The organism is Azospirillum himalayense (assembly GCF_042657465.1).
Lineage (GTDB): Bacteria > Pseudomonadota > Alphaproteobacteria > Azospirillales > Azospirillaceae > Azospirillum > Azospirillum himalayense.
In genome coordinates this window covers 1-55719 of sequence record NZ_JBHSLC010000115.1, presented here as the reverse complement: position 1 = coordinate 55719, position 55719 = coordinate 1, and the positions used below count along the sequence as shown (strand labels likewise).

At 70.3% G+C, this 55719-nt stretch carries 50 protein-coding genes and 1 riboswitch (1 of these 51 only partly in view); of the genes, 29 read left to right on the top strand and 21 right to left on the bottom strand.

The genetic code is table 11. The annotated features are described in order from the left end of the window. The 3 genes in view from ACFPMG_RS31395 to ACFPMG_RS31385 are tightly spaced (at most 58 nt apart) and all read right to left on the bottom strand, a layout consistent with a single transcriptional unit that may run on beyond the window. Positions 1-449 carry the beginning of an ABC transporter substrate-binding protein gene (locus tag ACFPMG_RS31395; RefSeq protein WP_145707187.1) on the bottom strand. The gene continues 754 nt to the left of window position 1, outside the view, so the window shows 449 of its 1203 coding nt (coding positions 1-449); it begins with the start codon at positions 447-449; its stop codon lies off the left edge, out of view. A gap of 58 nt (positions 450-507) precedes the next feature. Next, complete coding sequence (locus ACFPMG_RS31390; RefSeq protein WP_035681427.1) at positions 508-1230, bottom strand: ABC transporter ATP-binding protein; 723 nt, start codon at positions 1228-1230, stop codon at positions 508-510. Further along, entirely contained in the window at positions 1223-1987 is a 765-nt protein-coding gene (locus ACFPMG_RS31385) for an ABC transporter ATP-binding protein (RefSeq protein ID WP_040134438.1), read from the bottom strand. The genes ACFPMG_RS31390 and ACFPMG_RS31385 overlap by 8 nt, the downstream gene beginning before the upstream one ends. Positions 1988-2277: 290 nt before the next feature. Beyond that, positions 2278-2493, top strand: a riboswitch (cobalamin riboswitch). A gap of 39 nt (positions 2494-2532) precedes the next feature. Here ACFPMG_RS31385 and cobW point away from each other — a divergent pair. The 6 genes from cobW (at position 2533) to cobJ (ending at position 10681) form a co-directional block, all read left to right on the top strand. Then, positions 2533-3621 carry a cobalamin biosynthesis protein CobW gene (gene cobW, locus ACFPMG_RS31380; RefSeq protein ID WP_376999598.1) on the top strand — a complete coding sequence of 363 codons (1089 nt, stop codon included), beginning with the start codon at positions 2533-2535 and terminating at the stop codon, positions 3619-3621. Positions 3622-3783: 162 nt separating this feature from the next. Beyond that, positions 3784-7170 carry a cobaltochelatase subunit CobN gene (cobN, locus tag ACFPMG_RS31375; RefSeq protein ID WP_376999596.1) on the top strand — a complete coding sequence of 1129 codons (3387 nt, stop codon included), beginning with the start codon at positions 3784-3786 and terminating at the stop codon, positions 7168-7170. Then, the gene (gene cobG, locus ACFPMG_RS31370) at positions 7167-8549 is read left to right on the top strand and encodes a precorrin-3B synthase (protein WP_376999594.1); all 1383 of its coding nucleotides are present in this window, start codon (positions 7167-7169) and stop codon (positions 8547-8549) included. Before cobN ends, cobG begins: the two co-directional genes overlap by 4 nt. Further along, positions 8539-9180, top strand: coding sequence for a precorrin-8X methylmutase (locus tag ACFPMG_RS31365; protein WP_376999592.1), 642 nt, complete (start codon positions 8539-8541; stop codon positions 9178-9180). Before cobG ends, ACFPMG_RS31365 begins: the two co-directional genes overlap by 11 nt. Further along, positions 9180-9920, top strand: coding sequence for a precorrin-2 C(20)-methyltransferase (locus ACFPMG_RS31360; protein WP_376999590.1), 741 nt, complete (start codon positions 9180-9182; stop codon positions 9918-9920). The genes ACFPMG_RS31365 and ACFPMG_RS31360 overlap by 1 nt, the downstream gene beginning before the upstream one ends. Beyond that, the gene (cobJ, locus tag ACFPMG_RS31355) at positions 9917-10681 is read left to right on the top strand and encodes a precorrin-3B C(17)-methyltransferase (RefSeq protein WP_376999588.1); all 765 of its coding nucleotides are present in this window, start codon (positions 9917-9919) and stop codon (positions 10679-10681) included. The genes ACFPMG_RS31360 and cobJ overlap by 4 nt, the downstream gene beginning before the upstream one ends. 26 nt (positions 10682-10707) lie before the next feature. Here the strand turns inward: cobJ and ACFPMG_RS31350 are convergent, their stop codons facing one another. Beyond that, positions 10708-11523 (bottom strand): cobalt-precorrin-6A reductase, encoded by an 816-nt coding sequence (locus ACFPMG_RS31350; RefSeq protein ID WP_376999586.1) that lies wholly within the window; start codon positions 11521-11523, stop codon positions 10708-10710. 23 nt (positions 11524-11546) lie between these two features. Here ACFPMG_RS31350 and cbiE point away from each other — a divergent pair, with 23 nt between their 5' ends. Genes cbiE through cobM form a run of 3 tightly spaced genes read left to right on the top strand, consistent with a single transcriptional unit; the run spans position 11547 to position 13938 of the window. After that, a complete protein-coding gene (cbiE, locus tag ACFPMG_RS31345; RefSeq protein WP_376999584.1) occupies positions 11547-12773 on the top strand; it encodes a precorrin-6y C5,15-methyltransferase (decarboxylating) subunit CbiE in 1227 nt (408 codons plus the stop codon). Then, on the top strand, positions 12770-13180 hold the full coding sequence (locus ACFPMG_RS31340; RefSeq protein ID WP_376999582.1) for a cobalamin biosynthesis protein: 411 nt from the start codon (positions 12770-12772) through the stop codon (positions 13178-13180). Before cbiE ends, ACFPMG_RS31340 begins: the two co-directional genes overlap by 4 nt. Then, entirely contained in the window at positions 13177-13938 is a 762-nt protein-coding gene (gene cobM, locus ACFPMG_RS31335) for a precorrin-4 C(11)-methyltransferase (protein WP_376999580.1), read from the top strand. The genes ACFPMG_RS31340 and cobM overlap by 4 nt, the downstream gene beginning before the upstream one ends. Positions 13939-13943: 5 nt before the next feature. Here cobM and ACFPMG_RS31330 read toward each other — a convergent pair whose 3' ends face one another. Then, the gene (locus tag ACFPMG_RS31330; protein WP_376999578.1) at positions 13944-15095 is read right to left on the bottom strand and encodes a cobalt-precorrin-5B (C(1))-methyltransferase; all 1152 of its coding nucleotides are present in this window, start codon (positions 15093-15095) and stop codon (positions 13944-13946) included. Here ACFPMG_RS31330 and cobA point away from each other — a divergent pair. The 3 genes from cobA to bluB are packed head-to-tail and all read left to right on the top strand — an operon-like array spanning position 15094 to position 17895. Then, positions 15094-15900 (top strand): uroporphyrinogen-III C-methyltransferase, encoded by an 807-nt coding sequence (gene cobA / locus ACFPMG_RS31325; protein WP_376999576.1) that lies wholly within the window; start codon positions 15094-15096, stop codon positions 15898-15900. The two genes, ACFPMG_RS31330 and cobA, sit on opposite strands and share 2 nt — an antisense overlap. Next, entirely contained in the window at positions 15893-17239 is a 1347-nt protein-coding gene (locus ACFPMG_RS31320) for a cobyrinate a,c-diamide synthase (protein WP_376999574.1), read from the top strand. The genes cobA and ACFPMG_RS31320 overlap by 8 nt, the downstream gene beginning before the upstream one ends. Continuing rightward, the gene (gene bluB, locus ACFPMG_RS31315) at positions 17236-17895 is read left to right on the top strand and encodes a 5,6-dimethylbenzimidazole synthase (protein ID WP_376999572.1); all 660 of its coding nucleotides are present in this window, start codon (positions 17236-17238) and stop codon (positions 17893-17895) included. The genes ACFPMG_RS31320 and bluB overlap by 4 nt, the downstream gene beginning before the upstream one ends. Before the next feature lie 123 nt (positions 17896-18018). Here bluB and bdcA read toward each other — a convergent pair whose 3' ends face one another. Further along, positions 18019-18732 (bottom strand): SDR family oxidoreductase, encoded by a 714-nt coding sequence (gene bdcA, locus ACFPMG_RS31310; protein WP_376999570.1) that lies wholly within the window; start codon positions 18730-18732, stop codon positions 18019-18021. Positions 18733-18805: 73 nt separating this feature from the next. On the opposite strand from bdcA, the gene ACFPMG_RS31305 reads away from it, so the two are divergent. Then, positions 18806-19405, top strand: coding sequence for a TetR/AcrR family transcriptional regulator (locus ACFPMG_RS31305; RefSeq protein ID WP_376999568.1), 600 nt, complete (start codon positions 18806-18808; stop codon positions 19403-19405). 126 nt (positions 19406-19531) lie between these two features. Continuing rightward, on the top strand, positions 19532-19981 hold the full coding sequence (locus ACFPMG_RS31300) for a carboxymuconolactone decarboxylase family protein (protein WP_376999566.1): 450 nt from the start codon (positions 19532-19534) through the stop codon (positions 19979-19981). Positions 19982-19997: 16 nt separating this feature from the next. Here ACFPMG_RS31300 and pdxR read toward each other — a convergent pair whose 3' ends face one another. Then, positions 19998-21443, bottom strand: coding sequence for a MocR-like pyridoxine biosynthesis transcription factor PdxR (pdxR, locus tag ACFPMG_RS31295; RefSeq protein WP_376999564.1), 1446 nt, complete (start codon positions 21441-21443; stop codon positions 19998-20000). A gap of 439 nt (positions 21444-21882) precedes the next feature. On the opposite strand from pdxR, the gene ACFPMG_RS31290 reads away from it, so the two are divergent. After that, positions 21883-23433, top strand: a complete 1551-nt coding sequence (locus ACFPMG_RS31290; protein ID WP_376999562.1) for a bifunctional metallophosphatase/5'-nucleotidase — start codon at positions 21883-21885, stop codon at positions 23431-23433. Between the two features lie 7 nt (positions 23434-23440). Beyond that, positions 23441-25912 (top strand): ATP-binding protein, encoded by a 2472-nt coding sequence (locus ACFPMG_RS31285; protein ID WP_376999560.1) that lies wholly within the window; start codon positions 23441-23443, stop codon positions 25910-25912. A gap of 25 nt (positions 25913-25937) precedes the next feature. On the opposite strand, the gene ACFPMG_RS31280 is transcribed toward ACFPMG_RS31285, so the two are convergent. After that, positions 25938-26270 (bottom strand): DUF1491 family protein, encoded by a 333-nt coding sequence (locus ACFPMG_RS31280; RefSeq protein WP_306706965.1) that lies wholly within the window; start codon positions 26268-26270, stop codon positions 25938-25940. Positions 26271-26336: 66 nt separating this feature from the next. On the opposite strand from ACFPMG_RS31280, the gene ACFPMG_RS31275 reads away from it, so the two are divergent. Beyond that, entirely contained in the window at positions 26337-27791 is a 1455-nt protein-coding gene (locus ACFPMG_RS31275) for a tetratricopeptide repeat protein (protein ID WP_376999557.1), read from the top strand. Here the strand turns inward: ACFPMG_RS31275 and ACFPMG_RS31270 are convergent. Beyond that, positions 27764-27982, bottom strand: coding sequence for a hypothetical protein (locus ACFPMG_RS31270; RefSeq protein WP_376999703.1), 219 nt, complete (start codon positions 27980-27982; stop codon positions 27764-27766). The genes ACFPMG_RS31275 and ACFPMG_RS31270 overlap by 28 nt on opposite strands. Positions 27983-28310: 328 nt before the next feature. On the opposite strand from ACFPMG_RS31270, the gene ACFPMG_RS31265 reads away from it, so the two are divergent. From ACFPMG_RS31265 to ACFPMG_RS31255, 3 genes are all read left to right on the top strand, one after another. Then, positions 28311-31736, top strand: a complete 3426-nt coding sequence (locus tag ACFPMG_RS31265) for a flagellar hook-basal body complex protein (RefSeq protein ID WP_376999555.1) — start codon at positions 28311-28313, stop codon at positions 31734-31736. 78 nt (positions 31737-31814) lie between these two features. After that, positions 31815-33221: a flagellar hook-associated protein FlgK gene (gene flgK, locus ACFPMG_RS31260; protein WP_376999553.1), complete on the top strand. Its 1407-nt coding sequence runs from the start codon at positions 31815-31817 to the stop codon at positions 33219-33221. Beyond that, the gene (locus ACFPMG_RS31255; RefSeq protein ID WP_376999551.1) at positions 33218-35296 is read left to right on the top strand and encodes a flagellin N-terminal helical domain-containing protein; all 2079 of its coding nucleotides are present in this window, start codon (positions 33218-33220) and stop codon (positions 35294-35296) included. The genes flgK and ACFPMG_RS31255 overlap by 4 nt, the downstream gene beginning before the upstream one ends. A 133-nt stretch (positions 35297-35429) precedes the next feature. On the opposite strand, the gene ACFPMG_RS31250 is transcribed toward ACFPMG_RS31255, so the two are convergent. The 8 genes from ACFPMG_RS31250 to ACFPMG_RS31215 form a co-directional block, all read right to left on the bottom strand. Continuing rightward, the gene (locus ACFPMG_RS31250; RefSeq protein ID WP_376999549.1) at positions 35430-35918 is read right to left on the bottom strand and encodes a flagellar biosynthesis regulator FlaF; all 489 of its coding nucleotides are present in this window, start codon (positions 35916-35918) and stop codon (positions 35430-35432) included. Between the two features lie 92 nt (positions 35919-36010). After that, positions 36011-37039 (bottom strand): glycosyltransferase family 9 protein, encoded by a 1029-nt coding sequence (locus ACFPMG_RS31245; RefSeq protein WP_376999547.1) that lies wholly within the window; start codon positions 37037-37039, stop codon positions 36011-36013. A gap of 17 nt (positions 37040-37056) precedes the next feature. Then, the gene (gene lptF, locus ACFPMG_RS31240) at positions 37057-38178 is read right to left on the bottom strand and encodes an LPS export ABC transporter permease LptF (RefSeq protein ID WP_376999545.1); all 1122 of its coding nucleotides are present in this window, start codon (positions 38176-38178) and stop codon (positions 37057-37059) included. A gap of 156 nt (positions 38179-38334) precedes the next feature. Beyond that, positions 38335-40047 carry a methyl-accepting chemotaxis protein gene (locus ACFPMG_RS31235; protein ID WP_376999543.1) on the bottom strand — a complete coding sequence of 571 codons (1713 nt, stop codon included), beginning with the start codon at positions 40045-40047 and terminating at the stop codon, positions 38335-38337. 152 nt (positions 40048-40199) lie between these two features. Next, entirely contained in the window at positions 40200-40925 is a 726-nt protein-coding gene (locus tag ACFPMG_RS31230) for an ABC transporter ATP-binding protein (protein ID WP_376999541.1), read from the bottom strand. Then, positions 40925-41914: a branched-chain amino acid ABC transporter permease gene (locus tag ACFPMG_RS31225; protein WP_376999539.1), complete on the bottom strand. Its 990-nt coding sequence runs from the start codon at positions 41912-41914 to the stop codon at positions 40925-40927. Before ACFPMG_RS31225 ends, ACFPMG_RS31230 begins: the two co-directional genes overlap by 1 nt. Beyond that, entirely contained in the window at positions 41911-42780 is an 870-nt protein-coding gene (locus ACFPMG_RS31220; protein WP_109469516.1) for a branched-chain amino acid ABC transporter permease, read from the bottom strand. Before ACFPMG_RS31220 ends, ACFPMG_RS31225 begins: the two co-directional genes overlap by 4 nt. Before the next feature lie 98 nt (positions 42781-42878). After that, positions 42879-43823 (bottom strand): L,D-transpeptidase family protein, encoded by a 945-nt coding sequence (locus ACFPMG_RS31215; protein ID WP_376999537.1) that lies wholly within the window; start codon positions 43821-43823, stop codon positions 42879-42881. Positions 43824-43897: 74 nt separating this feature from the next. On the opposite strand from ACFPMG_RS31215, the gene ACFPMG_RS31210 reads away from it, so the two are divergent. Then, a complete protein-coding gene (locus ACFPMG_RS31210) occupies positions 43898-45703 on the top strand; it encodes a tetratricopeptide repeat protein (protein WP_376999535.1) in 1806 nt (601 codons plus the stop codon). 61 nt (positions 45704-45764) lie between these two features. Here ACFPMG_RS31210 and ACFPMG_RS31205 read toward each other — a convergent pair whose 3' ends face one another. After that, a complete protein-coding gene (locus ACFPMG_RS31205) occupies positions 45765-47006 on the bottom strand; it encodes an ABC transporter substrate-binding protein (RefSeq protein ID WP_376999533.1) in 1242 nt (413 codons plus the stop codon). A gap of 147 nt (positions 47007-47153) precedes the next feature. Here ACFPMG_RS31205 and ACFPMG_RS31200 point away from each other — a divergent pair, with 147 nt between their 5' ends. The 4 genes from ACFPMG_RS31200 to ACFPMG_RS31185 all read left to right on the top strand — a co-directional run bounded on the left by ACFPMG_RS31200 (position 47154) and on the right by ACFPMG_RS31185 (position 50428). Then, a complete protein-coding gene (locus tag ACFPMG_RS31200; RefSeq protein ID WP_376999531.1) occupies positions 47154-48560 on the top strand; it encodes a tetratricopeptide repeat protein in 1407 nt (468 codons plus the stop codon). 222 nt (positions 48561-48782) lie between these two features. After that, positions 48783-49475: an endonuclease III domain-containing protein gene (locus ACFPMG_RS31195; protein ID WP_376999529.1), complete on the top strand. Its 693-nt coding sequence runs from the start codon at positions 48783-48785 to the stop codon at positions 49473-49475. Positions 49476-49644: 169 nt separating this feature from the next. Then, positions 49645-50073 carry a cupin domain-containing protein gene (locus tag ACFPMG_RS31190; protein ID WP_376999527.1) on the top strand — a complete coding sequence of 143 codons (429 nt, stop codon included), beginning with the start codon at positions 49645-49647 and terminating at the stop codon, positions 50071-50073. A 112-nt stretch (positions 50074-50185) separates the two neighbouring features. Beyond that, entirely contained in the window at positions 50186-50428 is a 243-nt protein-coding gene (locus tag ACFPMG_RS31185; protein ID WP_174451970.1) for a DUF1178 family protein, read from the top strand. A gap of 27 nt (positions 50429-50455) precedes the next feature. On the opposite strand, the gene ACFPMG_RS31180 is transcribed toward ACFPMG_RS31185, so the two are convergent. Continuing rightward, positions 50456-51340: a peptidoglycan-binding domain-containing protein gene (locus tag ACFPMG_RS31180; RefSeq protein ID WP_376999524.1), complete on the bottom strand. Its 885-nt coding sequence runs from the start codon at positions 51338-51340 to the stop codon at positions 50456-50458. A gap of 253 nt (positions 51341-51593) precedes the next feature. On the opposite strand from ACFPMG_RS31180, the gene ACFPMG_RS31175 reads away from it, so the two are divergent. Continuing rightward, positions 51594-51854: a hypothetical protein gene (locus ACFPMG_RS31175; protein WP_376999522.1), complete on the top strand. Its 261-nt coding sequence runs from the start codon at positions 51594-51596 to the stop codon at positions 51852-51854. 7 nt (positions 51855-51861) lie between these two features. Here the strand turns inward: ACFPMG_RS31175 and ACFPMG_RS31170 are convergent, their stop codons facing one another. Next, complete coding sequence (locus ACFPMG_RS31170) at positions 51862-52296, bottom strand: hypothetical protein (protein ID WP_376999520.1); 435 nt, start codon at positions 52294-52296, stop codon at positions 51862-51864. A 32-nt stretch (positions 52297-52328) separates the two neighbouring features. Further along, positions 52329-53777 carry a GH1 family beta-glucosidase gene (locus ACFPMG_RS31165; protein ID WP_376999518.1) on the bottom strand — a complete coding sequence of 483 codons (1449 nt, stop codon included), beginning with the start codon at positions 53775-53777 and terminating at the stop codon, positions 52329-52331. Positions 53778-53920: 143 nt separating this feature from the next. Here ACFPMG_RS31165 and ACFPMG_RS31160 point away from each other — a divergent pair, with 143 nt between their 5' ends. The 3 genes from ACFPMG_RS31160 to ACFPMG_RS31150 all read left to right on the top strand — a co-directional run bounded on the left by ACFPMG_RS31160 (position 53921) and on the right by ACFPMG_RS31150 (position 55601). Further along, the gene (locus tag ACFPMG_RS31160; RefSeq protein WP_014197605.1) at positions 53921-54115 is read left to right on the top strand and encodes a twin transmembrane helix small protein; all 195 of its coding nucleotides are present in this window, start codon (positions 53921-53923) and stop codon (positions 54113-54115) included. Positions 54116-54136: 21 nt separating this feature from the next. Then, a complete protein-coding gene (locus tag ACFPMG_RS31155) occupies positions 54137-54706 on the top strand; it encodes a cob(I)yrinic acid a,c-diamide adenosyltransferase (protein WP_376999515.1) in 570 nt (189 codons plus the stop codon). Positions 54707-54851: 145 nt separating this feature from the next. Then, positions 54852-55601, top strand: a complete 750-nt coding sequence (locus tag ACFPMG_RS31150) for an electron transfer flavoprotein subunit beta/FixA family protein (protein WP_376999513.1) — start codon at positions 54852-54854, stop codon at positions 55599-55601. The last annotated feature ends 118 nt before the right edge of the window (positions 55602-55719 follow it).

Sequence of the window (55719 nt, the reverse complement as noted above, 5' to 3'; positions counted from 1 at the left end):
ATGGCGTAGTTGTCGTAGGTCCACTGGAAGCCGTAGGGGCTGCAGGACTTGCCGCTGAGGTCGGTCGAGCCCGGACCGGACATCAGGAAGATGCGCTTCTTGTCCTTGGTGATGCCCTGGACGGCCAGCGCGGCGGCGGAGTTCGGCACGTCGGCGATGACGTCCACATTGCCGGCGTCGATCCACTCGCGCGCCGTGTTGGCGGCGATGTCGGCCTTGTTCTGGTGATCGGCGACGACGATCTCGATCGGCGCGCCGGCGATCTTGCCACCGAACTCCTCGGCCGCCAGACGGGCGGCGATGGCCGAACCTTCGCCGGCGAGGTCGGCGTAGATGCCGGACCGGTCGTTCATCACGCCGATCTTGATCACGTTGTTGGAGACCTGGGCGTGCGCGGCCCCGGCGGTCAGCGCCAGCAATGCGGTCCCGCAAAGCAACGTCTTGAGCATTTCGAACTCCCTTCGATTGGCTTTGTTTTGAGTGTTTTCGGCAGAGGGGGTGATTTGGTCAGACACCCAGATAGGTGTGGAGCTTGTCCATGTTCTGGGCGAGCTGGTCGTTGGGGATCATGTCCACGACATGGCCTTCCTCCATCACGTAGTGGCGGTCGGCGATGGTCGCGGCGAAGCGGAAATTCTGCTCGACCAGCACGATGGTGAAGCCGCGCTGCTTCAGCTTGCGCACCGCCACCCCGATCTGCTCGATGATGACGGGGGCGAGCCCCTCGGTCGGCTCGTCGAGCAGGATCAGGTCGGCGCCGGTGCGCAGGATGCGCGCGATGGCCAGCATCTGCTGCTCGCCGCCCGACAGGCGCGTGCCCTGGGTGGTGCCGCGGCCCTGGAGGTTGGGGAACAGCTCGTAGATCTGCGGCACGGTCATGCCGCCCGACTTCACCACCGGCGGCAGCATCAGGTTCTCGTCCACGCTGAGCGAGGAGAAGATGCCGCGCTCCTCCGGCACGTAGCCGATGCCGAGGCGGGGGATCTTGTGCTGCGCCATGCCGATCAGCTCCTTGCCCTGGAAGCGGATCGAGCCGTTGCGCTTGCCGACGATGCCCATGATCGAGCGCATGGTGGTCGTCTTGCCGGCGCCGTTGCGGCCCAGCAGGGTCACCACCTCGCCCTGGCGCACGTCGATGTTGACGCCGTGCAGCACGTGGCTCTCGCCGTAGAAGGCCTGGAGGTCGCGGATTTCCAGCATCGCGGTCTTCACGGTCGCGCCGTCAGGCATGGCCCACCTCACCCGTGCCCATATAGGCCTCCATGACCTGCGGGTTGCGCGATACGACGTCGTATGCGCCCTCCGCCAGGATCTCGCCGCGGCGGAGCACGGTGATCGTGTCCGACAGGTGGGCGACGACCGACAGATTGTGCTCCACCATCAGGATGGTGCGGTCGGCGGAGACGCGCTTGATGAGGGCGGCGGTGCCTTCGATGTCCTCGTGGCCCATGCCGGCCAGCGGCTCGTCGAGCAGCATCACCTCGGGGTCGAGCGCCAGCGTCGTGGCGATCTCCAGCGCGCGCTTGCGGCCGTAGGGCAGCTCGGCGGCGGTGTGGCCGGCCCAGGGGGTGAGGTTCACCGCCTCGATCAGTTCCTCGGCGCGGTCGTGCAGGTCGTGCAGGCTGGCCTCGGGCTTCCAGAAGTGGAAGCTGGTGCCGCGCGGGCGCTGCAGCGCGACGCGGACATTCTCCAGCACGCTGAGGTGCGGGAAAACGGCGGAGATCTGGAAGGAGCGCACCATGCCGAGCAGCGCCACGTCGGCGGGCTTCATGGCGGTGATGTCGCGCCCCTTGTAGAGGATCTGGCCGCGCGTCGGCGTCAGGAACTTGGTCAGCAGGTTGAAGACCGTGCTCTTGCCAGCGCCGTTCGGGCCGATCAGCGCGTGGATCGTGCCGCGGCGAACCTGGAGGTTCACCTCCTTCACCGCGATGAAGCCCTTGAACTCCTTCGAGAGTCCGCGCGCTTCCAGAATGATGTCGTCGGCCATGGGTGCCGCTTTTCCCTCCCTGTTCGTCCGCGTCGTCTGCCGGTCCGCGTTTTTGGTTACGCTGGTATAAGCACACGGCATGCCAACTGTGACAGCCTTTGGTAAGTCGTTGAAATTTATGAATCGGCCAATGTTGGCGTTGGGCATCGCACGCGGTCCGGAGTGTCAGCTTTCCAGACAGACTGTACCGATCTTCCGACACACCAACGGCGGGACGGGCGGAGCGTTCCGGGTTCGACGGCACGGTTTTCGGGCGCCAAATGGCCGCTTGCAAATCGGGGGTCCGCCTGCAATTCTGCGCCTCCGACGGTGCCCCGTCCGCCGTGAAGGCGCGGGGATAATAGGGAATGCGGTGCGGACCCGGATGGAGTCCAAGGCCGCGGCTGCCCCCGCAACTGTAAGCGGCGAGCCTGCCTCCGGAAATGCCACGGGCCGACAGGCCGGGAAGGCGGGAGGCGCGGCGACGACCCGCGAGCCAGGAAACCTGCCGCCGGACCGACACTCATCCAATCCGCCGGGTGTGGCGGAGACAAGGAAGCCAGATCATGACCACCGGCCCGCTGACCGCCGGAAAGACCCCGGCCACCGTCATCACCGGCTTTCTCGGCGCCGGGAAGACGACGCTGATCCGCAGCCTGCTGGAGCAGGCCGGCGGGCGCCGTCTGGCGCTGATCATCAACGAGTTCGGCGATGTCGGCATCGACGGCGAGATCCTGCGCGCCTGCGGCGACCCGACCTGCACCGAGGACGACGTGATCGAGCTGGCGAACGGCTGCCTGTGCTGCACCGTCGCCGACGATTTCGTCCCGGCCATCGAAAAGCTGCTGTCCCGCCCGCAGCCGCCGGAGCACATCATCATCGAGACGAGCGGCCTCGCTCTGCCGAAGCCCCTCGTCCAGGCCTTCCACTGGCCGGCGATCAAGACGCGGGTGACGGTGGACGGAGTGGTCGCGGTGGTCGACGCCGCCGCCGCCGCGGAGGGCCGCTTCGCCCCCGATCCGGCGGCGCTGGCCGCCCAAGCCGCCGAGGCCGGGCAGCTCGACCACGAGACTCCGGTCGAGGAGGTGTTCGAAGACCAGCTCCTCTGCGCCGACCTGATCGTGGTGAACAAGACCGATCTGGTCGATGCCGCCGATCTGGCGAAGGTCGAGGACCTGATCCGCGCCGCCATGGCGGAGGGCGGCATGGCTGAGGGCGGCATGGCTGAGGGCGGCGCTGGGCGCGAGCCCAAGATCCTGCGCGCCAGCAACGGCAAGGTCGACCCGGTGGTGCTTCTCGGCGTCGGCGCCGGGGCCGAGGACGACCTCGCCAACCGACCCAGCCACCATGACGAGGAGGAGGGTCACGACCACGACGACTTCACCAGCTTCGTCGTGGAACTCGGCCCGCAGCCCGACCCGGCGGCGCTGGCGAAGACGCTGGAGCGGGTCGCCGCCGCCCATGGCGTGCTCCGTCTGAAGGGATTCATCGACGTGCCGGGCAAGCCGATGCGCCTTCTGGTGCAGGGTGTGGGAACGCGCATCCAGACCCATTTCGACCGCTTCTGGAAGCCCGACGAGCCGCGCCGCAGCCGTCTGGTGGTGATCGGCGAGACGGGCCTGGACCGCGACGCCGTGACCGCGGCGCTGTCTTAAAAGCCCTCTCCCGCCCCGGGAGAGGGAGGGACCCGCGCGAAGCGTGGGAGGGTGAGGGTCGCCCGCGGAGACCGCAGCGATCCTTGCCAGCACCCTCACCCGCCCGCTTCGCGGGCACCCTCTCCCGGGGCGGGAGAGGGAGTGTTTGCAAAGCTGTAGCCCATGCACCTACTCGCCGCCCGCCAGGAAGACCTCGACGCCGGCCCCCAGGCCGTGGATCTGGGGCAGAGCCCGGCGGACCTCGTCGTCCTGTCCTTCTCCGACAGCGACTTGACGGCGCTCGCCGCCTGCTGGAAGCGCCACCGTGACGAGTTGCCGACCCTGCGGCTGGCGAATCTCGCGCGGCTGGGGCACCCGCTGTCGGTGGACCTCTACGTCGACTCCGTGATCCGCAAGGCGAAGCTGGTCGTCCTGCGGCTGCTCGGCGGGGCGGGCTACTGGCGCTATGGGCTGGACCATGTCGCCGCCGCCTGCCGGGAGTCCGGGGTGGCGCTGGCCGTGCTGCCCGGCTGCGCCCAGCCGAACCCCGCCCTGGAGGGCTACGGCACCGTTCCGGCCGAGGCCGCGCAACGGCTGTGGCGTGGATTCACCGAAGGCGGGCCGGACAACATGGCCAACCTGCTGGCCTACGCCGCCACTCTGAGCGGACAGGAGCGCCCCTGGCGCGAGCCGGCGCCGGTGCCGCGCTTCGGCGTCTATGAGGGCTGGTCCGGTCAGGTTGCCGGCCCCTGCGCGCCGGTCGTCTTCTACCGCTCCCACCTGCTGGCCGGCGATCTGGAGCCGGTGCACGCGCTGTGCGACGCGCTGGCCGCGCGCGGCCTCGCCCCGCTGCCGCTGTTCGTGGCGAGCCTGAAGGAGCCGGACTGCGCCGCCTGGATGCGCGCCACCCTGACCGCGCGGAACGCCGCCGTCGTGATGAACCTGACCGGCTTCTCGGCGGCGCGCGAGGACGGGTCGCCTCTGGATGCCAACGGCACGCCGGTGCTCCAGGCCGTGCTGTCCACCACGCCGGAGGAGGGCTGGCGCGGCTCCGCCCGCGGCATGGGGCCGTCCGACCTCGCCATGAACGTCGTGCTGCCGGAGATGGACGGGCGCATCCTGACCCGCGCCATCGCCTTCAAGGCCGAAGGGGCGCTGGACCCCGACCTGGAGTTCGCCCCGACGCTGATCCGCCCGGTGCCTGACCGGGTCGCCTTCGCCGCCGATCTGGCCGCCGCCTGGGTGCGGCTGGGTGCCACGCCGCGGGCCGAGCGCAAGCTGGCGCTGGTACTGTCCGACTATCCGGGGCCGGGCGGCGGCATCGGCCATGCGGTCGGCCTCGACACCCCGGCGAGCGTCGTCGGCATCCTGGAGCGGCTGCGCGCCGAGGGCTACGCGCTGGACGGGCTGCCCGCCGGCCCCGCCGCCCTGATGGAGGCGCTGACCGGCGGCGCCACCGCCACGATGAGCCTGGACGACTACCGCCGCCTCGCCCCCGCCGAGGCCCGCGCTTGCATCACAGAATGCTGGGGCGATGAGCAGGCCGACCCGCTGGCTGACGGCACCATCTTCCGCTTCACCGTGCTGGCCTGCGGCAACGCCACTATCGCGGTGCAGCCGAGCCGCGGCCACGGCCCGCTGACCACCACCCAGCACCACGACCCCGACACGCCTCCCAGCCACGGTTACTTCGCCTTCCACCTCTGGCTCCGCCATATCCTGGGCATCCACGCGCTGGTGCAGGTGGGGGCGCACGGGACGCTGGAATGGCTGCCGGGCAAGGCCGTCGCCCTGTCCGCCGAGTGCTGGCCGGAGATCGTCGTCGGTCCTCTGCCCTGCCTCTACCCCTTCATCGTCAACAACCCCGGCGAGGGCGTGCAGGCGCGCCGCCGGCTGGGCGCGGTCCTGATCGGCCACCTGACCCCGCCGCCGGTCGAGGCCGGGCTGCACGGCGACCTCGCCGCGCTTGAAACGGCCATCGACGAGTATTCGATGGCGACCGGGCTGGACCCGCGGCGGCTGGGCGCGCTGCGGCAGACCATCCTGGATCTGGCCTGGAGTTCCGGCGTCGCCGCCGACTGCAACCTGCGGCCCGACGACGACCCCGACGCCATCCTCAGCCGCCTCGACGCCCATCTCTGCGACATCAAGGAGATGCAGATCCGCGACGGGCTGCACGTCTTCGGCACCACGCCCGAGCCGGAGCGCCGCGCCCGCCTGCTCGCCGCCGTCGCCCGTTTCGGCAATGCCGAAGACGTCGCCCCGGCGCTCGATGCCTGCGGCGAGGCGGAGATGACCGCCCTGCTGGCCGGGCTGGATGGGCGCTTCGTAAGGCCCGGCCCCGGCGGCTCCCCGGCGCGGGGGCGGGCCGACACGCTGCCCACCGGGCGGAACCTCTACGCGCTCGACCCGCGCGGCGTGCCGACGCCGACCGCCTGGACGCTGGGCTGGCAGGCCGCGGACGCGCTGATCACCCGCTATCTTCAGGACCACGGCGACTGGCCGAAGCGGCTGGTGGTGGATTGCTGGGGCACCCCGGCCATGCGCACCGGCGGCGACGAGCTGGCCCAGGCCATGGCGCTGCTCGGCGTGCGCCCGCTGTGGGAGAACGGCTCCGGCCGGGTCACCGGCTTCGAGGTGATGCCGGCCTCCGTCCTCGGCCGCCCGCGGGTGGACGTGACGCTGCGCATCTCCGGCCTGTTCCGCGACGTCTTCCCGCAGCAGATCGCCCTGTTCGATCAGGCCGTCCGCGCCGTGATGACGGAGGACGAGCCCGACGACGTGAACCCCGTCGCCGCCGCGCTCCGCACCGACCGCGCCGAACTGGAAGCCGGCGGCACCCCGGCGGCGGAGGCCGAGCGCTGGGCCAGCGCGCGGGTCTTCGGCGCCGCCCCCGGCGCCTACGGCACGGCGCTCCCCGGCCTGATCGCCCGCGGCGACTGGGCCGTGCGGGCCGACTTCGGCGCCGCCTATCTGGAGGCAAGCTGCCACGCCTACGGCAAGGGGCTGGAGGGCGTGCCGCTGCCCAGCCTGTTCCGCCGCCGCATCGGCGGGGCCGACGCGCTCGTCCACCACCAGGACCAGCGGGAGCATGACGTCCTCTCCACCGACGGCTTCATGCAGTATGAGGGCGGCTTCTCCGCCGCCGCCGCCTTGGTCGACAACGACCCGGCGCTCTATCACCTCGACAGTTCGGAGCCGGAGAGCGTGACCGTCCGCACGCTGGGCGAGGAGATCGCCCGCGTGCTGCACGGCCGGGCGGCCAACCCGCGCTGGATTGACGGCATGATGCGCCACGGCTACCGCGGCGCCGGGGAACTGGCGGCGAGCGTGGACACGCTGTTCGCCTTCGCGGCGACCACCACGGCGGTGCGGCCCCATCATTTCGACCAGTTGTACGACGCCTATGTGGACGACCAGCGGGTGTGGGACTTCCTGGCGCAGTCCAATCCGGCCGCCGCCCGGCATATCCTGGACCGGTTGACCGAAGCCCTGGAGCGCGGTCTCTGGCACCCACGCCGCAATTCGACGGGCGACGATCTGCGCCGCCGCAAGGAGATGTCCGCATGAGCGCGATCACCCAACTCCGCAATCCTCCCCGCCGGCGCGGCATGTGCCCCGGCGTCCTGGCCCCGATGGAGGTCGGCGACGGGCTGCTGGTCCGCGTGCGCGTTCCGGCGGGTGTGCTTCCCGCCGCCTCGGCGACGCGGATCGCGGAGCTGGGGCGGCGTTACGGCAACGGTCTGGTCGACCTCAGCCACCGGGGCAACCTGCAACTGCGCGGCGTCGCTGCGGCGGACATGGCGGCGCTGATCGCGGCGCTTCGCGCGCTCGGCTACGTCTCGGCGGACGCGGAGAGCGAGGCGGTGCGCAACGTGCTGACCTCCCCCTCCGCCGGGCTGGACGGGACGGCGGTGCTGGACGTGCGCCCCTACGCCCTGGCGCTCGACGCCCGGCTGGCGGCCGACCGGGACCTCCACCGGCTGCCGCCGAAGTTCGGCTGGCTGGTCGATGGCGGCGGGCAGGCCACCCTGTTCGACAGCAGCACCGACGTGCGCTTCGATGCGGTGGCAGGGGCGGTGGACAGGCCGCTGTTCCGCGTCGGGCTGGGCGGGACGGTCGAGGGAGCCGCGCTGCTGGGCCACTGCCGCCCCGACGATCTGGTCGAGCTTGCGGCGGCGCTGGCGCGGGCCTTCCTGGAGCTTCGCCAGACCCTGGCCGAGCCGCCACGGCGCATGGCCGGGCTGGTCAAGGCGCTGGGGGTCGAGGCGTTGAGGGAGCGGGCGGCAGCGTGGTTGCTCACTTGCCCCCACCCTTCCCATGCTGCGCATGGGCCCCTTCCCTCCCCCGCTTCGCAGGAGAGGGAGCCTCAATCCCCTCCCCTGCGAAGCGGGGGAGGGTCAGGGTGGGGGCAAACGCCGCCCACCCGACTCTTCCTCGGCCTCCAACCCTCTTGGCTGGGCGTCGCCTTCCCCTTCGGCCGCCTCGACGTCGACCGGCTAGAGGCGCTGGCCGCCCTCACCCACGAGATCCGCATCACCCCCTGGCGCGCCCTGCTGCTGGCCGCCCCACAGGAGGGCGCCGCGGAGAAAGCCACCGTCCTCGGCGGCATCCTCGACCACGGTGACATCCGTCTGAAGCTCACCGCCTGCAGCGGCGTCACCGGCTGCGACGTCGGCACCACCGACACCCACGCGGATGGCCTCGCCATCGCGGAGCGCGCGGCGGGCTTGCTGGAGGCGGTGCGGATGGTGCATGTCTCCGGCTGCGCGAAGGGCTGCGCCCATCCCGGTGCGGCGGATGTCACGCTCACCGCGCGGGACGGCGTCTACGACGTCGCGCTGAACGCCGCCCCCGGCGGCACGCCCTGGCGGTCCGGCCTGACACCGGAAGCCGCCATAACCGCCATGGCCGATTTGTCTGTTGAGGAGTTGTCCCGTGTCCGCTGAGCCGCTTTACGACTACATCCGCGATGGAGCGGCCATCTACCGCCAGTCCTTCGCCACCATCCGGGCGGAGGCCGACCTGTCGGCCATCCCCGACGACCTGAAGCCGGTGGCGGTGCGCGTCATCCACGCCTGCGGCATGGTGGACGCGGCCAAGGACCTGATGTTCTCCCCCGACGTGGGAACGGCGGCGCGAACGGCTCTGCGCAGTGGCGCGGCGATCCTCTGCGACAGCGAGATGGTCGCCCACGGCATCACGCGGGCGCGGCTGCCGGCCGACAACGCCGTCGTCTGCACGCTGCGCGACCCGGCGGTACCGGAGCTTGCCAAACAGGTCGAGAACACCCGCTCCGCCGCCGCGCTGGAGCTGTGGGTGCCCCGGCTGGCCGGTTCCGTCGTCGCCATCGGCAACGCGCCGACCGCTCTGTTCAAGCTGCTGGAGATGATCCGCGACGGCGCGCCGAAGCCGGCGGCGGTGCTGGGCTTCCCGGTCGGCTTCGTGGGTGCGGCGGAAAGCAAGGATGCGCTGGCCGAGGCGCCCTTCGGCCTGCCCTTCCTGGCGATCAAGGGCCGCCGCGGCGGCAGCGCCATGGCGGCGGCGGCGGTCAACGCCCTGGCGAGCGACGTGGAATAATGAGCAACGCATCCAAGACCACCGGCACCCTCTACGGCGTCAGCGTCGGCCCCGGCGACCCGGACCTGATGACCGTGCGGGCCATGCGCACCATCGGCGCCTGCCCGGTGGTCGCCTATTTCTGCAAGCGCGGCACCTCCGGACAGGCCCGGCGCATCGCCGAGGGCTGCATCACGGCGGAGCACATCGAGCTGCCGATGGTCTATCCGGTGACGGTGGAACTTCCGCCCAGCCACCCCGACTACGGACGCCAGATCGAAGCCTTCTTCGACGAGTCCGCCGAGCGGCTGGCCGAGCATCTCGCCGCCGGACGCTCCATCGCCGCGCTGAACGAGGGCGACGCCTTCTTCTACGGCAGCTTCATGCACCTGTTCCTGCGGCTGGCCTCGCGCTTCCCGACGGAGGTGGTGCCGGGCGTGACCTCGATGATGTGCAGCGCCTCGCTGCTGCCGCGCCCGCTGACCCTGCGCGACGATGTGCTGTCGGTCATCCCCGGCACGCTGGGGGAGGAGGCGCTGCTGCGCGCGCTGCGCAACGCCGACGCCGCGGTCATCATGAAGCTGGGCCAGAACCTGCCGAAGGTCCGCCGCGCCGTGGAGGCCGCCGGTCTGGCCGACCGCGCCTGGTACATCGAGCGGGCAAGCATGGCCGACCAGCGCGTCATGCCCTTCCGCGAGGCGCCGGAGACGGCCCCCTATTTCTCGCAGATCGTCATCCCCGGCGAAGGGCTGCGGCGATGACAGGATGGTTGAAGGTCGTCGGCCTCGGCCCCGGCACCGAGGACTGGCTGACACCGGAGGCCCGGCGCGATCTGGCGGAGGCGACCGACCTCGTCGGCTATTTCCCCTATGTGGACCGCGTGCCGCCGGGGCCGCAGGTGCGCCACGCCTCCGACAACCGGGTGGAATTGGACCGCGCCCGCCACGCCCTCGAACTGGCGGCGGAGGGCCGCCGGGTGGCGGTGGTGTCGGGCGGCGACCCCGGCGTCTTCGCCATGGCCGCCGCCGTGTTCGAAGCGCTGGACGATCCGGCCGCACCCGCGGCGTGGCACCGCGTGCCGCTGTCGGTCGATCCCGGCATTTCCGCCATGCAGGCGGCGGCGGCACGGGCCGGCGCCCCGCTCGGCCATGATTTCTGCGCCATCTCGCTGTCCGACAATCTGAAGCCGTGGGAGGTGGTGCTGAAGCGCCTGCGTCTGGCGGCGGAGGCGGATTTCGTGATCGCGCTCTACAACCCGATCAGCCGCGCCCGCCCCTGGCAACTCGGCGCCGCCTTCGACGCGCTGCGCGACCTGCGCTCGGCGGACACGCCGGTGATCCTCGCCCGGGCGGTCGGCCGCCCCGACGAGGAACTGACGATCACGACGCTGGGTGCGGTGGACGCGGCGCAGGCCGACATGCGGACCTGCGTCATCATCGGCGCCTCGCACACCCGGCTGGTGCCGCGCGAGGGTGCCCAGCCGTGGGTCTACACGCCGCGCAGCTATGCGGTGCGGGGGTGAGAGCCTTGTCGAAACGTGCCCCCACCCTAACCCTCCCCCGCTCCGCAGGGGAGGGAATTGACTCCTCCCCCTGCGCAGCGGGGGGAGGTCGGGAGGGGGGCCCGACTCGACAGCGCCTCCAACCACGCCAACGCCGCCGCCGCTGCGTGCACTTCGGCCACGCCATTACCCTTTGGGCGGTCGACCATCACCACGGAAATGCCCCGGCGACGGGCGGCCTCCAGCTTCGCTTCCGTCGCCGTCCCACCGCTGTTCTTACTGACGATGACCTCCACCCGATGCTCCTCCAACAGGGCGCATTCCCCCTCCAGCGCGAAGGGGCCGCGGTCGAGGATCAGGCGGTAATCCGGCAGCTTCGGCGCCGGCGCCGGCGGATCGACGGCGCGGATCAGGTAGCGCTTGTCCGGCACCGCCTCGAAGGCCGCGACCTCCTGCCGGCCGATGGTCAGGAAGACGCTTTCGCCGAGCGGGCGCAGGGCCTCGGCGGCGGCGGCCATGTCCGGTACACCGATCCAGCGGTCGCCCTCGCCCGGTATCCACGGCTTGCGGGTCAGCACCAGCAGCGGCACCCTCACCCGCGCGCAGGCCGCCGCGGCGTTGGCGGAGATCTGGTCGGCGAAGGGATGCGTGGCGTCCACGACCGCTCCGATGCCGTTCTCCACGAGATGCGCCGCCAGCCCATCCACACCGCCGAAACCGCCGATGCGGGTCGGCAGGGGCGGCAGGACCGGCTGTTTGGTGCGCCCGGCCAGCGACACCGCCGCGTCGATGCGCGGGTGGCCGCCGAGCAGGCGGGCCAGCGCCGTGGCCTCGGTGGTGCCACCCAGAATCAGCGCCTTCATGCTTGTCCTCCTTGGGGTGCGCCATGAATAGCACAGCGCAGAGGCGTTGGCTGAGCGTCGTCGGCATCGGCGAGGACGGATGGGACGGTCTGTCGCCCGCCGCCCGTGCGCTGGTGGAAGGCGCGGACCTGCTGGCCGGCGGCGCCCGCCATCTGGCGCTGGTGCCCGAAGCCACCGGACAGGAGCGGCTGCCCTGGCCCTCCCCCCTGTCGGACGCCTACCCTGCCCTGCTGGAGCGGCGCGGCCAACGGGTCTGCGTGCTGGCGAGCGGCGATCCGTCCTGGTACGGCATCGGCGCCACCCTCTCGAAACTCGTTCCGGTTGAGGAACTGTCGATCGTTCCGGCCCCGTCATCCTTCAGCCTCGCCGCCGCCCGTCTGGGCTGGCCGTTGCAGGAGTGTGGCACACTGACGGTGCATGGCCGCCCGCTGGAGCTGGTCATTCCGCATCTGCAACCAAGCGCGCGGCTGTTGGTTCTGTGCTGGGATGGAACGACCCCGGCCAAGCTGGCGGCGCTGCTGACGGCGCGCGGCTTCGGACCGTCGCGCCTGACCGCTCTGGAATGCATGGGCGGACCACACGAGCGCTGCATCGTTGCGACCGCGGAAGAGTGGTCCGCCGAGCGCGTGGCCGACCTGAACACGCTGGCGGTGGAGTGCGTCACCGCGCCCGGCGCCCGCGCCCTGCCCCGCACGCCGGGCCTGCCCGACGACTGGTTCGAGCATGACGGCCAGATCACCAAGCGCGAAATCCGCGCCGTCACCCTGTCCTGGCTGGCCCCGCGCCGCAGCGAACTGCTGTGGGACATCGGCGCCGGCTCCGGCTCCATCGGCGTCGAATGGATGCTGAGCGACCCGGCCAACCGCGCCATCGCCGTGGAGCACAAGGCCGATCGCGCCGCCCGCATCCCCGCCAACGCCGCCGCCTTCGGCGTGCCGGGGCTGGAGTTGGTGCGCGGCAAGGCGCCGGAGGCGCTGGATGGGCTGCCAGAGCCGGACGCCGTGTTCATCGGCGGCGGGCTGACCAACGACGGGGTTCTGGACGCCTGTTGGTCGGCGCTGAAGCCCGGCGGGCGGATTGTCGCCAACGCCGTGACGCTGGAAAGCGAGGCGATGCTGATCGCCACCCACAAACGCCTGGGCGGGCAACTGTCGCAGATCGCCGTCAGCCGCGCCGCGCCCATCGGCGGCTTCACCGGCTGGCGCCCGCTGATGCCGGTCACCCTGTGGCTGGCGGAGAAGCCGCTGTGACGGCGGTTCGAATCATCGCGGCGGGGATCGGCTGTCGGGCCGGCTGCCCCGGCGACGAGATCGCCGGGCTGGTCCGCGCCGCCTTCGAAGAGGCCGCGCTGGACGAGGCGGCACGCCGCTCTGTGCAACTGGCGGCACCAATGCGCAAGCGCAACGAAGCCGGAATGGCCGAGGCGGCGCGGCGGCTCGCCCTGCCCCTTCAATTTGTTGACGATTCAGCGTTGGCCGCGGCGCAGGACCGGACACAGACCCGCTCCGCCCGCGTCGAGGCCGCCATGGGCGTCGCCTCGGTCGCGGAGGCCGCGGCCCTGGCCGCCGCCGGGCCGGGCTCCACACTTCTGCTGCCGCGCCGTTCCACCCCGCGCGCCACCTGCGCGCTGGCGATTTCTGGGGAAGTTTCCGCATGACCGTGCATTTCATCGGCGCCGGACCGGGCGCGCCCGACCTGCTGACCCTGCGCGGGCGCGACCTGATCGCGTCCTGCCCGGTCTGCCTCTACGCCGGGTCGCTGGTGCCGAAGGAGATCATCGCCCACGCCCCGCCGGGCGCCCGGATCGTCGACACCGCCCCGCTGACGCTCGACCAGATCGTCGCCGAGTTCAAGGCGGCGCACGCGGCCGGGCAGGACGTGGCGCGGCTGCATTCCGGCGACCTGTCGGTCTACAGCGCGCTCGGCGAGCAGACGCGGGCGCTGCGCGAACTGGGCATCCCCTACGACATCACGCCGGGCGTGCCGGCCTTCGCCGCGGCGTCGGCCGCGCTGGGGAGGGAGCTGACCCTGCCGGAGGTCAGCCAGACGCTGATTTTGACACGGACGGAGGGCCGCGCCTCGGCCATGCCGGCGAACGAGACGCTGGAGGTGCTGGGGCGGTCCGGCGCTACGCTGGCCATCCACCTGTCGATCCACGTCATTGACCGGGTGGTGGAGCGGCTGACCCCGCTCTACGGCGCGGACTGCCCGGCGGCGGTGGTCTACCGGGCGACTTGGCCGGACGAGCGCGTGCTGCGTGGCACTCTGACCGACATCGCCGCCCGGGTGGCGGACTCGCCGATGGAGCGCACTGCCCTGATCCTGGTCGGCCCGGCGCTGGGGGTGGAGGATTTCCGGTGCAGCGCGCTCTACGACGGGTCGCATGTGCGCCGCTACCGGGGGCTGGGCGAGTGAAGGGATTAAGGTCCCGCCCAGCCGGAACCACCGACAATGTTGCCTTGGCGGTCGGTGACCAGCACCTCGACCGCGACGGGGGCGCCATCCAGCGTATCCAGCGCCGTGCGCTGGGCCAGCGCCGCCACGCGGTCGGCCAGCGGCAGGCCGGCCTGCCCGGCGATGCTCAGGACCTGCGCGGCGGTGTTGGCGGTACGGGCCTCGGCCACAATGTCGGGGCGCGCGCCCAGCTCGGCCATGCGGTCGGCGAGCCAGTCGAGATCGACGCTCCCCCGCTTGGAATGCAGGTCGAGCAGGCCGCGCGCCAGTTTGCCGAACTTGGCGAAGCCGCCGCACAGCGTCAGGCGCGGGATCGGGTGGCGGCGCAGGTACTTCAGCGTGCCCCCCGCGAAGTCGCCCATGTCGAGCAGCGCGTGCTCGGGCAGGCCGTAGTGCGCGACGACCGCCTTTTCCGAGGTGTCGCCGGTGCAGGCCGCGACGTGGTCCAGCCCGGCCGCCCGCGCCACATCGACGCCGCGCTGGATCGAGGCGATCCAGGCCGCGCAGGAATAGGGCACGACGATTCCCGTCGTCCCCAGAATCGACAGCCCGCCCAGGATGCCCAGCCGCGGGTTCATGGTGCGGCGGGCCAGCGCCTCGCCATTCTCGACGGAGACTTCGACGACGACGTCGGGGGCCTCGCCGGCCAGCGCCGCGGCCTCCGCAACCGCTTGGCGGATCATGGCGCGGGGCACCGGGTTGATGGCCGGTTCGCCGACTGGGACCGGCAGGCCGGGGCGGGTCACCGTGCCCACCCCCTCGCCTGCGCGGAAGACGACGCCCTGGCCCGGTTCGGCGCGGCGGACGCAGGCGCGGATGAGCGCGCCGTGGGTGACGTCCGGGTCGTCGCCGGCGTCCTTGACCACCCCCGCCGCCGCCCAGCCCTCGCCGCGGTCCGTCCAGGCGAGCGCGAAGGCTGGCGTCTGGCCACCGGGCAGGGTTACCGTCACCGGATCGGGGAAGTCGCCGGAGAACAGCGCCCCGCAGGCCGCCCGCGCGGCGGCGGTGGCGCAGGCGCCCGTCGTCCAGCCCCGCCGGAGCGCCTTGCCGTCGCCGCTTCCGTCGCCGTTCCCCTCGCCGCCGTCCACACCGTTTTCCGTCGCTGAGTGCTCGTCCATGACCGCAGAGCCGTCGCCCGACTCCCTTTCTCTTCCTCTGGAACTGGCCGACTTCCGGCCCGGCAGCGTGTGGCTGGCAGGGGCCGGTCCCGGCGATCCCGGCCTGCTGACCCTGCTGGCCCTGCAAGGTCTAAGGCAAGCCGACGTAATCGTCCACGATGCGCTGGTCGGTGAACGGATCATGGCGCTGGCGGCGCCCTCGGCAAGGCTGGAGTTCGCCGGCAAACGCGGCGGCAAGCCCTCCGCCCATCAGGACGACATCACCAACCGCCTGATCGAGCTGGCGCGCGAGGGGCACCGCGTGCTGCGCCTGAAGGGCGGCGACCCCTTCGTGTTCGGGCGCGGCGGGGAGGAGGCGCAGGCGCTGGCCGAGCGGGGCATCCCCTTCCGCATCATCCCCGGCATCACGGCGGGCCTCGCCGGCCCGGCCTACGCCGGCATCCCGGCCACCCACCGCACGGCGAACCAGGCGGTGATCCTGGCGACCGGCCATTCCTGCGCGGGCGGGCCGGACTGGAAGGCGCTGGCCGCCACGGGCGCGCCGCTGATCCTCTACATGGCCTGGAAGGGCCTGCCCGGCATCGCCGCAGCATTGATGGAAGGCGGGCGGTCCGCCGACACGCCGGTCGGCGTGGTGACCGACGCGACGACCGAGCGGCAGCGCGTGCTGGTGACCTCGCTCGGCGCCTGCGTCGCCGACCTGGAGGCGAGCGGGATGGAACCCCCGGCCATCATCGTGATCGGCGAGGTGGTGCGGCTGCGCCCCGTGCTTGACTGGCTGCCCAAGGAGCTTCCCCATGGCTGAGCCTCCCATGGCTGAGGCCACGCCGCGCGGGCTGATCGTCGGGGCGCCGGCGTCGGGCACCGGCAAGACCACCGTCACGCTGGGGCTGCTGGTGGCCCTGAAGGCGCGCGGCCTGCGCGTCGGCGCGGTGAAGGCGGGGCCGGACTACATCGACCCGGCCTTCCATCAGGCGGCGACCGGGCGGCCCAGCGTCAACCTCGACAACTGGGCGATGGGGCCGGACCTGCTGGACTCGCTGGCCCGCCGCGCCGGGGAGGACACGGACCTGCTGGTTTGCGAGGCGCTGATGGGCCTGTTCGACGGGGTGGCGGGCGTCGGGGCGACCGGCACCGGCGCCACGTCGGAGCTGGCCGCGCGCACCGGCTGGCCGGTGATCCTGGTGGTCAACGCCAAGGGCCAGTCGCAGTCCGCCGCCGCCCTGGTCAAGGGCTTCGCCACCTACCGCGACGATGTGCGGATCGGCGGGGTGATCCTGAACAACATCGCCAGCCCGCGCCACCTCGCCTTGGCCGGCGGCGCCATCGAGACGCTGGGCATCCCCGTCCTCGGCTCCCTGCCCCGCACCCCCGACGTGATCCTGCCCGAACGCCATCTCGGCCTGATCCAGGCGGAGGAGACGGCGGACCTTCAGGAGCGTCTGGCGGCGCTCGGCCGCTTCATCGCGCAGCATGTGGACCTCGACCGGGTGGCCGCCCTCGCCGCCCCCTCCCGCGCGCCGGAGGGGAGCTTCGCACCGGCCCTGCCGCCGCTAGGCCAGCGCATCGCCATCGCGCACGACGCCGCCTTCACCTTCGTCTACCCGCATCTGCTGGAGGGCTGGCGCGCGGCGGGCGCCGAGGTGACGCACTTCTCGCCCCTGGCCGACGAGGCGCCGCCCGACGACGCGGACGCCGTCTATCTGCCCGGCGGCTATCCCGAACTGCACGCCGAACGGCTCGCCGCCGCCGGACGCTTCCGCGACGGCATGCACCGCGCCGCGCAGGCCGGGCGCCCAATCTATGGCGAGTGCGGAGGCTACATGACGCTCGGCGAGTCGCTGGAGGACGCGGCGGGTACCACCCACCCGATGCTCGGGCTGCTCGGGGTGCGGACGTCCTTTGCCAAGCGCAAGCTGCATCTGGGATACCGCCGCGCCGTCCTGCTGGCCGACACGCCGCTGGGCCGGGCGGGCACCGCGCTGCGCGGGCACGAGTTCCATTACGCCTCGATCCTCGACCGCGGGGCCGACGAGCCGCTGGTCACCGCCACGGCGGCGGACGGGTCGGACCTCGGGCCGCTCGGCGGGCGGCGCGGCAGTGTCTTCGCCTCGTTCTTCCACATCATCGCGGCGGACCAATGAGCGACCACGCCTTCGCACCGGAGGAGCGGGACGCGCTCTACAAGGCGATCTTCTCGCGCCGCGACGTGCGCGGGCAGTTCGCTCCCGACCCGGTGCCCGAGGAGGTGCTGACCCGCGTGCTGACCGCGGCGCACCACGCGCCCTCGGTCGGCTTCATGCAGCCCTGGAACTTCATCGTCGTGCAGGACCCGGCGGTGAAGGCGCAGATCCACGCCGACTTCTCCCAGGCCAACGAGGAGGCCGCCGCCCTCTTCACCGGGGAGCGCAAGGCGCTTTACAGCCGCCTGAAGCTGGAAGGCATCCGCGAGGCGCCGGTCAACCTGTGCATCACCTGCGACCGCGAGCGTTCCGGCCCGGTGGTGCTGGGGCGGACGCACATCCCGACCATGGACCTCTATTCCTGCGTCTGCGCGGTGCAGAATCTCTGGCTGGCCGCCCGGGCGGAAGGGCTGGGCGTCGGCTGGGTCAGCATCCTGCATGAAGACAGGCTACGCGAGGCGCTGGGCATCCCGGAGCGGATCGTACCCGTCGCCTACCTCTGCCTCGGCTACGTCTCCCATTTCCACGAGACACCGGAACTGGAGAAAGCCGGCTGGCGCAGCCGGCTTCCCCTGGAGGACCTCGTCTTCCGCGACCGCTGGGGCGAGACGACCTAAAGCGAATTTTCATTCGCTTTAGGGTCATATGGCCTCATTTGCCGGCCTGGCTTCGGCCGCATGTGCGGCCGGGTCCGCCGTCGCGGCCCAAAGCGGATTGCAATCCGCTTTAACCGGTGGCCGTCAGGCCCCGAAGCCGCCGTCGATGGTCTGGAACGAGCCGGTGATCATCGCGCCGTGCGGGCCGGCGACGAAGGCGGTCAGTTCGGCGACCTCGCTGGCGTGGGCGTGGCGCTTGATCGCCATGAAGCCGTGCATGGCGGCGGCCATCGGGCCGTCGGCCGGATTCATGTCGCTGTCGGTCGGCCCCGGCTGGATGGCGTTGACGGTGATCCCGCGGTCGCCGAAGTCGCGCGCCAGACCACGCACCATTCCCTGGACCGCCGCCTTGGTGAGCGCGTAGGCCGCCCCGCCCGCGAAGGGCATCCGGTCGCCGTTGACCGACCCGATGACGATGATGCGCCCCGGCCCGGTCATGTGACGCGCCGCCTCGACCGCGGCGTGGTAAGGCCCGCGCACGTTGATGTCGATCATGCGGTCCACCGCGTCGGGGTCGAAGGTCAGCGGATCGCCGATCATCGCGACCCCGGCGTTGACGACCAGCACGTCCAGCGCGCCCCGCCCGGCCACCGTGGCGATCACCGCGTCGCGGTCGGCGCTGTCGGTGCGGATCGCCTCGGACCCGGTCTCGGCGGCCAGCGCCGCGGCGGCGTCCGCCGAGCCGGCGTAGGTGAAGGCGACCTGCCCGCCGCCCGCCGCGAAGCGCTGGACGATGGCCTTGCCGATGCCCCGGCTGCCGCCCAGCACCAGGATGTTCTTGCCCGCGAAGTCGCTCATGATCGGTTCCTTGAATTAATGTAGTGACCGCTATATAAAATCACCCCAGGGCATCGCGCAAGGATTTTTTATAGTGATCGCTACAAAAAAATCGGAGCCGCGCGGACGGCGGCGTTCCTTCGACGTGGACGAGGCGGTGGAGACGGCGATGCGCCTGTTCCACGCCCGCGGTTACGATGCGGTCGGCGTGGCCGAGTTGGGCGCCGAGTTGGGCATCAAGCCGCCGAGCTTCTACGCCGCCTTCGGCAGCAAGGCCGGGCTGTTCGAGCGGGCGCTGCGGCGCTACGCGGCGGGCGAAGCAAACATCTTCGCGCGGGCTTTGGCGGAGGGCGGCGACGTGGCAACGGTGATCGGACGGACACTGGCGCTCGCCGCGGAGCTGTATCCCGGCCAGGGTGGAACGGCGGGGTGCCTCGTGCTCGATGGCGCGCGCAACAGCGCCGACCCCGAGGCGCAGGCTCTGGCCGACGCGGCCAAGCGCGAGGGTTGCGCGGCGGTCCGCGACTTCATCGCCACCGAAGCGCCGGACCGCGCCGACGCGCTGGCCGACCTGGTGGTGGTCGCGATGATGGGGATGTCGGCCGCCGCCCGCGACGGCGCGGACCGGGAAAGGCTGGAACGGGTGGCCGCCATGATGGACCGCGCCTTCCGCCGGGAGCTGGCGGGCGCCTGACCAATCCCCCCTGCGGAGGATGGTACAGGATTTCCGTCACGTCTTGGTCCTTACGGCTGACCGGCGGGCGATGCAGGATCAGCGGCAGCCGGGAACCTCCCGCATCCCCATTGAGGACCAACCGCCATGTCCCCGCGTCTCGACTACCACGCAACCGCCCCTGCCGGCATGAAGGCCCTTGCCGGCGCGCATGGCTACATCGGCCAGTGCGGGCTTCCGGTCACGCTGATCGACCTCGTGTATTTGCGCGTTTCGCAGATCAACGGCTGCGCCTATTGCATCGACCTGCACAGCCGCGATCTGCTGAAGAACGGCGTCACCATCGACAAGCTGGTGCTGGTGCCGGTCTGGCACGAGGCCGAAGCGCTGTTCACCGACCGTGAACGCGCCGCGCTGCGCTGGGCGGAGACGGTGACGCGGGTGGCCGAGACCGCCGTCCCGGACGCGGAGTTCCAGGCGGTGTCGGCGCAGTTCTCCGAGAAGGAGGTTGCCGACCTGACGATCGCCATCGGCCTGATGAACCTCTACAACCGCCTCGCCATCAGCTTCCGCACGGTTCCCGCCGCGGCCCGCTGAGCGCGTTCTTGCAGAGTCAGCCGTGCCGCTTCACCAGATCGATCAATCGGCGGCAGTCGTCGGACAGGCGCCGTTCCTGCAGATTGGTGATGCCCAGCAGCAGGCCTCGGGGACGAGCGGCCCCCGGGCCATCGGCGTACCAAGGCGACAGCGGCACCGGAGCGAGGCCGTCCGCCTGCGCCGCCGCGGCGATGCCGACGTCGCGGCTGCCCAGTGGCAGGTCCAGGCGGACCGACAGGCTTCCCGACGCCTCCACCGCCATCGGTGACTCCGCCCCCGCGGCGTCGCCCATGGCCGCCAGAAGCGCCTGCTGGCGGACGGCGTAGAGCCGCTTCATCCGGCGCAGGTGTCGGAAATAATGCCCGCTCGCCATGAAGTCCGCCACCGCCCGCTGCATCGCCGCCGCCGGAGCCGGGGACAGGCAGGCGGCGGCCTCGCCGAACAGGCCGGCCAGCCCCGGCGGCACCATCAGGAAACCGAGCCGCAGCGCCGGGGTGATCGTCTTGCTGAAGGTGCCGGCGTGCAGCACCCGCCCATCCCGGTCGAGGGAGGCCAGCGCCGGAGCGGCCCGGCCCTTCAGTTGCAGTTCGCTGAGATAGTCGTCCTCAACGATCCACGACCCGGCCCGCGACGCCCATTCCAGCAGGGCGAGGCGGCGCTGCAACGTCATGGTCACGCCAAGCGGCGCCTGCTGGCCGGGCGTCACCACGGCCAGACCCGCCGCCGGCGCGCAGGCGATTCCGGCATCCACGTCGATCCCGCTGCCGTCCACCGGCACCGGCACCACGGTCATGCCGGCGAGGTGAAGGGCGCGCCGGGTCAGGGGAAAGCCGGGATCCTCCATCCAGGCGCTGGTTCCGTCCAGCCGCAAGGCCCGGACTACCAGGCCGAGCGCGCCGGAATAGCCCGCCGTGATGAAAATCTGCTCCGGCCCGCAACGGATGCCGCGGGCGATGGCCAGCACGGCGGCGATCTCGCGCCGCAGATCGGGATGGCCGCGAGGATCGGGATAGCCGACCGGGGCCGCCGCCGCGGCCCGCGCCGCCCGCCCGACGATCCGGGACCACAGCGTGAAGGGGAAGGCGTCCTGCGCCGGCACGCCCATCTGGAAAGGCAGCGGCACCCGCTCAACATTGGAGAACAGCTCCAGGACCGACGGAGCCTTGACCGGCTCGACGGGGGACGGCCCCGCCATGGCCCCCTCGGCGACCCGCGTCCCCGCGGCGCCCAGGCCGACCGCGAGCTGTTCGTCGATCAGCCGCTCATAGGCGTCGCGCACCGTCCCACGAGACACCCCGAGCTGCACGGCCAGATCCCGCCAGGACGGCAACCGCGCCCCTCCGGCCAGCCGGCCATTGCGGATGGCGTCACGCAAGGCGGCGTGGATCTGTGCGGACAGCGGAACCCTCGCGGTCCGGCTGAGGGCGATATCCAGGGTTTCCGGCGGCGGCAGGGCGGGCATGGGCCGAAGGATAGCGCAAGCTTGCCCGTTCGCAATCCACCGCAAGCTCCCCCGATTTCCCGCTGGCTGGCCCCGGCGTCCGGCGCGGCGCGGACGAAAAAAAGGCCGGAGCAGTCGCTCCGGCCTTGAGTCTTGGGAGGAAACGCCCCGAGAATGGGCTGGCGGAGAATAGGGGCACCCCTTTCGAACTGGTATTACCAATGCGGAATGGGTGCGGTGCAGCATCCGCATAGGCCGATAATTCCCTGTAAATACTATGGCCTTTTGGCAATTCCGTTCCACCGCGGCGTCCCGGTGCCGTTCCGTCGTGGAACGGGGCGATTTGTCATCCTCGGTACAGCTTCACCACCGACGCGCGAACGCGCATAATCCGGCGCGGAACTGGGGGTGCGGCCCACAGCGGCGACGGCCGTGCGGGCGCTGGATGGGGAACGACGGCATGGGATTCGGCAGGGGCGCCCGGCGGCGCCCGGTGGTCGCGCTGCTTCTTGGAATTCTGGCCGGCGGGATTTTGGCCGGCGGGATTTCAGCCTGCGGAACCGCCTGGGCGGACCCCACCCGCTTCACCATCCTCTATGCCCACAGCACGACCGAGCTGGAGGACGTGCAGGGACGCGGCGGCATCGCCCGGCTCGCCACGCTGGTCCGCCAGGAACGGGCGGCGGGCGGCACCGTGCTGGTCCTGCACGGCGGGCAGGCGCTCGCCCCCTCCGTTCTGTCCTTCTACGACCAGGGGGCGCACGTCATCGACCTGCTGAACGGGGTCGGCATCGACGCCATGGCGGCGCTGAACCGGGAATTCCATCACGGCGACGACGTGCTGATGACCCGCGCCTTCGAGGCGAGCTTCCCCATGGTCGTCTCCAACGCGGTGGACCGCCAGACGGGCAAGCCGCTGGACGGGCTGGAGGACCGGGCGATGCTCAACGCCGGGCCGGTGCGCGTCGGGGTGCTGGCCGCGACGCCGGCGCGGACGGGGGAGATCACCCGCTCGCCGCGCACCGACTTCCTGCCGCCGGGTCCGGTGCTGGCCCGGAAGGCGAAGGACCTGCGCAACGCCGGCGCCGATCTGGTGGTGGCGCTGACCGGCGATTCCGGCGGCACCCACCGCGAGGTGATCGCCTCCGGCGCCGCCGACATCGTGCTCTACCAGGACCGCGGGCGGGTGGTCGCCGTGGATTACGACGGCAAGACCCTGAACGCGACGGTCGAGCCGCAGGCCGCCTGGGTGCTGGCCCTGGACGTCACCGCCGAGACGGTGACCAAGGGGGGCGCCACGCGCACCGTGTGGAGCAGCGGTGTGCGCGCCATCGACACCGCCACCGTTCCTCCCGACCCCGCCCTCGACGCCCAGGCCAAGGCCTACCGCGCGCGGCTGGACAGCATGCTGGGCATGCAGGTGGGCCGGCTGGACACCGCCATCGACACGCGGCGCGAGGCGGTGCGCGCCAGCGAGAACGCCTTCGCCAACACCGTCGCCGATTCGCTGCGCGAGGCGATGGAGGCCGACGTGGCGCTGATCAACGGCGGCTCCTTCCGCGGCGACCGCGCCTACGCGGCGGGCACGGTGTGGACGCGCCGGGACATCCAGACCGAGTTCCCCTTCCACGACACCGCCGTGCTGATCGAGGTCACCGGGCAGCAGCTGCGCGAGGCGCTGGAGTTCGGCGTCTCCGGGATCGAGCAGTTGCAGGGCCGCTTCCCGCACCTGTCCAACGCCCGCGTCACCGTCGATGCATCGCGCCCGCCCGGCCAGCGGGTGGTGGCGCTGACGGTGGGCGGCAAGCCGGTCGAGCCGATGGCCCGCTTCCGGCTGGCCACCGGCAGCTACCTCGCCAACGGCGGGGACGGCTATGCGATGCTGTCCACCGCCCCGCGGCTGGTGGATGACCGCGACGCCGATTTCGTCTCGACCATCCTGGCCAGCCGGATCGCCCGCACGGGCAGCTTCGCGCCGCGGCTCGACGGCCGCCTGACGGTCCAGCGGTAGCCGCGGAATGGACGCCACGCCGCCTTCCACCGACCGCACCGATGCCGCCGCGCCCCTGCGCCGGCGCCGTGGGGCGCGCGCCGGCATCGTGCTGCGCATCTCCATCGGCCTGACCATCATGACGATGCTGGTCCTGCTGGTCGGCGTCGTGTCGCTGTCCTCCTTCCAGCTGTTCCGGGGGGAGGTGTCGGTGCTGTCCTCCACCACCCTGCCGAAGGTCATCACCAGCGCGGAGCTGCGCGGCTCGCTCCAGAAGCTGGTCGCCCGTCTGCCCGTCCTGGCCGGCGCGGCCAGCACCCCTCAGCGCCGGGCCATCTACGACGAACTCATCAGCGAACTTGAGTTCCTGAGGAAGCTGGTGGAGCGCATGCGCGACCTCCACCAGCAGGGCGAGCCGGGCGGCGATGGCGAAAGCGACGAGCTGCGGCTTCTGGAACAGGCCCAGTCCACCCTGCTGATCCTGGCGGCGACGGTGGCCGACCTGAACGCCGAGGTCGGGCGGCAGATCGAAGCCGGCGCCCGTCAGGCGGAGGCGATCCGCGCGCTGGCGCAGCTCGCCGACGCGCTGGAGCGGCTTCCAGGGGCGGAACCCGGAACCGGTCCGACCGTGGCGGCGCCCGGCGAGGGCGGGATGCTGGGCGCCTGGGCGGTGCGGGCGGGGGCGCTGATGGCGCGGGCCGCCGGGGCGATGCAGACCGACCATCTGAACCGGCTGCGGGTCGAGCGCCGCAACGCGGAGAACACGCTGGCCGAGCTGGGCCGCCTGGCCGCCGCCACGCCGGAGCCGGAGGGCTCCGCCATGGAGCGCATCCGGGCCGATCTCGCCACGATCCTGGTGGCGCCGGGCGGGCTGTTCGACAGCTCCGCCGAGCGGCTGCAGGCGCGCAACCGCGCCCAGGCGCTGTCCGGCCAGTCGCGCGTCCTGGTGGAGACGGTGGACCGCTTCACCCTGGCCCTGTTCGACGCCATCCACGACCAGTCCACCGACCGCACCGGCGATCTGGCGGCGATGATCCAGGAGCGCTCGCGCACGGTGATGGTGCTGGGCGGCGCCTCCATCCTGCTGGCCATCCTGGTCCATCTCTTCTTCCGGCGCTTCCTGACCTCGCGGCTGGTCGCGCTAAACGGCGCCGTGCTGGCCCGCCTGTCCGGCAGCGACGCGACGGTGCCGGTGGAGGGCAACGACGAGATCACCGACATCGCCGCCTCCATCCGCTACTTCATCGACGAGATCGACCGGCGCCAGATGGATCTGGCCGACAACGAGCGGCGCTTCCGCGACCTTGTCGAAGGCTCCATCCAGGGCATCATCATCCACCGCGATTTCCGCCCGCTCTACGCCAACGACGCCTTCCTGCAGATGCTGGGCAGCAGCCTGGACCGCGCGCTGCGGGTGCGCTCGGTGCTCGACTTCATCGCCGAGGACAGCCGGCCGCTGGTCGAGGACAACTACCGGCACATCGTCGCCACCGGCCTGCCCAGCGACCGCCGGCGGCTGCGCGCCCGCCGGCTCGACGGGTCGGAGCGCTGGATCGAGCTGACCAGCCGCCGCATCGACTGGAAGGGGGAGACCGCCGTCCAGTCCATCGTCGTCGACGTGACCCGCGAGGTCGAGGCGGAGGCGGCGCTGCGCCGGTCCCGCGACGCGGCCGAACAGGCGTTGCGCGAACTGAAGGAGACCCAGGCCAGCCTGATCCAGGCGGAGAAGATGGCCTCGCTCGGCCAGCTCGTCGCCGGGGTGGCGCACGAGGTCAACACCCCCATCGGCATCACCATCACCGGCGCCTCGCAGCTCGCCGTGCAGTTCGAGGAGCTGACCCGACAACTCGCCGCCGGGACCATCAAGAAGTCGGAGTTCCAGCGCTTCCTGGCCGACGGCGGGGAGATGGCCCGGCTGATCCTGTCCAACAGCATGCGCGCCGCCGATCTGGTGCAGAGCTTCAAGATGGTCGCGGTTGACCAGTCGAGCGACGAGCGCCGCCGGTTCGAACTGAAGACCTACATCGGGGAGCTGCTGCGCAGCCTGCGCCCGACCTACAAGGACGTGGCCGGGCTGGACATCGGTCTGGACAGCCCCGACGATCTGGAACTGGACGGCTATCCCGGCGCGCTGTCGCAGATCCTGACCAACCTCGTCCTCAACGCGCTGACCCACGCCTTCACGCCGCACCATCCGGGCCGGCTGACCATCGCCGCCCGCCTGCTGCCGCAGGATCAGGTGGAGCTGACGGTGGCCGACGACGGGCTGGGCATCCCGTCGGACATCCTGCCGAAGATCTTCGACCCCTTCTTCACCACCCGTCGGGGCAGCGGCGGCAGCGGGCTGGGGCTGCACATCGTCTACAACCTCGTCACCGGCACGCTGCGCGGCACCATCACGGTGCAGAGCATCCCCGGTGAGGGCACCCGCTTCACCTTGCGCTTCCCGCGCGTCACGCCCACGGCGGGCACAACGGTGGGAAAGGCGGAATTGGTGTGATCCGGCGCCGTTCCGCAGAACGGGGTCAGCGCACCTCGCCCTCGAACCAATGACGGCCCTTGCGGTCCTCGACCTCGATCACCCAGACGTCGGGGTCGTAGCGGGTCTGGCGGGCGATGTAGGCGTCCGCCGTCGCCTCGTCCACCGGCTCGGCGCCGGTGCCGCGCGACCAGCGCAGCCGTTCCTCCTCGCGCACCTGGACCAGCACACTGAAGGTCCGGTCCAGCCGGTTCAGTTTCAGGATGACCGTGCCGCGGCTGGGATCGCCCTTGCGCAGAACCATCATCGTGACGCCCTCGGCATCGGCGGCGCGGATGTGCGCCATCACCCAGAGGTGCGTCGGCAGACGGTCGTCCATGGAAATCCTCGTTCCGGGAAGGTCCGGGGGCTCGCCTTCGGCATGGCCCCGGTGTAGACAACGGGCATGGCGACACTCCTGGACGTTCTCGACGCCGCCGTCAACCACCACTTGGCCGGTCGCCTCGCCGAGGCGGCGCAGGATTACCGCGTCGTGCTGGATGTGGATCCCGCGCAGCCCGACGCCCTGCATCTGCTCGGCGTGGCGGAGGCCCAGCGCGGCGCACACGCGGCGGCGGCGGCACTGATCGCCCGCTCGCTGCGGCTCCGCCCCGACGCGGCGGCCCCCTGGGCGAATCTCGGCGGCGCCCTGCGCGTGCTGGGCGACGCGGAGCGGGCCGACGCCGCGCTGACCCGCGCCCTGGCCTTCGATCCGGCCTTGGCCGATGCCTTGACGAACCTGGGTTCGGTGCGCCACGCCCTGGCCGACCATCCCGCCGCGCTGGCGTGGCTGGAGCGCGCCGAACGGCTGCGGCCCGGCCATCCGGACACCGCGCTCAACCGAGGCGTCGTGCTGCGCGACGCACGCCGCTTCGCGGAGTCCGACGCCTGCCTGGACGCCCTGCTGGCCGCACAGCCCGACCACACCGACGCGCATCTGGCACGCGCGGTCAGCCGGCTGGTGCGGGGCGACCTGCGCGCCGGATGGGACGAATTCGAGTGGCGCCCACGCCGCCTGCCCGCCCCGCCCTGGACCGGCGAGCCGCTGGAGGGCCGGCGCATCCTGCTGCACGCCGAGCAGGGGTTCGGCGATACCATCCAGTTCGCCCGCTACGCCCCGCTGGTGGCGCGCGCCGGCGGCCGGGTGATCCTGGACGTGCACCCGCTGCAGTTTCGTCTGCTGCGCTCGCTGGGACCGGACATCCAGGTGCTGGTCCGCGGTCCCGCCCCGGCGCCGCACGACATCCATTGTCCGTTGATGAGCCTGCCACGCGCCTTCGGCACCGATCTGGCGAGCATCCCCGCGCCTTCCTCCTACCTCGCCGCCGAGGCGGACGAGATGGCGCGCTGGGGCCGCCGGATCGCTGACATTGAAACGGGGAGGGGTCCGGGGCCACGTGTCGGCCTGGTCTGGGCGGGCAACCCGAACCACCGCAACGACCGCAACCGCTCCATTCCCGCCGATCGGCTGAGCCCGCTGCTCGACACGCCGGGCCTGCGCCTGTTCAGCCTGCAGACCGGCGACGCCAAAGTGGCCCGACCCGCCGCCCTGCCGGATCTGACCGCGGGCATCCGCGACTTCGCCGACAGCGCGGCCATACTGGCGAACCTGGACCTCGTCATCGCGGTCGACACGGCGACCATCCATCTGGCGGGCGCGCTCGGCGTTCCGGCTTGGTTGCTGCTGCCCTACGCGCCGGATTGGCGCTGGCTGCTCGACCGCACGGACAGCCCCTGGTACCCGTCGCTGCGCCTGTTCCGCCAGCCCCGCCCCGGCGACTGGGACAGCGTCCTGCGCACCGTCGCCGCGGAGATGGAGCACTTCGCCGCCGCTCAGTTGGCGCCGCAGAAGCAGTCGTAGGGATCATTCCCGCTCCAGGCCGGACGAGGCGCCGCGGCCGGCAGCGCCGGCACGTCCAGCGCCGGCAGGGTGGCGTTGAAGGCGGCGACGTCGAAGGGCCGCGGCTCCGGCGGATCGAAGCGGAGCGGCGCGCTGCTCAGCGCATGCCCCAGAAGGGCCGCCCCCAGCAACGGTATCAGAAGTTGCTCCACACGGTCCAAGCCGCCCTCCCCCGGCGGCCCCACCGCCGGCGTGTGTCCCGTTTCCTCTCCCCTCTTCTACCGCAGCCCCCGCCCGGTCACGTCCTGTCCTTAGGTCATACCGGTCGGACCGAGCATTCGGACGGGAGCTTTCTTCCCTCTCCCTGTCCGGGGCGCTAGGCCAATTTTTCCCAGCGCGCGGCAAAAAGGGGTCCGGCGCGTTCCCTCGTCAGCCTTTTCCATACAAAACAACATGTTAACTACAGCCGCGCAATTGGCATCGTCCTTGCTTATCCGAATGGCAACGAATTTTGCCCTTTCCGTTTGGAGATCCCTGGCCATGAGCATCTTCGGTTCGATGACCACCGCCGTCCTCGGCCTGAACGCGCAGTCGAAGGCCCTCGGTCACATCTCTGACAACATCGCCAACGCCTCGACCGTCGGCTACAAGCGGGTCAACACCGCCTTCGAAACGCTGGTGCTGCAGTCCAACGAGCGGTTGCACGCTCCGGGCGGCGTGACGGCGGCGCCGGTCTTCATGAACAACATCCAGGGCAACCTGACCCAGGTGCAGAGCCCGACCAACGCCGCCATCCAGGGCCAGGGCTTCTTCAGCGTGTCCAAGCTCAGCCGCGGCCTGACCGGCCCCGGCCAGCAGGGCGAGACGGTGCAGACGCAGACCGGCACTCTGAACGCCGACAACGTCTATTACACCCGCGTCGGCGACTTCGAGCTGGACAAGAACCGCTATCTGGTGAACAGCGCCGGCTTCGCGCTGAACGGCTGGATCGTCGACGACGTGACCGGCCAGTTGAAGAAGGACGTGGTGCAGCCGCTCCAGGTCAACACCCTGACCGACAAGCCGCAGTCGACCAACAGCATCACGCTTGGCGCCAACCTGCCGGCCACCCCGACGCCGGGCGTGCCGATCCCGTCCTCCAGCATCCAGGTCTACGACACCCAGGGCAACGCCCGGACTATCCAGTTCAACTGGCGTCAGGACGCCGCCAACGCGTGGCGCCTGGGCATCGAGGCGCCGGGCAGCGCGACGCAGCCGGTCGCCGGCTCCTTTACCGGCGGTGCCGCCTCCATGGCGGCGGGCAGCCAGGTGTCCGGCGTGACGCCGGTGGCCCAGGTCAGCCAAGTGCTGGTCAACGGCACGACCTCCGTCCCGCCCTCGTCGGTCACGGTCAGCGGACGCACCAACTACTATCCGGACAACACGTACCAGGACAACATCCGGGTCGGCGACACCTACACCCTGAACATCAACGGCAGCGCCCCCATCACAGTCGCGGTGACCGCCGCGAACATCGCGAGCTTCTCGAGCTTCACAGACGTGGCGAACGCGCTGGCCAGCGCCGTCAACGCGATGGTGCCCGCCCCCTACACCGCTGAGATCGACAGCAGCGACCCACGCAAGATTCTGGTGAAGAAGCTGGATGGCTCTCCGGTCGAGGTCAGCGGCAGCTTCTCCAACGCGGCGCCGCAGCTCAGCACGGTCAGCGGCCCCTCGACCAACCTGACCGGCTCGCTCAGCGGCGATCAGCGCAGCACCTTCACCTTCTCCACCGCCGCCATCGATGTGGGCGACGAGTTCCGCATCACCGTGGCGGGCAAGGAGTTCAAGACTCGCGTCACCTCGGCCAACATCGGCGCGTTGGGCAACATCAACGGCGTGGTCGCCGATCTGGCGAGCCAGATCAACGGCGCCGTACCGCCCCTGGGCATCAACGCCAGAGTCGGCACGGACCCCCTGATCGTCCCCGCCGGCACTGCCAACCAGCTCGTGCTGGACGGCACGCTCGCGACGCAGACCTTCACGGCGACTTATGGCGTGACCAACGCCGACAGCCGCAAGAACAACATCACCGCCTCCAGCCCGGTGGACTACACGGCGGCCACGGTGACCCCAATCCAGGTCGCCACCGCCGCTCTGCCCGAGATCACCCAGATTTCCTTCCCGACAGCCGCAACCTTGAAGGTGCCGGACCAGTACATCGTCAACGTGCTGGGCACCGAGTTCAAGACCACGGTTTCCTACTCGAACATCAACACGCTGAGCGACATGAAAGGCGTCGTCAACGATCTGATGACGCAGATCAACAACGCCGGCCTTGCCGTGGGCGCCACAGTCAACGCCGCGGGTGATCTGGTGCTGACCGGCTCGACCGCCGGCACGGCCCTCAACGTCAGCGGCAACAAACTGGACATCACCGGCACGGACAACGTGCGGGTGGGCGACAGCTACACCGTGCGGGTGGACGGCGTGCCCTACGCGGTGTCGGTGACCGCCGACAACATCCTGACCATGGGGACCTACGGCGGCATCGCCAACGCGCTGGCGGCCCAGATCAACTCCGCCCGGCCGCAGGCGCCGGTGATTGCGTCGGTTGTGAATTCACAATTGCAGGTCACCGCCCGCAACCCTGGCACGCCCTTCAAGATCGACCAGGAATACACCTCGGGCGCAGCCTCCAACAACCAGGTGAACGGCCCGACGATCAGCGCGCCGACGGACTCCCGCGGCCAGCGTCAGGAATTCTCCTATCCGCAGACACAGATCGACATCGGCGACGTCTATTCGGTGTCGGTCGACGGCACACCGATCTCGGTGAAGGTGGACAAGTCCAACTACGGCAACTTCCAGGACATCAACGGCGTCCTGCAGGAGCTGGCCAACCGCGTCAACGCCGCCAACCTGAACGTCGTCGCCACCTCGACCGGCGGCCGGCTGACCCTTACCCACAACACCTCCACCACCGGGAAGTTCGAGGCGAAGGCCAGCATCCAGAACGCCACCGGCAGCTCCGGCACGCTGACCGCCTCGACCACCACCTCCAACGTGGCGGGGGTGCGGCAGTCGGAATCGGTGACGCTGACCGGCACGCCGGGCGACAAGGACGCCGAGTACACGGTCATCGTCAACGGCTCGCCCATCACCTACCGGACGACGGGCGAGGAGACCTCGATGGAGACCATCGCGGCCAGCCTCGCCAATCTGGTGAACAAGAACACCTCCCTGCCGGTGACGGCCAGCGCCGAGGGCAGCGTGCTGAAGCTCGTCGCCAAGTCGGCGAGCGGCACCGCCGCCGACCAGTTCACGCTGGAAACCGCCGCCCAGGCCGGCACCACCCCCGCACATGTCCTGCTGAACTTCGGCACCGACCCCGGCAACGTCGGCACCATCACCAGCGTCAGCACGGCCAAGGTCGGCACCGGCACGGCGGTGACCTCCGCCAACCAGGGGGTGGGGGCGGACGCCAACGTGACCTTCACGGTGGATTACGGCTTCGGCCCGCAGCAGATCACGCTGAACCTCGGCCAGATCGGCAAGTCGGGCGGCGTCACCCAGTTCGCCGGCAGCGAGATCAACGTGCGCGAACTGGTTCAGGACGGCGCCTCGCGCGGCCAGTACAAGGAGGTGGTCTACGGCGACAACGGCGACGTGATCGTGAACTACGACAACGGCCGCAGCCGCACCATCGGGCGCATCCCGGTGGTCACCTTCAACAACCCCAACGCCCTGCAGCGCGAGGCCGGCGGCGTCTACATCGAGACGGACGACGGCGGCCGGCCGAACTTCAACGACCCCGACACCAACGGCGCCGGCGCGGTGGTCGCGAACAGCGTGGAATCCTCCAACGTGGACATCGCGGACGAGTTCACCAAGCTGATCGTCACGCAGCGCACCTACTCCGCCAACACGAAGATCGTCACGACCTCCGACGAGATGCTTCAGGAAGTCCTCGGCCTGAAGCGCTAAGCGCGGTCCTGATCCAGCGGGCGGGCGCCCGATCCGCGCCCAGCCCGGCCTATCCCGCAGACGAAAGGTCCAACGACCATGTCACTCTTCGGCGCCCTCGGCAGCGCGACGGCCGGCCTCCGTGCGGTCCAGGCCCAGGTGAAGCTGGTCTCGGACAACGTCGCCCGCGCCGACGATCCCACCCGCACCCGGCACACCGTGTCGAACGTGCTGGACTCCAACGGGTTCGTCCTCACCTCCCAATACCGCCGCGAGGTCGATTCCGCCCTGCTCAGCCAGGTGCAGGACCTGACCGCGCGCGAGGGCACCTCGGCCACCAAATCCTCCTACATGCAGCAGCTGGGCGACCTGCTGCGCACGACCAGCGGCAAGCCGCAGTTGAACCAGTACGCCGAAGCCTTCCAGACCGCCTGGAAGGCGGTGGAAACCTCCCCGGAAAGCGAGGTCGCGCAGTACCAGCTGATCCAGGCCGCCGACACCTTCTCGCGCGAGATCGTGCGCGTGTCCCAGGGCGTGGAGGACATGGATCGCGAAATCCAGGGCGACCTCAGCCAGTCGGTCGGCGAGGTGAACCGGCTGCTGAAGGAAATCAACAGCATCAACAACAACATCGTTTCGCTGCAGGGCTACGGCTCAGCCGGCAACGAGGTGGCCGACAAGCGCGACGGGCTGATCCGCGAGCTGAGCACCTATGTCGGCGTGCGCACGATGACCCGCCCGGACGGCCGCGTCGCCGTCTTCACCCCCACGGGGCTGGCGCTGGTCGACAGCCAGGCGGCAAATCTTTCCTATGAGGGCGGCAATATCAACCTGACGGTGGGCAATCAAGTCACCAACGTCAACCAGCACCTTAAGGAGGGCAAGGTCGCCGCGCTGATGAACCTACGCGCCGACGGCTCGACCTCCACCCCGCCGCAGCCGGCCAGCGCCGATCCGACCACCGAGGTGATCCGCAAGCTGCGCTCGCAGCTCGACGCCTACGCGCAGATGTTCACCGGTTCGACCAAGCCGGGCGAGCCCACCAGCTTCCGCGACGCCTACGACCAGGCCAAGACGGTGCCGGGCGAGGAAGGCACGCAGTTCTTCATGGGCAACGACCGCTTCACCATCCACGTGAACGAGAACCTGCTGAACAACACGAAGAAGCTGAAGAGCGCGGCCGTCAAGGACGTGGTGACCGCGCTCGGCGCCACCGGCCGCAGCTTCCAGGCCGACGGGCTGAAGCTGGAGGGCGCGTCCTTCAGCTCGATCAGCAGCAACATCACCGGCGGCTGGATGTCCGCGGCCAAGACCGCGATGGACAAAAACTCGCTCGACAAGGACTCCCGCCAGATCCTGGAGGAGCGCTACCACGCGACGACCGGCGTCAACATCGACGAGGAAATCGCGAATCTGCAGCAGCTCCAGACCTCCTACGCCGCGTCGGCACGGGTCATGCAAGTGGCCAACACGATGTTTGACGCGCTGGAGGCGATCGTCCGATGAGCTCCGTCACTCAAGTCAGCAGCTACGCCAAGTATCTTGGCTTGGTTCGCAACCTGACCAACGGCCAGAACAAGGTGGACACGCTCTCGGAGCAGTTGACCACCGGAAAGAAGTCCACCGACCTCAACGCCTACGGGGCCGAGACGCAGAAGCTGCTCGCCCTGCGCGCCGAGCTGACCCAGCGCGAGTCCTATGTCCAGAACATCAACACCGCGTCGCCGCGTGTGAAGGCGACCGACACGGTGCTGAACAGCTTGGAGAAGCTGGCCACGGACTGGCAGAGCAGCAACCTGATGCCGTTCCAGCCGGGACCGGCCAGCGTCACCTCCACCTTCAACAGCAATCCCGACGCGCTGAAGCTGACGGTCAACGGCGACAAGTCCACCTTCACGCAGAACGCCCGCTACACCGTGACCTCCATCCCGTCGAAGGATGGCGTCAACGGCTCGTTCGACGTGACGGTGACCGACGGGCTGGGCGGCAAGACCACCCGCACCATCAATCTGAAGACCGTGCCACCCAGCGACGGCGGCGGCTACAACTTCAAGATCGATGGCGGCCCCGGCGAAGGCGCGGTCCTGAATCTCAGCTTCGACCAGCTCACCGCGGCGTCGAGCAGCACCTTCAACGTGAGCTGGCCGCAGGCCAACGACATGCGCGACCGGGTCGAGGGCGCGCTGCGCGACATCCAGCAGCTTCTGAACGAGCAGTTCGGCGACCGCTACCTGTTCGCCGGCTCGCGTTACGGCACGGAGCCGGTCGGCGACCTGCTGGCCCAGCCGCAGTCCACCCGCGTGACGCTGAACGGGTCGATGGTCAACGAAGACGACTACTTCGAGGTGTCGATCGACGGCAAGCCCTTCGGCTATCAGGTCCAGCCGGGCGATCCGAAGACCGTCACCTTCGTCGCCAGCACGCTCAACAGCCTGATCCAGTCGGCCAATCCGAAGCTGCCGATCATCGCCGCCGCGGCCAACGGCGTCATCTCGCTGATCAGCGAGGACCCGAGCCAGAAGTTCGACGTGAAGGCGCGCGTCCAGAACTCAATGAGCATCGACAACTCGATGACGGCGCCGACCACCACCCAGGCGGCCACCCTGCCGGCGCCCGCCGGCACCGGGCTGAAGCAGATTGACAGCTTCACGCTGACCGGCGACGGGGTGGACATCGGCGACACCTACGAAATCAACATCGCCGTCGGCGACCCGGACGACCCCTTCAACCGGAAATATTACGCGGACCACCCGGACGAGCCGGAAGACCTGCCGCCCTACCAGCAATACACGGTCCGCTACACGGTCACCGAGAAGGACTACAACAACGGCGTCACCGACGTGTCGAAGGTGGCCGACATGCTGCGCACCGAGCTCACGAAGACCAGCCCCGTGCCGCCGCTGGACATGAACGCGATCCTCGGCGACCTCGGCAACGGATCGACCGTCCAGTTGACCGGCAACAGCACGATGGACCCCAACCATCCGTCGCGCGTGCAGCAGTTCACCACCTCGGTGCGGGCGGTCAACGGCCAGATCGACAACACCATTTCGGTTGCCACGCTGCCGTCGCAGGCTGACGCGCTGACCGACCTGCCCTATGTGGACCCGCCGGATCTGCCCTTCTACGATTCGGAATACATGTCGAACCGGAAGAACAGCAAGGCATGGGACAAGGCCGCGGTCACCATCGACGACGGCCAGACGCTGACCTACGGCGTCACCAGCGACGACCGCGCCTTCCAGAAGCTGGTCGCCGCCTTCCGCATGGCCCACGTTGCCGCGTCCAATCCCGGCAAGTACGAGGAATACATCACCAAGTCGCGGGAGCTGATGGCCCAGGCCAAGGACGAGGTGCGCTCGGTCCACTCCAAGGTGGCGTCCGACCTCGCGACGCTGGAGGAGAAGAAGACCGCCCACACCACCGCGTCCGCCACGGTGGTCGAGCGCATCGCCGGCATCGAAGGCATCGACGAGACCGAGGTGGCGGCGCGCCTGCGCACCTCCATGAACGCCCTGGAGGCCGCCTACACGGTCGCCGGCCAGCGCCAGAAGCTGTCGCTGCTGAACTACATCGCTTGACGAGTCGGCCTTTTCCTCCCCCTCGGGGAGGGAAAGGGAGGCGGCACCGCCACCGGCTCCTCCCCGCCAACCGCCGCCAAAACAAAACCGGCGCCCCGAAGGGCGCCGGTTTTCCGTTCGAAGCGCTCAGGCTTCAGATCGAGATGCGCAGTGACTGGCGCGGCGGCTGCCCGTCCGGAGCGGCAACCGGCGCGGCCATCTGCGGGGCCATGGCGGGCCGCGCCCCCGCCTGCGGAGCCGGCGCGGGCTGAGCCTGGGCGGGCGCATCGGGGCGGGCGGTCAGGCCGCTGGCCACCGAACGGTTGATGCTGATGAGCGTTTCCAGCTTCGACACGTCAAGGTCGATCAGCCGGGCCATGGTCTCGCGGTCGACCAGCAGCGACAGCGCGGCGATGTTGGTGCGCACCTCCGGCGGATGGCCGCAATCGTCCTCGGTCATCGCGGCCTGGAAGATCGTCCACAGGCGCTGGTTCAATTGCAGGGCGCCGCGGAGCGTCTCTTCGTTCACGGGGCTGCGCCCGGCATCGATCAGGCGCCGCGACGCCTCCGCCAAAGCCCAGGCCTCGACATCACGGGGATTGTCGGAGGTCGGCTTGTTCGCGTATGTCGGTGTCGGCTTCATTCCAAACCCTCGGGACAGGCCGCCGGACAGAGCAATGCTGTATCACGTCCGGACCAAAAGGATTGTCAGCGATCCTTCAATCCTTGTCAACTTTAGGGACCTGTCTCCGGTGATTTGCAAGGATTTGTCACGACTTCACGGCACTGCGCCGGTGGAGGGTCCGTCATTGCGGGGGCCGGCGTCGAAGGCACGAACAATTCACCCGCCGCCTGCTCGACCGCTTCCACGGAAATTCCGTCCATCAGACCGGTGGCCTGCGGGTCGGCCTTCTGACGGGCCAGGAGTTCGGACCGCGGAACCCGGCTGATCACGGTCCGCGCCGCCACGCCCCAGGGACCGTAGGTCTCCGGGAAGCCCGGACCGAACAATCCGACGGTCGGCGTGCCGGCAGCGGCCGCGATGTGCATCAGCCCGGAATCGTTGCCGACATAGAGCGCCGCCCGGCGCACGCAGGCCGCCGCGGCCATCGGGTCGGTGCGCCCGGTCAGGTCGATGGCCCGCTCGCCCAGCGCCTCCAGAACCGGCCGGGCACGCTCGCGCTCCGGCCCGGCGGCGAGGACGGCGACCCGCCGGCCGGACAGCCGGCCGCCGGGGCCGGTCAGCCGCGTTGCAAGTTCGGCGAAACGGTCCGCCGGCCATTCCTTGCCGGTCCAGTTCGCGGTCGGGCCGATCGCCAGGAACGGCTCCGTCCCTCCGGGCAGCAGCCGGTCGGCTTCCGCCTCGGCCGCCGCGTCGATCCACAGGCGGGGCGACGGCGGCGGCGACAGTTCCAGCACGCGCCCGATCTCCTCCACCTTGTGAAGGTGGGGGGCACGGGCGTGGAAGAACCGGCGCTTCGCCAGGACGAGACGGCCGACTGCGGAATTGCGCAAATCCACCACGATATCCCAGCGCACGCCGATGCAGGCCCGCCACAGGTCGATCCAATGCCGCGCCCAGGCCCGCTTCGGCATGGGGATCAGCCGCTCCAGCCCCGGCACGGAGCGGAACAGGGGCGCCGGCAGCGGGCCGCAGGCGATGGTCAGCGCGGCGTCCGGATGCCGCTCCGTCAAATGGGCCAGCAGCCCGGTGGAAAGAACCGCGTCACCGAGACGGTTGGAGGTGATGAACAGGATGCGCAAGACCCGGCCAGCCTCCCTCAGCCCGCCGCCGCTTCGCCGCCGGGCGGCACGCGCCGCCGCAGGTTGCGCGACAGGACCCAGGCGGCCGGCACCAGCGCCACCAGGGGCAGGACATACATCAGCGGCACCAGCGCGCTGACCTTGGCGGCCAGACTGGACAGGCCGAGGACGGCGGCCTGGATGGTCATCACCACCAGCACCGCGGTGGTCACCCGCACCGACTGGCCCCGCCGGTTGAACTCGCCCGACAACAGGCAGGCCAGCGCCACCATGGTGTAGGCCAGCGCCAACAAGGGCGAGGACAGGCGGTGGTGCAGTTCCGCCAGCAGGTCCCGCATCATCTTCGGATCGCTCGCCATTTGGGGCGACGGGTGCAGCAGCTCGTCGGTGGAGCGTTCGCGGGCGTCCGGATAGCGCTCGCCGCTGGCGCTGCTCAGCACCTTCAGGTCGACCGCGTAACGTTCGAAGAAAAGCTGGGACAGCCGGTTGGTCTTGCGATCCAGCTCCTGCCGGTTGCCGTTGAAGATGACGAAGCGCGCGCCCTCCGCCCCGGTCAGCATCACCGCCCGCTCGCCCATGATCGTCACCGGCTTTTCCAGGACGCGCCCGTCATGGATGATCACGTTGTGCAGATTGGCCTCGCTGTCGCGCTCGCGCACGAAGACGCTGAAGCGGTCGCCCACCTCGTTGAACACGCCTTCACGCAGGAACAGCTGGGAGTAGTCGCTGCGCACGGCGTATTCCATGTGCACCAGTTCCTGGTGGGCGGCGGGCGTCAGCCACAGGTTCAGCACATAGACGACCACCGTCACGCCGGAGGCCAACAGCATCGCCGGAGCGGCCAACGCGAAGGGGCCGATGCCCGCGGCGCGCATCACCACCAGTTCGCTGTCGGTCGCCAGCCGGTTGTAGGTGAAAAGCACCGCCCCGACCAGGGCCAGCGGCAGCACGATGCCGAGGAAGGTCGGCACCGTGAGGACGAGCAGCCACAGGAACACCCGCATCGGCGCCCCGGCCTCCACCACCATCTCGATCAGCCGCAAGGACTGGCTCAGCCAGATCGTCAGAGTCAGGCCGGCCGTGGAATAGAGAAGGGCGATCAGAAGATTGCGGAAGAGATAGCGTTGCAGTCGGTTCATGTGCATGCGTCACGGGGAAGCCCGGCGAGAAGCTGACGGGCTCGGGCCTCCGGGTCAAGTGCTGATCTGGAAACAGACCCGGCGCACCGAACTTTTGCTCCCCGGCGCGCCGTCCCCCGTCCACTGCCCGCTGCCCGCTGCCCGCTGCCCGCCGCGTCAGGCGGTGCGCACCGCGGTCAGGAAAACCTCCACCTTGCTGCGCAGCCCGTCCGCCTGATCGGACAGCGATCCTGCGGCCTCCAGCACGTGGCGCGCGGCGCTGCCGGTCTCGCTGGCCGCCCGGTTCACGTCGGCGATGTTGGAGGTCACGTCCTGCGTGCCGACGGCGGCCTGCTGGATGTTGCGGGCGATCTCCCGCGTCGCCGCCTGCTGCTGCTCCACCGCCGCGGCGATGGTCGAGGCGACCTCGCTGATTCGCCCGATGGTGCCCATCACGTCGCCGATGGAGGCGACCGCCCCCTCGGTCTCGCTGCGGACGGAGACGATCTTCGCGGCGATCTCGTCGGTGGCGCGGGTGGTCTGGTCGGCCAGCGCCTTCACCTCCGCCGCCACGACGGCGAAGCCCTTGCCCATCTCGCCGGCCCGCGCCGCCTCTATGGTGGCGTTGAGCGCCAGCAGCCGCGTCTGGGAAGCCACCTGGGTGATCAGGTCGATCACCGCGACGATCTCCGCGGAGGCGGTGGCGAGGCTGCGCATCGCCTGGTCGGCGCGCTCGGCCTTGTGCACCGCCTCGTCGGCGATGGCCGTGCTGCTGGCGACCTGCCGTCCGATCTCCTGGACCGACGCGGCCAGCTCCTCCGTCGCGGTGGCGACGGTCTGCACGTTGGCGCTGGCCTGCTCCGACGCGCCGGCCACGGTCACCGACTGGCGGGTGGTCTGCTCCGCCGTTGCGGCGAGCTGGCTGGCCGTCGCCTTCATCTGCACCGCGGCGGCGGAGACGGAGCCGAGCACGGCCGCCGCCTCGCGATCGAAGCGGCCGGTCAGCTCCTCGATGGCGCGGGCCCTGCGGGCGCGGACGTCCTGCTCCGCGTGCTCGCGCTCCGCGGCCTGCCGCGCGGCGATCATGTTGTCCTTGAAGACCAGGACGGCCTTGGCCATCTGCCCGATCTCGTCGCCCCGCCCGGTGGCCGGCACAGGGGTCGCGGAGTCGCCGTCGGCCAGCCGCCGCATCGCCTCGGTCATGGCGCCCAGCGGCCGCACGATGGAGCGCGAGGTCAGCAGGATCGCCGCCGCCGCGATCAGCAGCCCCAGGGTCAGCAGAACCGCCTGCACCATCACCAGCCGGTCGGCGCCATGGATCATCCCCGCCGTGTCGGCCTGCAGCAGGGCGCGCTGGCGCGGGATCAGACCGCTGGCGTCGTTGGAGCGGGCGTCGCCGACCAGCAGGCTCATCACTTGGTTGGCGCGCGGGATCGCGTCGTCGTTCAGGGAGTTCAGCGCCCCCATCTGGTCGCCGATGGTGCCAAGCGATTCGGCCATGTCCTGATCGCGGCGCAGATGGTCGAGCAGCGGCTTCACCGCGTCCCAGGTGGCCCGCACCTGCGGGTCGGTCCAGCGCGGTGAAAGGCCGTCCATCTCCTGGCGCAGGGCGTCGATGCGGTCCCAGGCGACGTTGCGCTCCTGCTTCAGATCCTCACGGTTGGTCAGCAGATAGCCCTGCATGGCTGCGTTGGTCGCGGTGACCGACGCGACGATGCCCTGCCCGGCCAGCGCCGTCGGCATGCGGACATCGGCCACCAGACGGCTGAGCGTCTTCCCGTTGTCGGTCAGCAGCAGGCCGGTGCCGACCGTCACAACCAGCACCGCGATCACCGCCGCGAAGCCGATGGACAGCCTTTGGCCAATCCGCAGATTGTCGAGTGCCTTCATTCGTTCCTCCCGTGCAGCACCCTTGTCGGACGCTTCTTTTCTCGACCGGACGTTGCAGTGTCGGTCGCCGCCCTCATCCGGGAACGAATGATGGACCAACAAACATTAAGGGAGTGTTTCCAGCACCAAGCCTGGCCGTTGCGACCGGCCGGTCAGATATCCTCGGCGCCCAGGTACGATTCGATCACCTTGGGGTTTGCCACAACGTCTGCGGGCAGGCCATCGGCAATCTTCTCCCCGTGATCCAGCACGACAACCTGGTCGGACAGGGCCATCACGGCGCGCATCACATGTTCGATCATCAAAATCGTCATGCCCTCGCGCCGGTTCAGGTCGCGCAACACCTCGACCATGCGGTCGACCTCGGTTGGGCGCAGACCGGCCAGCACCTCGTCCAGCAGCAGCAGGATCGGGCGGGTGGCGAGCGCGCGGGCGACCTCCAGCCGCTTGCGGTCCGGCAGGGTCAGGCTGCGCGCCGGACGGGCGGCCTGATCGGCCAAACCCAGCCGGTCCAGCACCATCCGCGCGTGGTCGCGCGCCGCCGCCACCGACCGTTCGCGGGCCAGCGCGCCGACGATCACGTTCTCCTCGACCGACAGCTGCCCGAACGGCTTGACGATCTGGAAGGTCCGCCCGATGCCCGCGGCACAGATGCGGTTGGGCTTCAGCCCGGTGATCGGCGCCCCCTTCAGATGCACCCGCCCCTCGTCGGGCGGGAAGACACCGGCGATCAGGTTGAAGGTGGTCGTCTTGCCGGCGCCGTTCGGGCCGATCAGCGCGACGATCCGGCCCTCCGGCACGGAGAAGCTGACGTTGGAAACGGCCTTCAGCCCGCGGAACCGCTTGGACAGGCCCTCGACCTCCAGAAGCCCCGCCATCACGCGTCCTCCCCGGGGCGGCGGACGAGGCCCAGCCGGTCGGCCAACCACGGCCACACCCCGTCCGGGCGGTAGACGACGATCACCACCAGCGCCACCCCGTAGAACAGCTGCTTCAGGCCCGGCAGGTCGAAGCCGGTCACCTCGATCAGGAAGGTCAGCAGCTCGCCCAGCGGGGTCAGGATGAAAGCCCCGAGGATCGGCCCGATCAGCGTGCCGATGCCGCCGACGATGGCCGGCAGGATGATCTCGATGGAGCGGCCCATGGAGAAGACCTGCTCGGGGAACAGGTTGTTGAAGTAGAAGGCCTGGAACACGCCGCCCAGCGCCGTCAGGGCGGAGGACACGGCCACCGCCGCGATGCGGGCGCGGAACAGGTCGACGCCGACCGCCTCCGCCGCCTCCGGCTCCTCGCGCACGGCCAGCCACTGGTAGCCGAGGCGGCTGTGCAGCAGGACCCGCGACAGGGCCAGCGCGGCCAGCACCAGCGCCAGGATCACGTAGTAGAACAGCTCCGGCGAGCCGCGCAGGTTCAGCAGGTCGTTGCCGGCGTCGCCCGCCACCGGGATGAAGAAGCCGCCCGAGCCGCCGAACCATTGCAGATGGTCGAAGCCGATGCGCGCGACCTCGGCGAAGGCGATGGTCAGCAGCGCGAAATGCACGCCGCGCACCCCGAAGCGGAAGCCCAGGAAGCCGATGAATCCGCCCGCCGCCGTCGCCGCCAGCATGGCCACCCACATCCCGGCCCAGGGACCGATCCCGAAATGCACGAACAGCGCGGCGCTGGCGTAGGCCCCCAGCCCGACATAGAGCGCGTGGCCCAGCGACAGCAGGCCGGAGAAGCCCATCATCACGTTCCACGCCTGCCCGACATAGGCGAACCACAGCACCGTGGTCAGCACCGACAGGACGTAACGGTCGGCGACCATCGGCGCGGCCAGCAGCAGCACGCCGCACAGCACCAGAAGGACGATCCCGCGCCCCGTCACGAGCGTTTCCCCAGCAGGCCCTGCGGGCGCAGCAGCAACACCACGATCAGCACACCATAGCTGAAGAGGGATTTGAGCGAGGGGTCCAGCAGGAAGCCGGCCATCGCCTCCGAGAAGCCGATCAGCATGCCGCCCAGCAGCGCGCCCGGCAGGCTGCCCAGCCCGCCGACGATGACGATGATGAAGCTGAGCAGCGTGTACTCCGGCGCGAGCTGGGGCCGGGAGTCGACCAGCAGCGTCATCAGCGCGCCGGCGATGCCGACCACCCCGGCGCCGATGCCGAAGGTCAGCGCGTAGAGGCCGTCGATGTTCAGCCCGACGACTCGGGCGCCCAGCGGGTTGTCGGCGCAGGCGCGGATGGCCTTGCCGGTGCGGCTGAAGCGGAAGAAGGCGAACAGCGCCACCGTCACCACGATCGCCCCGGCCCCGGCGCGCAGCCGCACCGCGTCGAGCAGCAGCGGTCCGATCTCCACCGTGTCGAAGCTGTAGGGCACCATGACGTTGCGCGAATCCGGCCCGAACAGCATCAGCATGGCGTTCAGGATGATCGTCGCGATGCCCAGCAGCAGGATGAACTGCATGTGCTCGGGCCGCTCCACGAAGCGGTTGACCAGCCCGCGCTGCAGCACCCAGCCAAAGGCGAACAGCACCGCCGCCACCACCGGCGCCGCCAGGATCGGGTCGAGCCCGAGCAGACTGGCCAGCAGCACGGCGCCGTACATGCCGGCGACCATCATCTCGCCATGCGCGAAGTTGACCACGCGCACGACGCCGAAGATGACCGACAGGCCGAGGGCCGCCAGCCCGTAGACCAGCCCGGTCAGCAGGCCCGACGCGGCGATGTTCAGGTAATAGTCAAACGGCATGCATCATTCGCCCTTGGGAGAGCCCCGGATGGCCAAGCCTGTGCGGCGTAGCAGTCCTTCGTAGTCGTGACAAGTTTCCTGTGCGGATCCGGTGGCGCTCAGCGGCGCTTTGCCTCCTCCAGACGGGCGCTCAGGGCGTCGTGCAGGCAGGCCTCCGCGGCAGTGGCGACCGCCGGATCCTCCTCCATGCCGCGGCGGACCCAGCAGCGGGCGGTGATGCGGTCGTCGAAGCGGCGCTCCTCCTGGAGCAGCGCATAGGCCGCGGCGTCGCGGCGCTCCGCCGGGAGGGCGGCGAGGTGGCGCTGGTGCAGCCCGCGCGCCCTCCCGTCCAGCGCGGCAAGGTCCGGCACCGTGCAGATCATCCGGCGCAGCGGTGCGCCGGCCGTGGCGCAGCGCGGGTCGGGAAGGACGGGAAGCGGCGGTGGCGCAGCCTTTGGTGACGGCGACAGGATTGGTGGCGGGGGAGCGGCCGCGGCAACCGCGACGGCGGGTTGCGTCGACGGGATGGCGGCCGGCCCGGAGACGACTCGGACGGGGGTTCCGACCGGCACCGCCTCGAACAGGGCGGCGATGTCGTCGGGCAGCATGCGGAAGCAGCCGCCGCTGGCCCGTCGGCCCACCGAATCCGGCTCGTTGGTGCCGTGGATGGCGATGGCCGTCCAGCCGAGGTCGAGCGCGAACCTGCCCAGCGGGTTGGACGGCCCCGGCGGCACCGACGCCGGCAGCGCCGGGTTTTCCCGGCGCTGGTTGGCGGTGGGGCGCCAAGTCGGGTCGCGCCGTTTGCGCAGGACTTGGCTGTCCCCCAGCGGAATCGCCACGCCGGGCCGCCCGATGGCGACCGGAAAGGAACGCGGCGGGCGCCCGTCCGCCAGCAAGTGAAGCCGGCGCTCCGTCAAGCTGATGACGATTTGCCGCGCCTGAGTGGATTCGGCGGTGGTGGTGCCGTCCTGCGCGCGCGGGGTGCCGGGCGAAACGAGCGCAAGGGCAATCGCCAGGGTTGCCGTCGGGACGAGATGCCACAAGAATGTCGCGGTGCGCTGCATGGGAAAAGTTCAGCGCATCCGCCCTAAAAGCGCGTAAACATGCCGTCAGGGACCAAGCAGCAGGAACGCCGACCATGGACACCATCGAACAGACGCTGGCCGTCGCGACCGAACACCACCGCGCCGGTCGCACCACGGAGGCGGAAAGCCTGTACCGGGAGGTGCTGGCGGCGTCGCCCGGCCATCCGGACGCGCTGCACCTGCTTGGCGTCATCGGGCTGCAGAGCGGGCGACCGGCGGAAGCCGTGGACCTGATCGGACGGGCGGTGGCCGGCGACCCGACCTCGCCCCTGCTGCACGCCAACCTGGGCCACGCCCTGCACGCCACCGGCCAGAGCCGCGACGCGGCGCTGAGCTTCGCCCGCGCCCTGACCCTGCTGACCAACGAGGGCGAGGGCTGGGGCAACGTCAGCGCGCTGGCCGGGCTGATCCGCCGCTACGACGACGAGACCCGCCGCGCCGCGGCCGCCGAGGTCGACGCGGCGTACGCCATGGGCGACGTGATGCGCCGCCATTCGCTGCTGTTCCTGCTCGACGGCGATGTCACCCATTACGAGGCGCTGACGGACGCCGTCCTGGAAGACCCGATGCGCTTCACCGTGCCGTCGATCCATTACGCCTTCTGGGGCATGGCGATGCAGCTGTTCCAGGGCGCGGCGCGGCGCGGCGACTCCGGCGCGTTCCAGTCCGGAAATCTCACCGACTACTACCGCCTGATGGTGGATGAGACGGCGCTGCGCTACCACCTGCGCCGCCGCATGAAGCGCGCCACGCCGCGCGACGCGGTGCAGCGGATCGCCCTGATCACCAACCAGATGCTGGGCGCCGGCCACCAGCCCACGGCGGACGCCTTCGACTTCGCCCGCCGCCTGCAGGACGAGTTCGGGCGCGAGGTGGTCATCATCAACTCGAACGCCATGGCGATCACCGGCGAGAACGGCTTCGTCCCCGAATATTCCTACAACATCACCGAGGAGTATGAGGGGGAGCAGGTCATCGCCGCCTTCGGCGCGCGGGTCCGCATGATGTCCTTCCCGCAGAAGCGCTTCGACGAGGAGAAGGTGAACGCCATCGTCGATTACGTGGACGGATTCGACCCCGACGCCATCGTCGCCTTCGGCGGGTCCAACGTGGTGGCCGACCTGTTCTCCGGCGCCCGCCCGGTGATCTGCCTGCCGACCTCCTCCGGCCTGCCGCTGTCGATGGCCCGGCTGGTGCTGGGTTATGGCGAGGCCGACACCGCCGCGGGTTGGCCGGCGGACATGGCGGAACGCTTCCGCCCCTTCTCCTTCGGCTGGACCCTGCCGCCCACCGGGCCGGAGCGCAACCGCGCCGATTTTGGCATCCCCGAAGCCGGGCCGGATGGGGGATCGCTCTTCCTCGTGGTCGGCAACCGCCTGGACCAGGAGGCCGGGCCGGACTTCCTGGCGTTGGCTGATTCGCTGCTCGACCGCCTGCCGGAGGCCCGGATCGCCGTCGCCGGCGGCGTGGACGCGCTGCCGCAGCGTATCGCCGCCCTGCGCAATTCCGACCGCGTCCACACGCTGGGCGACGTCGAGGATGTGCGGGCGCTGCACCGCCTCGCCACCGCCTATCTCAACCCGCGCCGCCAGGGCGGCGGCGGCAGCGCGGCCTTCGCGCTGGCCGACGGGGTTCCGGTGGTGACCATCGCGGCGGGCGACGTGGCGACCGTGGCCGGACCGGCCTTCACGGTGGCCGACGACGCGGCCTATCTGGAGCGCGCCGCCGCCCTGGCCAGCGACGCGGCCTTCCGCGACCGGCAGTCCACCGACGCCCGCGCCCGCTTCGCCGCGGCCGGCGACCGCCGCGCGTCGGTGGAACGGCTGCTGGCCTACGCGCTGGAAGCCCAGACGGCATAACAACAAGGGAGGCGACGCGGCCCTTTGTGACCGCGTCGCCTCCCGTCTCACACTCCCTCGATCAGGCGCGCTTGCCCCAGCCCGGCATCGGGAACACCGGGTCCATCTCCGCCGAATCCTTGGGCAGAACCACGGTCGGGCGCAGGTTGCGGTTCTGCAGGCAGGCGGAGACGAGCTGGGTGTTCTGCCCCTTCTCGTCGAAGGTGATGGCCGGGCCGACCATCATTTTGTCCTTCAGGTTGGTCTGGCGCAGCGCCTCCAGCAGGGTGGCCGGCTCCGCGGTGCCGGCGCGCTTGAAGGCGTCGGCGGCGACCAGGATCGCCTCCAGCGTGAAGGCGACGTTGAAGGCGTAGCCCTCGAAGCGGTCGTTCGGATACTGCTTCTTGAAGGCCACCTCGACGCGCTTGGTCAGCTCCGCCTTGGGATCGTACCAGGGCAGGTTGGTGATGGCGTAGTCGGCGTACTTGCCCAGCACCTTGTAGAACTGCTCGTCATACAGGCCGGGCGAGCCGGGGGAGACGATGCCCTTGGGCTCCCAGCGCTGCTTGACCATCTCGCGCACCAGCATGATGGCGTCGTTGGCGCGGGTGGTGACGATGGCGAGTTCGGCGCCGGTCGCCTTGGCCTTGGCCACCTCGACCGCGAGGTCCTGGGCCTTGGGGTCGTAGGAGATGCTGTCGACGATGCCGAAGGGCATGTCCAGCTTCGGGAACAGGGCGTCCATCGCCTGCTTGTTCGCCATGCCGAAGGTGTCGTTGGCGTGCAGGAACACCGCCGTCTTCGGGGTGACGCCGCTGACCGCGAACAGATCCTTCATCAGCGCCAGACCGTTGGTGACCAGCATGGTCGAGGTCGGGAAGTTGCGGAAGACGGTCTTGTAGCCCTGCTCGGTCAGGCGGTCGGCGGCGGCGATGTTCATCACCAGCGGCACGCCGCGCTGTTCGCAGACCTGTGCGGCGGCGGCGGTCTGGCCGCTGTCGAAGGCGCCGACAATGACGTTGGCGCCGTCGTTGATCAGCTTCTCGGCGCGCGAGCGGGCGACGTCCACGTTCGATTCGGTGTCGGCTGACAGGATCTCGACCTTGTAGCCGAGCTCGCCGAGGATGGCCGGCGCGATTTCCGCGCCGCGCTGGCAGGCCTGGCCCGCCTGGGCGAGCAGGCCGGAGCGGGGCAGCAGCACGCCCACCTTCAGTGCGGTGCCCTGCGCGAAGGCCGGCGCCCGGCCGAAGGCGGCGAGCGCGCCAGCCGAGAGAGCGACCGAGGCCGCGGCGGTGCCGAACTGACGGCGGGTGAGTCCTCCCATGGACCCATTCTTGCTGATGCGATGATCGTTCATTATCGGGTGTTTCCCTGAGGCGTGGTCCCGGAGCGGATGATTTCCCCGCAATTGCCTTTGTGTCAAAGTGGAATCCGCCGGAAGGCGACACACGGACGAAACGGACCCCACCGAATGGCGACCATCGAGGAGGCGCTCGGCATCGCGCTTGACCATCTGAAGGCCGGGCGGCAGGCCGAGGCGATGGACCTGTACGGGCGAATCCTGGACGCCGATCCCGACAACCCGGACGCGCTGCACCGGCTGGGCCTGCTCGCCGCGCTGGGCGGCGACCGGGAGCGCGGCATGGCGATGATCGCGCGTTCGGTGGAACTGGACGGCGGCGACGCCGACGCGCACTTCAACCTCGGCGCCCTGCTCCACGTCGCCTGGCGGACGGAGGAGGCGATCGCCGCCTACCGCCGCGCTCTGGCGCTGCGCCCCGATTTTCCCGACGCCGAGTATCACCTGAGCGAGGCCCTGCAGGCCATCGGCCGCATCGGGGAAGCGCTGGAGGTGCTGGACGCGCTGCTGGCCCGCCACCCGCATTTCGTCCCCGGCTGGCGGCAGAAGGGCGACATCGAAGCCGATCTCGGGCGCCCCGGCGCCGCCGTGTCCTTCTACGAAATGGCCCTCGCCATCGACCCGCGGGACGAGGGGGCGCGCGAGCGGCTGGCGGCGCAGGCCGCGGCCTACCGCGCCCGCCGGGCGATCCTCGACGGGGCCGGGCCGGACGGGCGGCTGGACCTGCGCGACGTCACCGTCCTGGTCCCCTTCCGCGCCGACAGCGCCGACCGCAAGCGCAACCTGCGCTGGATCGTCTCCTTCCTCCTTAAGCACGCCGACACCACCGTCCTGATCGGCGAGGACAAGGCGGGGCCGAGCGACGTCGCCGACGCGCTGGGGCCGGAGCTGGCCGCCCGCTGCCGGCACCTGCATCTGACCGGCAACGACACGCCCTTCACCCACAAGGCCCACCTGCTCAACCGCATGGTCGAGGCGGCGGAAACCCCCGTCGTCGCCCTGCACGACACCGACGTCGTGGTCGATCCCGTGCAGTACGCGCTGGCCCGCGACGCGGTGCGCGGCGGGGCGGTGATGGCCTTTCCCTACAACGGGCTGTTCTTCTGGATTCTGGGTCGGGAGGTCCATCGCTTCGGCCACACCCTGTCGGCAGCGCCGCTGAACGCGGTCTGCCCGCGCTTCCCGCTGATGCACCGCGATTCGCCGGGCGGCGGCGCCTTCTTCGACCGGGCGACGCTGCTGGCGGCGGGCGGCTACAACGAGCGCTTCGTCTCCTGGGGCTATGAGGACGACGAGATCGTCGAGCGGCTGCGCCGTCTGGGCCTGCGGGTCGAGCGGGTGCCTGGGCCGCTCTACCATCTGGAGCACGCGCGGCCCGAGAACTCCACCGACCGGAACCCCTTCATCGACGCCAACAAGGCGGAGCTGGAGCGCATCCAAGCCATGGACGCCGACGCGCTGCGCGCCGAGATCGCCACCGGCCGCCTGCGCCGCCCGCTGTTCTCGAGCGCCGGGTAGGAAGGGGGGCCGGTCAGCCGGCCTTGTCCAAGGCGAACTGGTCCGCTGCGAACTGGCCCACAGCGAACGGGTCGAACGTCTCCGTCGCCATGGTCACGGCTTCCTCTAATTTAAGACTTTCTAATTCGTTGAAATAGCACGGCCTTGCAAAGGGAAATGGGGAGCAACCCTGCCCTGCCCGCTGTTTCGGTGTGGCTCCCTTCACCATGCCAGCGACCGATCATGCCCCTGCGCTCCGCGCCCCCTCTCGCCGACAAGGACCCCTTCGACATCGACGAGGCGTTCCGGCGCCTGCGCCAGGCCGTGGCCGGACGCCCGAAGGCCGCCATGTTCGCGCTGCGCGACCGCGGCTATGGCAGCCCCTTCGAGCAGCTGGTCGGCAGCCTGATCTCCGCACGGACGCGCGACGAAACGACCATCGTCGTGTGCGAGCGGCTGTTCGCGGTGGCGCGCACGCCACAGCAGATGGTCGCCCTGACGCCGGAGGAGCTGACCCGACTGCTCGACGGCGCTACCTTCCCAGAGCCGAAGGCCCGCGACATCCGGGCGCTGTCCCGCCGCATCATCACGGAGCACGGCGGCGAGGTTCCCGACACGCCGGACGCCCTGATGGCCTTCCACGGAGTCGGCCCGAAGATCGCGGCGCTGACCCTGGCGGTCGGGTTCGGCATTCCGGCGGTGGCGGTGGACGTGCATGTGCACCGGATCGTCAACCGCTGGGGCTTCGTCGCCGCCCCGACGCCGGAACGCACCATGGTCGCGCTGATGGAGCTGCTGCCCCGCCATTACTGGGTGGAGATCAACGAGCGGCTGGTGCCCTTCGGCAAATGGATCTGCACCGGCGACCGCCCGCGCTGCTCGACCTGCGCCCTGCTGTCCATGTGCCGGCAGGTGGGGGTGACGACCCACCGTTGAGGCGGCGAGGCCCCCAGCTGCCGCACTTCGCCGCAGGTCGCGACAATCGGTTGCACTTCATCATGGATTATCTCCATTTTCGACATGTCGCCACAGATATGCAGCCAGAGTCCTTTCAAGACCACGGCATGGAGCGCACGCGATGATCGTGAGAAACTGTTTGCGGACGGTGGCCATCCTTCGTACCACCCTGGCCACCGCTGCGCTCATCGCCCTGGCCGGCGGGGCCTCCGCGCAGGACAAGCCAGCGGCGCCGGGGCCGATCGTCAAGACCCTGCTTCAGGCCACGACCACCGCGGACGGCAAGGCCTTCGCCTACCCGGACGGGAAACCTCTGGTGACGGCGCGGCTGGTCGAACTGCCGCCCGGCGGTGAGATCATCCGCCACCGGCACGCCGTTTCGCCGTTCATCTACATCCTGGAGGGCGAGTTGACCATCGCCAGCGACAGCATGCCGACGCAGGTCTACAAGGCCGGCGATTCCTACATGGAGCAGGCGGCGTGGCACAGCGGCCGCAACCTGAGCGACAAGCCGGTGCGGCTGCTGTCGGTCTATCCCAGCGCGGAGGGCGTCGCCCTGTCGGAGCGCCCGCAATAGACCCGTTCCCCAGGCCGGAGCGCGGCGGTTTGATTCACGTCATCGCGGGGAGCGGCGAAGCTCGGCCATGGTCGCCACCCCACCGTTGCCCATTCCACCCAGGGACCCCGCGATGATCCTCTACGCCCTGCGCTGCGCCTGCGGCCACGAATTCGAACAGTGGTTCAAGAACATGGCCGATTACGACACCCGCAAGGCCGACGGCCTGTCCTGCCCGTCCTGCGGCGGGACCGAGGTGTCGAAGGCGATCATGGCGCCGCGCGTCGGCGCGTCCAAGCCGTCGCCCGCGCCGATGCCCGCCTGCAACCCGTCCGGCTGCGGCAACGCCATGTGCCCGATGTCGCAGATGGCCTGAAGCGAGATGGCCTAAGAAGACGGTGTCCTACCGCCGTCCGCGTCCGCCGCTGCTGAGCGGCGGCAGGGCGCCGGTGGTCAGCTCCTCCCGACGGCGGCCGCTGCCGAAGCTCGGCTCGCGGCGCTGGTCGCGCGGGCCGTCGTTGCGCGGCGCCGGCCGCGCGGCGTTGGCCCGCCCGCTGCGCCACCACGCGAAGCCGATGCCGAGCACCGTCGCCCCGATCACCCCCATCACGCCGTAACGGGCGCCGTTGGCGGCCCAGCCCGGCAGCATCGACCCGCTGTCCGCCGCCGCCTCGACCACCGGCACCGGCTGACCGGACGGCGTGGTCGCGGTGACGCTGGCCCGCGGCGCGGCTTGCGGCACCGGCCCCTGCCCCTGTGAAGACGCCATAGCGGAGGTGGCGGGGGCCGACGAAGCGGGGGCGCCGGACGAGGAACTGCTGCTGGTCACGGGCGGGCCGGCGCTGAACTGCGCGCCGCCGCCGACGCTGCCCGTCCCGCTGTCGATCCGCTGGGTGGGCGCAGCGCGGGGCACCACCTCGCGCTGCGGCTCGCGCGGCGCCTGTCCGGGACCGCCGCCGCCGACCTTCTGCTGGGCGAGGTTCCCGACCGTCGCGGGGACCTTGCCTTCCCGCTCGCCCATCATCTTGGCGATGGTCGCCTTGTCGAGCTGGTTGGTCACCGGCAGTCCGTGGGCGGCCTGATACTTGCCGAGCGCCGCTTTCGTCTCGGCGTGCATCTGGCCGTTGGCCCGCCCGCCGATGTTGTAGCCCTTGTCCTTCAGGATGGTCTGGGCCCATTGGATGTCCGCGGTCGATTGCGCCCGCACCGGAGCGCCCGCCAGCAGACCAGCCGCCAGAACCGGCACCACCACAGCCAACGCGACCGCGCGGCGCGAACCACCCGTCATGACCATCCTCCGTTCGAGACGCCAACCGAACATCACTTGCCCAATATCGCGAATGCCCAACGGTGTTACCAGATTGCGGCGGATTTCCGGGCGCGATTTTTGTGCGCCTGCGTTGCGGCGGCATCAGGTCCCCCTCCCCTCGGCACCCCCGGAAGGACCGGCCGATTCCCCATCCGTTAACCGATGCGCGCGCAAAAACGTGGTATAGATCCACACATGGCGCCTCCTGGGGCGCTTTGCGGGAGGCCATGGCATGGCGACCTTGAGACATGCGATCCTGGCGGGCGGAGCGTTGCTGCTGACCGCTTGCGGCAGCACCCCGGCCTACCGGGAGTGGACGGCCACGGAAACCACGGCGACCGCCGCCTATGACGAGTGTACCGAGCAGGTGGACAACACCATGCGCCTGCGCGGCTATCCCTACCGGCCGTTGCCGGAGACACCACAATTCCGCTACCGCAAGGAAATCTTCGCCCTGTGCATGCGCCGCAAGGGCTACACGGCCGAGGATTGATCCGTCTTCACGGCCCCGGCAGGCCGTAGCGCAGATAGAGCAGACCGCCGATCAGCACCCCGGCCACCACCACCGCGGCGTAGAAGCGCAGCGGCAGCGCCACCCTCTCCCGCCGCCGTGGCCCGTTGGTCGCGCCTCTGGCGGCGGCGCTGGGCGCCGGCCTCGCCGGAGCGGGCTTGCGTTCCGTCCCGGCCGCTCTCCCCTGGTTGGGGTCATGCAGCTCGACGAGCTTCCAGTTGAACTCGATCCCGTCGCCGCCGGCCCCGGCGTTGTGGTCGAGCTGGATCAGGCGGAAATAGGCGCGCGGATTCACCCGCACCATCAGGTTGAAGCGGGCGCGTGCGTGGTCGAGGTCCTCCCCGACCTCCAAGGTCTTCCAGCCCTTGCCGCGCGCCTTCTGGATGGCGAAACGCGTCGGCTGGCCGGCGGCAACAGGCGCCATGATCGCAGCCCCATCCCCTTGAACCGTACCCCTTACACCGAGGTCGGAACGCCCTTCTTGCGGATCACGTCGGCGTACCAGCGGTAGCTGGCCTTGGGACGGCGCTCCAAGGTCTGGCGGTCCACCTCGATCAGGCCGAAGCGGCGCTGGTAGCCCTCGGCCCACTCGAAATTGTCCAGCAGGCTCCACACGAACCAGCCCCGCAGGTCGACCCCCTCCTCCAGCGCCTGATGGCCGGCCAGCATGTGTCGGCGCAGGTAGCTGATGCGGTCGTTGTCCTGGACAAAGCCCTTCGGCCCGGCCTGCTCGGGATAGGCGGCTCCGTTCTCCATCACGTAGACCGGCGGGTTGCCGTACTCCTGCTTCAGCTCGATCAGGATCTCGGCGATGCCGTCCGGCTCCACCGGCCAGCCCATCCCGGTCGTCGGCGTACCCTCCGGCGGGGAGCCGTAGCCGGTGCCGAACAGGCCCGCCGGGTCCGGCTGCTGGTGCATCCGGCTGTAGTAGTTGATGCCAAGGAAGTCGATGGGCTGGCGAATCGCCTCCAGGTCGCCGGCCTTGACCAGCGGGGCGAAGCCGTCGCGCAGCAGTTCCGGATACTCCCCGCGCAGCAGCGGGTCGAGGCAGGCGCGGTTCCACACGGCGTCCCACATCAGCGAGGCCGCGTAATTGGCGTCCAGCCCGCCGACCGGCCAGACCGGCTGGAGCGACAGCACGGTGCCGAGCTGCCAGCCCTTGGCCCCGCCCGCCGCGCGCAGAGCCTTCAGCGCCATGCCCTGGGCGAGGTTCTGGTGGTGGATCGCCTTGAAGTAGTTGCCCTTGCCGGTCATCCCCGGCGCGTGCCCGCCCAGCCCGTGACCGAAGATGGCGTGGACGGACGGCTCGTTCAGCATGGTCCAATGCTTGGCCCGGTCGCCGATCCGCGCGGCGACGAGTTGGGCGTAGTCGGTGAACCAGCCGGCAATGTCCCGGTTGGTCCAGCCGCCGCGGTCCTGAAGGGCCTGGGGCAGGTCCCAATGGTACAGGCAGGGCCAGGGCGCGATGCCCTTGGCCAGCAGCGCGTCGGTCAGCCGGTCGTAGAAGTCCAGCCCCTCGGCGTTGGCCGAGCCGGTGCCGGTCGGTTGGACGCGCGGCCAGGCGACGGAGAAGCGGTAGGCGTTCATCCCCGCCTTCGCCATGAGGTCGACGTCCTCGGCGTAGCGGTTGTAATGGTCGCAGGCCACGTCGCCGGTGTCGCCGTTCGCCACCTTGCCGAAGGAATGGCTGAAGGTGTCCCACACGCTGGGGCCGCGCCCGCCGGCGGTGACCGCCCCCTCGATCTGATAGGAGGAGGTCGAGGCGCCCCAGATGAACTTGTCGGGGAAGGCGGCCAGCACTTCCGACGGCTGGGCCACCGCGGCGCGGCGCGTCGTCAGAAAGGCCCCGGCCGATGCCGCCAGACCGGTGGCCGCCGCCGCCTTCAGGAAACTCCGCCGCCGCATACCGAATTCCTCTCGCCGTCCGGGTCGTCCGCGACAATGTAAGAAGACCGGGCGTCAGCGCAACAGGCGCCTCGCATCGGAATGCCCGTGTAACCGGTTTGGCCGGTGTGGGCGTAACCTGGACCGTGAGGTATGATGGCGCCATGAACGGACTCGTCATGTTTCTGCTGATCGTGGCGCTCGGCCTCGTCGTGGCGTCGCTGTTCTCCGGGCTGTTCTTCATGGCGCGCGGCGGACAGGGCGATTCGCGCAAATCGAACCGGGCGATGCGGATGCGCGTGGCGCTCCAGGGGGTGGCGCTCGTGCTGTTCCTGCTCGCCATCCTGACCCACGGCTGATTGAGGACACCCACAGGAATCATGGTCAAGCTGACCCGCATCTACACCCGCGGCGGGGACCGCGGCCAGACCTCGCTCGGCGACGGGCGCCGCGTGCCCAAGCACGACCCGCGTGTCACCGCCTATGGCACGGTGGACGAGGCGAACGCGGTCATCGGGCTGGTCCGCCTGCACACCGCGGACCAGCCGGAAACCGACGCCATGCTTTCGCGAATCCAGAACGACCTGTTCGATCTGGGCGCCGACCTCTGCACGCCGGAGGCGGAGGACCCGGCCTACCCGCCGCTGCGCATCCTGGAGTCGCAGGTGGACCGGCTGGAGGCGGAGATCGACGCGATGAACGCCGACCTCGCCCCGCTCAACTCCTTCATCCTGCCCGGCGGCTCGCCGGCGGCGGCGCATCTGCATCTGGCCCGCACCGTGGTGCGCCGCGCCGAGCGGCTGATGACCGAGCTGGCCGAGGTGGAACCGATCAATCCGGCGGCGGTGAAATACGCCAACCGCCTGTCCGACCACCTGTTCGTGCTGAGCCGGAAACTGAATGCGAACGGAGCGGCCGACGTGCTGTGGGTTCCGGGCGCAAACCGTTGATGCACTTCCGCCTCCTTCGCGCTTGCGGCGTAGGCGGCGTTGACAGCCAAAACATCAACTCCTATGGTCGCAGCGCTGTCACAAGCTGCCCGATTCGGCGCCAGCGGCGAAGGTGCGCCTGCATAATTCAAGAAAAGGGTGGGATATGAAGGTCCTCGTCCCGGTCAAGCGGGTGGTCGATTACAACGTCAAGATCCGCGTCAAGGCGGACGGTTCCGGCGTTGAGACCGCCAACGTGAAGATGAGCATGAACCCCTTCGACGAGATCGCCGTCGAGGAGGCCGTCCGCCTCAAGGAAGCCGGCAAGGCGACCGAGGTCATCGTGGTCACCGTCGGCCCGACGGCGGCGCAGGAGACGCTGCGCACCGGCCTCGCCATGGGCGCCGACCGCGGCATCCTGGTCCAGACCGACGCCGAGACGCAGCCGCTGGCCGTCGCCAAGGTGCTCAAGGCCCTGGTCGACAAGGAAGGCCCGACTTTGGTCATCCTCGGCAAGCAGGCGATCGACGACGACTGCAACCAGACCGGCCAGATGCTCGCCGCCCTGCTGGGCTGGCCGCAGGGCACCTTCGCCTCCAAGGTCGTGCCGGGCGAGGGCGCGGTCACCGTGACCCGCGAGATCGACGGCGGCCTGGAGACGGTGCAGCTGACGCTGCCCGCCGTGGTCACCGCCGACCTGCGCCTGAACGAGCCGCGCTACGCCTCGCTGCCCAACATCATGAAGGCCAAGAAGAAGCCCATCGAGACGCTGGCCCCCGACGCGCTGGGTGTCGACGTGGCGCCGCGCCTGACCACGCTCAAGGTCGCCGAGCCGGCCAAGCGCAAGGCCGGCGTCAAGGTCGCCGACGTGGCCGCCCTGGTCGACAAGCTGAAGAACGAAGCCCGCGCGATCTGAGGGGCCAGTGCGCCTTGAAGGGAAAGTGATCTGACATGTCCATTCTCGTCATTGCCGAACACGACAACGCCGCGCTGAAGGCCGCCACGCTGAACGCGGTCAGCGCCGCCGCCAAGAT

What these genes read in the sequence shown, in the direction of transcription:
- ACFPMG_RS31390 (WP_035681427.1), bottom strand. Translation starts at nt 1,230, where the DNA reads ATGCCTGACGGCGCGACCGTGAAGACCGCGATGCTGGAAATCCGCGAC.
- ACFPMG_RS31385 (WP_040134438.1), bottom strand. Translation starts at nt 1,987, where the DNA reads ATGGCCGACGACATCATTCTGGAAGCGCGCGGACTCTCGAAGGAGTTC.
- cobW (WP_376999598.1), top strand. Translation starts at nt 2,533, where the DNA reads ATGACCACCGGCCCGCTGACCGCCGGAAAGACCCCGGCCACCGTCATC.
- cobN (WP_376999596.1), top strand. Translation starts at nt 3,784, where the DNA reads ATGCACCTACTCGCCGCCCGCCAGGAAGACCTCGACGCCGGCCCCCAG.
- cobG (WP_376999594.1), top strand. Translation starts at nt 7,167, where the DNA reads ATGAGCGCGATCACCCAACTCCGCAATCCTCCCCGCCGGCGCGGCATG.
- ACFPMG_RS31360 (WP_376999590.1), top strand. Translation starts at nt 9,180, where the DNA reads ATGAGCAACGCATCCAAGACCACCGGCACCCTCTACGGCGTCAGCGTC.
- cobJ (WP_376999588.1), top strand. Translation starts at nt 9,917, where the DNA reads ATGACAGGATGGTTGAAGGTCGTCGGCCTCGGCCCCGGCACCGAGGAC.
- ACFPMG_RS31350 (WP_376999586.1), bottom strand. Translation starts at nt 11,523, where the DNA reads ATGAAGGCGCTGATTCTGGGTGGCACCACCGAGGCCACGGCGCTGGCC.
- cbiE (WP_376999584.1), top strand. Translation starts at nt 11,547, where the DNA reads ATGAATAGCACAGCGCAGAGGCGTTGGCTGAGCGTCGTCGGCATCGGC.
- cobM (WP_376999580.1), top strand. Translation starts at nt 13,177, where the DNA reads ATGACCGTGCATTTCATCGGCGCCGGACCGGGCGCGCCCGACCTGCTG.
- cobA (WP_376999576.1), top strand. Translation starts at nt 15,094, where the DNA reads ATGACCGCAGAGCCGTCGCCCGACTCCCTTTCTCTTCCTCTGGAACTG.
- ACFPMG_RS31330 (WP_376999578.1), bottom strand. Translation starts at nt 15,095, where the DNA reads ATGGACGAGCACTCAGCGACGGAAAACGGTGTGGACGGCGGCGAGGGG.
- ACFPMG_RS31320 (WP_376999574.1), top strand. Translation starts at nt 15,893, where the DNA reads ATGGCTGAGCCTCCCATGGCTGAGGCCACGCCGCGCGGGCTGATCGTC.
- bluB (WP_376999572.1), top strand. Translation starts at nt 17,236, where the DNA reads ATGAGCGACCACGCCTTCGCACCGGAGGAGCGGGACGCGCTCTACAAG.
- bdcA (WP_376999570.1), bottom strand. Translation starts at nt 18,732, where the DNA reads ATGAGCGACTTCGCGGGCAAGAACATCCTGGTGCTGGGCGGCAGCCGG.
- ACFPMG_RS31300 (WP_376999566.1), top strand. Translation starts at nt 19,532, where the DNA reads ATGTCCCCGCGTCTCGACTACCACGCAACCGCCCCTGCCGGCATGAAG.
- pdxR (WP_376999564.1), bottom strand. Translation starts at nt 21,443, where the DNA reads ATGCCCGCCCTGCCGCCGCCGGAAACCCTGGATATCGCCCTCAGCCGG.
- ACFPMG_RS31290 (WP_376999562.1), top strand. Translation starts at nt 21,883, where the DNA reads ATGGGATTCGGCAGGGGCGCCCGGCGGCGCCCGGTGGTCGCGCTGCTT.
- ACFPMG_RS31285 (WP_376999560.1), top strand. Translation starts at nt 23,441, where the DNA reads ATGGACGCCACGCCGCCTTCCACCGACCGCACCGATGCCGCCGCGCCC.
- ACFPMG_RS31280 (WP_306706965.1), bottom strand. Translation starts at nt 26,270, where the DNA reads ATGGACGACCGTCTGCCGACGCACCTCTGGGTGATGGCGCACATCCGC.
- ACFPMG_RS31275 (WP_376999557.1), top strand. Translation starts at nt 26,337, where the DNA reads ATGGCGACACTCCTGGACGTTCTCGACGCCGCCGTCAACCACCACTTG.
- ACFPMG_RS31265 (WP_376999555.1), top strand. Translation starts at nt 28,311, where the DNA reads ATGAGCATCTTCGGTTCGATGACCACCGCCGTCCTCGGCCTGAACGCG.
- flgK (WP_376999553.1), top strand. Translation starts at nt 31,815, where the DNA reads ATGTCACTCTTCGGCGCCCTCGGCAGCGCGACGGCCGGCCTCCGTGCG.
- ACFPMG_RS31255 (WP_376999551.1), top strand. Translation starts at nt 33,218, where the DNA reads ATGAGCTCCGTCACTCAAGTCAGCAGCTACGCCAAGTATCTTGGCTTG.
- ACFPMG_RS31250 (WP_376999549.1), bottom strand. Translation starts at nt 35,918, where the DNA reads ATGAAGCCGACACCGACATACGCGAACAAGCCGACCTCCGACAATCCC.
- lptF (WP_376999545.1), bottom strand. Translation starts at nt 38,178, where the DNA reads ATGAACCGACTGCAACGCTATCTCTTCCGCAATCTTCTGATCGCCCTT.
- ACFPMG_RS31235 (WP_376999543.1), bottom strand. Translation starts at nt 40,047, where the DNA reads ATGAAGGCACTCGACAATCTGCGGATTGGCCAAAGGCTGTCCATCGGC.
- ACFPMG_RS31230 (WP_376999541.1), bottom strand. Translation starts at nt 40,925, where the DNA reads ATGGCGGGGCTTCTGGAGGTCGAGGGCCTGTCCAAGCGGTTCCGCGGG.
- ACFPMG_RS31220 (WP_109469516.1), bottom strand. Translation starts at nt 42,780, where the DNA reads ATGCCGTTTGACTATTACCTGAACATCGCCGCGTCGGGCCTGCTGACC.
- ACFPMG_RS31215 (WP_376999537.1), bottom strand. Translation starts at nt 43,823, where the DNA reads ATGCAGCGCACCGCGACATTCTTGTGGCATCTCGTCCCGACGGCAACC.
- ACFPMG_RS31210 (WP_376999535.1), top strand. Translation starts at nt 43,898, where the DNA reads ATGGACACCATCGAACAGACGCTGGCCGTCGCGACCGAACACCACCGC.
- ACFPMG_RS31205 (WP_376999533.1), bottom strand. Translation starts at nt 47,006, where the DNA reads ATGGGAGGACTCACCCGCCGTCAGTTCGGCACCGCCGCGGCCTCGGTC.
- ACFPMG_RS31200 (WP_376999531.1), top strand. Translation starts at nt 47,154, where the DNA reads ATGGCGACCATCGAGGAGGCGCTCGGCATCGCGCTTGACCATCTGAAG.
- ACFPMG_RS31195 (WP_376999529.1), top strand. Translation starts at nt 48,783, where the DNA reads ATGCCCCTGCGCTCCGCGCCCCCTCTCGCCGACAAGGACCCCTTCGAC.
- ACFPMG_RS31185 (WP_174451970.1), top strand. Translation starts at nt 50,186, where the DNA reads ATGATCCTCTACGCCCTGCGCTGCGCCTGCGGCCACGAATTCGAACAG.
- ACFPMG_RS31180 (WP_376999524.1), bottom strand. Translation starts at nt 51,340, where the DNA reads ATGACGGGTGGTTCGCGCCGCGCGGTCGCGTTGGCTGTGGTGGTGCCG.
- ACFPMG_RS31175 (WP_376999522.1), top strand. Translation starts at nt 51,594, where the DNA reads ATGGCGACCTTGAGACATGCGATCCTGGCGGGCGGAGCGTTGCTGCTG.
- ACFPMG_RS31170 (WP_376999520.1), bottom strand. Translation starts at nt 52,296, where the DNA reads ATGGCGCCTGTTGCCGCCGGCCAGCCGACGCGTTTCGCCATCCAGAAG.
- ACFPMG_RS31165 (WP_376999518.1), bottom strand. Translation starts at nt 53,777, where the DNA reads ATGCGGCGGCGGAGTTTCCTGAAGGCGGCGGCGGCCACCGGTCTGGCG.
- ACFPMG_RS31160 (WP_014197605.1), top strand. Translation starts at nt 53,921, where the DNA reads ATGAACGGACTCGTCATGTTTCTGCTGATCGTGGCGCTCGGCCTCGTC.
- ACFPMG_RS31155 (WP_376999515.1), top strand. Translation starts at nt 54,137, where the DNA reads ATGGTCAAGCTGACCCGCATCTACACCCGCGGCGGGGACCGCGGCCAG.
- ACFPMG_RS31150 (WP_376999513.1), top strand. Translation starts at nt 54,852, where the DNA reads ATGAAGGTCCTCGTCCCGGTCAAGCGGGTGGTCGATTACAACGTCAAG.